55 protein-coding genes (2 of these 55 cut by a window edge) are annotated in these 57,534 nt (G+C 53.4%); 25 read left to right on the plus strand and 30 right to left on the minus strand.

Going from position 1 to position 57,534, the window contains the following annotated elements; translation table 11 throughout:
- From NYE92_RS11860 to NYE92_RS11875, 4 genes are all read right to left on the minus strand, one after another.
- Positions 1-962, minus strand: partial view of a replication endonuclease gene (locus NYE92_RS11860; protein ID WP_029569174.1) — the start only. The gene continues 1,102 nt to the left of window position 1, outside the view; the window shows 962 of its 2,064 coding nt (coding positions 1-962); it begins with the start codon at positions 960-962; the stop codon falls past the left edge of the window.
- The gene (locus NYE92_RS11865) at positions 959-1,186 is read right to left on the minus strand and encodes a TraR/DksA C4-type zinc finger protein (protein ID WP_014594660.1); all 228 of its coding nucleotides are present in this window, start codon (positions 1,184-1,186) and stop codon (positions 959-961) included. The genes NYE92_RS11860 and NYE92_RS11865 overlap by 4 nt, the downstream gene beginning before the upstream one ends.
- Positions 1,186-1,404 (minus strand): DUF2732 family protein, encoded by a 219-nt coding sequence (locus tag NYE92_RS11870; protein WP_014604959.1) that lies wholly within the window; start codon positions 1,402-1,404, stop codon positions 1,186-1,188. Before NYE92_RS11870 ends, NYE92_RS11865 begins: the two co-directional genes overlap by 1 nt.
- A gap of 66 nt (positions 1,405-1,470) precedes the next feature.
- Complete coding sequence (locus NYE92_RS11875) at positions 1,471-1,839, minus strand: hypothetical protein (RefSeq protein WP_014604958.1); 369 nt, start codon at positions 1,837-1,839, stop codon at positions 1,471-1,473.
- Between the two features lie 423 nt (positions 1,840-2,262).
- Between NYE92_RS11875 and NYE92_RS11880 the strand changes: the two genes are divergently transcribed.
- On the plus strand, positions 2,263-2,847 hold the full coding sequence (locus NYE92_RS11880; RefSeq protein ID WP_014594661.1) for a phage repressor protein: 585 nt from the start codon (positions 2,263-2,265) through the stop codon (positions 2,845-2,847).
- A gap of 206 nt (positions 2,848-3,053) precedes the next feature.
- Here the strand turns inward: NYE92_RS11880 and NYE92_RS11885 are convergent, their stop codons facing one another.
- The 7 genes from NYE92_RS11885 to NYE92_RS11915 form a co-directional block, all read right to left on the minus strand.
- The gene (locus tag NYE92_RS11885; protein WP_259019021.1) at positions 3,054-3,911 is read right to left on the minus strand and encodes a ketose-bisphosphate aldolase; all 858 of its coding nucleotides are present in this window, start codon (positions 3,909-3,911) and stop codon (positions 3,054-3,056) included.
- A gap of 3 nt (positions 3,912-3,914) precedes the next feature.
- Complete coding sequence (locus NYE92_RS11890) at positions 3,915-5,324, minus strand: PTS fructose transporter subunit IIC (protein WP_015699473.1); 1,410 nt, start codon at positions 5,322-5,324, stop codon at positions 3,915-3,917.
- Between the two features lie 20 nt (positions 5,325-5,344).
- Positions 5,345-5,818 (minus strand): PTS sugar transporter subunit IIA, encoded by a 474-nt coding sequence (locus NYE92_RS11895; protein WP_013027294.1) that lies wholly within the window; start codon positions 5,816-5,818, stop codon positions 5,345-5,347.
- Complete coding sequence (locus NYE92_RS11900; protein ID WP_230957776.1) at positions 5,811-7,316, minus strand: transcription antiterminator; 1,506 nt, start codon at positions 7,314-7,316, stop codon at positions 5,811-5,813. Before NYE92_RS11900 ends, NYE92_RS11895 begins: the two co-directional genes overlap by 8 nt.
- Before the next feature lie 212 nt (positions 7,317-7,528).
- A complete protein-coding gene (locus tag NYE92_RS11905; RefSeq protein WP_259019024.1) occupies positions 7,529-9,007 on the minus strand; it encodes a SulP family inorganic anion transporter in 1,479 nt (492 codons plus the stop codon).
- 455 nt (positions 9,008-9,462) lie between these two features.
- Entirely contained in the window at positions 9,463-11,007 is a 1,545-nt protein-coding gene (locus NYE92_RS11910; RefSeq protein ID WP_013027297.1) for a methyl-accepting chemotaxis protein, read from the minus strand.
- 198 nt (positions 11,008-11,205) lie between these two features.
- Positions 11,206-11,751, minus strand: coding sequence for a hypothetical protein (locus NYE92_RS11915; RefSeq protein ID WP_259019025.1), 546 nt, complete (start codon positions 11,749-11,751; stop codon positions 11,206-11,208).
- A 500-nt stretch (positions 11,752-12,251) separates the two neighbouring features.
- Here NYE92_RS11915 and NYE92_RS11920 point away from each other — a divergent pair, with 500 nt between their 5' ends.
- From NYE92_RS11920 to NYE92_RS11930, 3 genes are all read left to right on the plus strand, one after another.
- Positions 12,252-14,180, plus strand: a complete 1,929-nt coding sequence (locus NYE92_RS11920; protein WP_110015323.1) for a methyl-accepting chemotaxis protein — start codon at positions 12,252-12,254, stop codon at positions 14,178-14,180.
- 313 nt (positions 14,181-14,493) lie between these two features.
- Positions 14,494-14,751: a hypothetical protein gene (locus tag NYE92_RS11925; protein WP_015699470.1), complete on the plus strand. Its 258-nt coding sequence runs from the start codon at positions 14,494-14,496 to the stop codon at positions 14,749-14,751.
- A 129-nt stretch (positions 14,752-14,880) separates the two neighbouring features.
- On the plus strand, positions 14,881-15,078 hold the full coding sequence (locus tag NYE92_RS11930) for a hypothetical protein (RefSeq protein WP_181135084.1): 198 nt from the start codon (positions 14,881-14,883) through the stop codon (positions 15,076-15,078).
- A gap of 85 nt (positions 15,079-15,163) precedes the next feature.
- Here the strand turns inward: NYE92_RS11930 and NYE92_RS11935 are convergent, their stop codons facing one another.
- The 4 genes from NYE92_RS11935 to NYE92_RS11950 form a co-directional block, all read right to left on the minus strand.
- Positions 15,164-15,439 (minus strand): biofilm development regulator YmgB/AriR family protein, encoded by a 276-nt coding sequence (locus NYE92_RS11935; RefSeq protein ID WP_014604950.1) that lies wholly within the window; start codon positions 15,437-15,439, stop codon positions 15,164-15,166.
- A 143-nt stretch (positions 15,440-15,582) separates the two neighbouring features.
- Positions 15,583-15,852 carry a hypothetical protein gene (locus NYE92_RS11940; RefSeq protein WP_014604949.1) on the minus strand — a complete coding sequence of 90 codons (270 nt, stop codon included), beginning with the start codon at positions 15,850-15,852 and terminating at the stop codon, positions 15,583-15,585.
- 141 nt (positions 15,853-15,993) lie between these two features.
- On the minus strand, positions 15,994-16,233 hold the full coding sequence (gene ycgZ, locus NYE92_RS11945) for a regulatory protein YcgZ (RefSeq protein WP_014604948.1): 240 nt from the start codon (positions 16,231-16,233) through the stop codon (positions 15,994-15,996).
- A 269-nt stretch (positions 16,234-16,502) separates the two neighbouring features.
- Positions 16,503-16,811, minus strand: a complete 309-nt coding sequence (locus NYE92_RS11950) for a hypothetical protein (RefSeq protein ID WP_259019027.1) — start codon at positions 16,809-16,811, stop codon at positions 16,503-16,505.
- A 736-nt stretch (positions 16,812-17,547) separates the two neighbouring features.
- Here NYE92_RS11950 and NYE92_RS11955 point away from each other — a divergent pair.
- The gene (locus tag NYE92_RS11955; RefSeq protein ID WP_013027304.1) at positions 17,548-17,790 is read left to right on the plus strand and encodes a biofilm development regulator YmgB/AriR family protein; all 243 of its coding nucleotides are present in this window, start codon (positions 17,548-17,550) and stop codon (positions 17,788-17,790) included.
- A gap of 617 nt (positions 17,791-18,407) precedes the next feature.
- On the opposite strand, the gene NYE92_RS11960 is transcribed toward NYE92_RS11955, so the two are convergent.
- From NYE92_RS11960 to NYE92_RS11970, 3 genes are all read right to left on the minus strand, one after another.
- A complete protein-coding gene (locus NYE92_RS11960; RefSeq protein ID WP_259019029.1) occupies positions 18,408-20,582 on the minus strand; it encodes an EAL domain-containing protein in 2,175 nt (724 codons plus the stop codon).
- A 245-nt stretch (positions 20,583-20,827) separates the two neighbouring features.
- Complete coding sequence (locus NYE92_RS11965) at positions 20,828-21,067, minus strand: hypothetical protein (RefSeq protein ID WP_014604946.1); 240 nt, start codon at positions 21,065-21,067, stop codon at positions 20,828-20,830.
- A gap of 422 nt (positions 21,068-21,489) precedes the next feature.
- Positions 21,490-22,953, minus strand: a complete 1,464-nt coding sequence (locus NYE92_RS11970) for a methyl-accepting chemotaxis protein (protein ID WP_110015320.1) — start codon at positions 22,951-22,953, stop codon at positions 21,490-21,492.
- A gap of 340 nt (positions 22,954-23,293) precedes the next feature.
- Here NYE92_RS11970 and NYE92_RS11975 point away from each other — a divergent pair, with 340 nt between their 5' ends.
- Positions 23,294-25,075 carry a GGDEF and EAL domain-containing protein gene (locus NYE92_RS11975; RefSeq protein ID WP_014604945.1) on the plus strand — a complete coding sequence of 594 codons (1,782 nt, stop codon included), beginning with the start codon at positions 23,294-23,296 and terminating at the stop codon, positions 25,073-25,075.
- Between the two features lie 16 nt (positions 25,076-25,091).
- On the opposite strand, the gene NYE92_RS11980 is transcribed toward NYE92_RS11975, so the two are convergent.
- Entirely contained in the window at positions 25,092-26,669 is a 1,578-nt protein-coding gene (locus tag NYE92_RS11980) for a diguanylate cyclase (protein WP_014604944.1), read from the minus strand.
- A gap of 364 nt (positions 26,670-27,033) precedes the next feature.
- On the opposite strand from NYE92_RS11980, the gene iraP reads away from it, so the two are divergent.
- Positions 27,034-27,387 (plus strand): anti-adapter protein IraP, encoded by a 354-nt coding sequence (gene iraP, locus NYE92_RS11985; RefSeq protein ID WP_022622436.1) that lies wholly within the window; start codon positions 27,034-27,036, stop codon positions 27,385-27,387.
- 98 nt (positions 27,388-27,485) lie between these two features.
- Positions 27,486-28,583: a D-alanine--D-alanine ligase gene (ddlA, locus tag NYE92_RS11990; protein WP_029569185.1), complete on the plus strand. Its 1,098-nt coding sequence runs from the start codon at positions 27,486-27,488 to the stop codon at positions 28,581-28,583.
- 18 nt (positions 28,584-28,601) lie between these two features.
- Here ddlA and NYE92_RS11995 read toward each other — a convergent pair whose 3' ends face one another.
- The 4 genes from NYE92_RS11995 to NYE92_RS12010 all read right to left on the minus strand — a co-directional run bounded on the left by NYE92_RS11995 (position 28,602) and on the right by NYE92_RS12010 (position 33,774).
- Positions 28,602-30,026, minus strand: coding sequence for a GGDEF domain-containing protein (locus tag NYE92_RS11995; RefSeq protein ID WP_014604943.1), 1,425 nt, complete (start codon positions 30,024-30,026; stop codon positions 28,602-28,604).
- Positions 30,027-30,287: 261 nt separating this feature from the next.
- Complete coding sequence (locus NYE92_RS12000; RefSeq protein WP_029569186.1) at positions 30,288-31,763, minus strand: SulP family inorganic anion transporter; 1,476 nt, start codon at positions 31,761-31,763, stop codon at positions 30,288-30,290.
- Positions 31,760-32,392: a carbonic anhydrase gene (locus NYE92_RS12005; RefSeq protein WP_014594678.1), complete on the minus strand. Its 633-nt coding sequence runs from the start codon at positions 32,390-32,392 to the stop codon at positions 31,760-31,762. Before NYE92_RS12005 ends, NYE92_RS12000 begins: the two co-directional genes overlap by 4 nt.
- 572 nt (positions 32,393-32,964) lie before the next feature.
- Complete coding sequence (locus NYE92_RS12010; RefSeq protein ID WP_013027315.1) at positions 32,965-33,774, minus strand: 5'-nucleotidase, lipoprotein e(P4) family; 810 nt, start codon at positions 33,772-33,774, stop codon at positions 32,965-32,967.
- Between the two features lie 108 nt (positions 33,775-33,882).
- Here NYE92_RS12010 and NYE92_RS12015 point away from each other — a divergent pair, with 108 nt between their 5' ends.
- Together NYE92_RS12015 and NYE92_RS12020 are read left to right on the plus strand one after the other, a co-directional pair.
- The gene (locus tag NYE92_RS12015) at positions 33,883-34,590 is read left to right on the plus strand and encodes a polyphenol oxidase family protein (protein ID WP_015699458.1); all 708 of its coding nucleotides are present in this window, start codon (positions 33,883-33,885) and stop codon (positions 34,588-34,590) included.
- A gap of 162 nt (positions 34,591-34,752) precedes the next feature.
- Positions 34,753-36,774 carry an NADPH-dependent 2,4-dienoyl-CoA reductase gene (locus tag NYE92_RS12020; RefSeq protein WP_015699457.1) on the plus strand — a complete coding sequence of 674 codons (2,022 nt, stop codon included), beginning with the start codon at positions 34,753-34,755 and terminating at the stop codon, positions 36,772-36,774.
- Here NYE92_RS12020 and rlmG read toward each other — a convergent pair whose 3' ends face one another.
- The gene (gene rlmG / locus NYE92_RS12025) at positions 36,775-37,893 is read right to left on the minus strand and encodes a 23S rRNA (guanine(1835)-N(2))-methyltransferase RlmG (RefSeq protein ID WP_014594681.1); all 1,119 of its coding nucleotides are present in this window, start codon (positions 37,891-37,893) and stop codon (positions 36,775-36,777) included. It abuts the gene before it with no gap.
- A gap of 82 nt (positions 37,894-37,975) precedes the next feature.
- On the opposite strand from rlmG, the gene NYE92_RS12030 reads away from it, so the two are divergent.
- Positions 37,976-38,479, plus strand: a complete 504-nt coding sequence (locus tag NYE92_RS12030; RefSeq protein ID WP_014604939.1) for a M48 family metallopeptidase — start codon at positions 37,976-37,978, stop codon at positions 38,477-38,479.
- Here NYE92_RS12030 and NYE92_RS12035 read toward each other — a convergent pair.
- On the minus strand, positions 38,476-40,164 hold the full coding sequence (locus NYE92_RS12035) for a chloride channel protein (protein ID WP_013027320.1): 1,689 nt from the start codon (positions 40,162-40,164) through the stop codon (positions 38,476-38,478). The genes NYE92_RS12030 and NYE92_RS12035 overlap by 4 nt on opposite strands.
- A 135-nt stretch (positions 40,165-40,299) precedes the next feature.
- Between NYE92_RS12035 and NYE92_RS12040 the strand changes: the two genes are divergently transcribed.
- Positions 40,300-41,280 carry a Gfo/Idh/MocA family protein gene (locus NYE92_RS12040; protein ID WP_015699456.1) on the plus strand — a complete coding sequence of 327 codons (981 nt, stop codon included), beginning with the start codon at positions 40,300-40,302 and terminating at the stop codon, positions 41,278-41,280.
- 260 nt (positions 41,281-41,540) lie between these two features.
- On the plus strand, positions 41,541-42,512 hold the full coding sequence (locus NYE92_RS12045; protein ID WP_013027322.1) for a TerC family protein: 972 nt from the start codon (positions 41,541-41,543) through the stop codon (positions 42,510-42,512).
- A gap of 54 nt (positions 42,513-42,566) precedes the next feature.
- On the opposite strand, the gene NYE92_RS12050 is transcribed toward NYE92_RS12045, so the two are convergent.
- The 3 genes from NYE92_RS12050 to uxaC are packed head-to-tail and all read right to left on the minus strand — an operon-like array spanning position 42,567 to position 46,926.
- Positions 42,567-44,057, minus strand: a complete 1,491-nt coding sequence (locus tag NYE92_RS12050) for a UxaA family hydrolase (RefSeq protein WP_259019032.1) — start codon at positions 44,055-44,057, stop codon at positions 42,567-42,569.
- A 2-nt stretch (positions 44,058-44,059) separates the two neighbouring features.
- Positions 44,060-45,508: a tagaturonate reductase gene (locus tag NYE92_RS12055; protein ID WP_015699454.1), complete on the minus strand. Its 1,449-nt coding sequence runs from the start codon at positions 45,506-45,508 to the stop codon at positions 44,060-44,062.
- Between the two features lie 2 nt (positions 45,509-45,510).
- A complete protein-coding gene (gene uxaC, locus NYE92_RS12060) occupies positions 45,511-46,926 on the minus strand; it encodes a glucuronate isomerase (protein ID WP_022622429.1) in 1,416 nt (471 codons plus the stop codon).
- A gap of 399 nt (positions 46,927-47,325) precedes the next feature.
- Between uxaC and NYE92_RS12065 the strand changes: the two genes are divergently transcribed.
- From NYE92_RS12065 to NYE92_RS12115, 11 genes are all read left to right on the plus strand, one after another.
- Positions 47,326-48,630 (plus strand): MFS transporter, encoded by a 1,305-nt coding sequence (locus tag NYE92_RS12065; protein ID WP_013027326.1) that lies wholly within the window; start codon positions 47,326-47,328, stop codon positions 48,628-48,630.
- An 87-nt stretch (positions 48,631-48,717) separates the two neighbouring features.
- Positions 48,718-49,494: a transcriptional regulator ExuR gene (gene exuR / locus NYE92_RS12070; protein ID WP_014594687.1), complete on the plus strand. Its 777-nt coding sequence runs from the start codon at positions 48,718-48,720 to the stop codon at positions 49,492-49,494.
- A 312-nt stretch (positions 49,495-49,806) separates the two neighbouring features.
- Positions 49,807-50,481, plus strand: coding sequence for a DedA family protein (locus tag NYE92_RS12075; protein WP_014594688.1), 675 nt, complete (start codon positions 49,807-49,809; stop codon positions 50,479-50,481).
- Positions 50,478-50,825, plus strand: a complete 348-nt coding sequence (gene mzrA, locus NYE92_RS12080; protein WP_013027329.1) for an EnvZ/OmpR regulon moderator MzrA — start codon at positions 50,478-50,480, stop codon at positions 50,823-50,825. The genes NYE92_RS12075 and mzrA overlap by 4 nt, the downstream gene beginning before the upstream one ends.
- A gap of 187 nt (positions 50,826-51,012) precedes the next feature.
- On the plus strand, positions 51,013-51,387 hold the full coding sequence (locus NYE92_RS12085; RefSeq protein ID WP_013027330.1) for a DUF1090 domain-containing protein: 375 nt from the start codon (positions 51,013-51,015) through the stop codon (positions 51,385-51,387).
- 35 nt (positions 51,388-51,422) lie between these two features.
- Positions 51,423-51,728 (plus strand): YqjD family protein, encoded by a 306-nt coding sequence (locus NYE92_RS12090; RefSeq protein WP_014604934.1) that lies wholly within the window; start codon positions 51,423-51,425, stop codon positions 51,726-51,728.
- Positions 51,729-51,730: 2 nt separating this feature from the next.
- Positions 51,731-52,126 (plus strand): phage holin family protein, encoded by a 396-nt coding sequence (locus NYE92_RS12095; protein WP_013027332.1) that lies wholly within the window; start codon positions 51,731-51,733, stop codon positions 52,124-52,126.
- Positions 52,126-52,410, plus strand: a complete 285-nt coding sequence (locus tag NYE92_RS12100) for a YqjK-like family protein (RefSeq protein WP_014604933.1) — start codon at positions 52,126-52,128, stop codon at positions 52,408-52,410. Before NYE92_RS12095 ends, NYE92_RS12100 begins: the two co-directional genes overlap by 1 nt.
- 202 nt (positions 52,411-52,612) lie before the next feature.
- The gene (locus NYE92_RS12105) at positions 52,613-53,023 is read left to right on the plus strand and encodes a DoxX family protein (RefSeq protein ID WP_024471122.1); all 411 of its coding nucleotides are present in this window, start codon (positions 52,613-52,615) and stop codon (positions 53,021-53,023) included.
- 204 nt (positions 53,024-53,227) lie between these two features.
- Positions 53,228-53,788, plus strand: a complete 561-nt coding sequence (locus NYE92_RS12110; RefSeq protein WP_014604932.1) for a cytochrome b/b6 domain-containing protein — start codon at positions 53,228-53,230, stop codon at positions 53,786-53,788.
- 65 nt (positions 53,789-53,853) lie between these two features.
- A complete protein-coding gene (locus tag NYE92_RS12115) occupies positions 53,854-54,546 on the plus strand; it encodes a VIT family protein (protein WP_013027336.1) in 693 nt (230 codons plus the stop codon).
- Positions 54,547-54,579: 33 nt separating this feature from the next.
- Here NYE92_RS12115 and NYE92_RS12120 read toward each other — a convergent pair whose 3' ends face one another.
- Positions 54,580-55,500 carry a formyltransferase family protein gene (locus NYE92_RS12120; RefSeq protein ID WP_015699449.1) on the minus strand — a complete coding sequence of 307 codons (921 nt, stop codon included), beginning with the start codon at positions 55,498-55,500 and terminating at the stop codon, positions 54,580-54,582.
- A gap of 257 nt (positions 55,501-55,757) precedes the next feature.
- On the opposite strand from NYE92_RS12120, the gene NYE92_RS12125 reads away from it, so the two are divergent.
- Positions 55,758-56,732, plus strand: coding sequence for a glutathione S-transferase family protein (locus tag NYE92_RS12125; RefSeq protein WP_014604930.1), 975 nt, complete (start codon positions 55,758-55,760; stop codon positions 56,730-56,732).
- An 89-nt stretch (positions 56,733-56,821) separates the two neighbouring features.
- On the opposite strand, the gene tdcC is transcribed toward NYE92_RS12125, so the two are convergent.
- Positions 56,822-57,534, minus strand: the 3' portion of a protein-coding gene (gene tdcC, locus NYE92_RS12130) for a threonine/serine transporter TdcC (protein ID WP_013027339.1). 616 nt of this gene lie beyond the right edge of the window; only the last 713 of its 1,329 coding nucleotides appear in the window; the start codon falls outside the window, past its right edge; its stop codon occupies positions 56,822-56,824.

Genomic DNA, 57,534 nt, shown 5'->3' on the forward strand with positions numbered 1-57,534 from the left:
TAGAAGCAGGCCCGAAAGCCCATATCCTGACAGATGGTTTCGAAGCCACGAATACGCGTCATCAGTTCAGCACGGCGAATAGCCGGATTGGCTACGCTGCCGTCGTATTTTTCAATCAGGCTGATGCGGTTGCCCTCTTCATCCTCCAGATCCATTCCCTGGAGGAAATCACGGGTACGGCGGCGTTGCTCACGCCATTCCGCTACGGCCATAAGGCTGGCATAAGGGGAATGCGTTTTATTGACGTTCGCCAGGGCGATATGCAGATGTTCACGCCAGAAGGCACTGATACGACGCAGCTGACCTTTCCACCATTTTTCCGCCTGCATACGCAGAATGGCCGAGGTCACCGCTTCAGGGCAGAATACGCGGGCGCTGACGGTTTCCCATAAAGGCGGCGTCTGACCCAGCTCACGGGTGATCACCGCCGCGGTCATATACAGTCTGTGGGTATAACGGTAGTCCGTATCGGTTTGGGCGTGAGTGTGCAGTTGCACCAGCTCCGCGTGAATGAAATGCGCGATATCCCCTGCCAACACATCAGTGTCGGCACGGGACATATCCGCAAGGCGGTTAAAGCGTTTCATCAGTTCCCACAGCGTGCCGGCGGCTCTGGCTGCGCCCTGCGGGCAGGACATGCTGCGGGTCAGCTGTGCGACAACGCCCGTGCGCATATCATGCAGTTGATAACGTCGGTTAACAGCGTCAACACGTGGCAATGTGCGCTCAACAAAGGTTTTTGCTAAGTAGGCATTGGCCCGGGCTGTTCCCTGCTGCTGCTCCAGACTGGCAAGACGACGTTTCACGTCCATCTGGACAATGCTGGGCTGGGCACGAAGAATTTTCTGTCCGTGCAACCACGCCGCAATCTGTCGATGACGGTGCTGCTGCTGGTCATGGGTCAGATACGGGCTGGCTATCGCCAGCCGCGGGGCATTCCACGGGTAAGCGAACGACATCATCGCGTATTCCCGTAGTGAAGACGTGCTCTCAGCTCGCTCAACTCCTGACAGGAGAGGCAGCGGGTCACGCCCTGCAGCGCACGACGGCGCGCTTCAGGAATCGGTGCGTCGCACTCTTCACAGAGCGAGGCGCCGATCGCCACAGGACGTTGCGTAACCTGCGCGATATTTTGCGCCAGGATTTCCTCGCTGCGCTGCTGCGCAATATCGATTGCATCTGCCATTAGCGCATCTCACCTGATTCGTTTTCATAACGCTCAGCTTCAGATCGCAACAGCTCTGCTGCTTCGATGCCGTTTAGCGTCTGCCGCGTAATGTGCGCTGCCATCGCACTCAGCCGCTTCGCCACGGCCAGCGCACAGGCTTTACGCTCATTATCGAGCAGTTTATTGAGGGTAAAGGCCATGGCGTCGTTCATTGGATGTGTCTCGGTATTCATCATTTCTCTCCAGATTTTGGGCAAAGGCATGCCCGACGGGTTTACGTCATCACTTCAGGGGTGATTTATTTATTCAGGCAGAAAGCAGTCAGCCGTTGAGAACTGACGCGGCAACATGTTTCCCCAGCGGGCCAGCTTATTCATTGCTAAAATGATGTGCTCACGGCGCGCCTGGTCAAAAAACTGGAAAGGCCTGCCAATGTCTTCCAGCCTGAACATGCCCGGGCAGTCGCGGTTAGCCAGGGTTAATACGCAAAATTTAAAGTCATCATTTTGACGATTAAAATAGCGAAGCGATGGGTTTCGGTTGTGATCGCGCAGCAAGCGCCAGTGCTGTCGAAACGCATCAAACGTCATTTTTTCGCTGTGGCAGTCTTGCTCTGCGGTGAAACGTGGCCCGGCAGATGACTGACTGATGACCTGGACAGTGCGGTTCATAGGCTCCTCCGAAAACGTTGCAGCGGGTTTTGACGAATCAATACCCTCATCGTTATTACAGTGACGTTTTACTGGCGGCGGATTCGCGCCTGTCTCATCCATGACGCTCGTTAAGCATTAAGCGAAACGGCAGGTGCGCAGACGGTTCCCCCCCAGATTGCCCCGGACAGGGCGCGTTGCTGCGCCAGCCGCGGCCTGAGAGCGCTTTCGACCCTGAAAGCGCGCTTTTACGCGCCTCTCCACGTGCGCTGACTGCATTAGCCCTGCATCTCATTGCGACAATAAGGTTCTGGCTTGATGATTGTAAAAATGAGCCTCATCAGGCAAAATCCTGAGTTATCAGATAAAGCCGCACCCTGTTGCATCATTCAAAGGCTAACTTAAACTGGAGGATACTTAGACTAAATCTAAGTGTCAATAAAAATGAGCGTTTATACTAATTTCAAATTTCCGAACTCGAGCGCAGAAGCTCTGGATCGCGTTGTCGATGCCTACGGCTTTACCATGAAAATGCAGCTTGCAGATCACCTTGGAATTGCAGCAAGTAGCCTGTCTGCACGCTATAAACGTGATGTTTTTCCTTCAGATATCGTTTTACAGTGCGTGATGGAAACGGGCGCAGACCTGCAATGGTTGATCACAGGCAAAGGCTCAAAATTCTCTGAAAGCAAACCCGACACGCCCACACTGATTAGAAAAAAGCTAATCAGCGGCAAAATCGAGGAAGCGGGTTATGTGATGCTGGATAAAGCGTTATACGCGCCATTGAAACAGGAACCGCGCAGTGCTTTCTTACTGTTGGCGGAAACCACCCAGTACATCATCGATACCGATTTTGAAGATATGCATGACGGCGTCTGGTTGGTCGAAATTGAAGGAACCGCCAGCGTCAGGACACTAACGCGCATTCCGGTCAGGAAGGTGCACGTCAGCGGCATCGGCGTAGCGTTTGATTGTGGGATTGATGATATCAGGCTGATTGGCCGCGTGGTTCTGACAATTCAATAAACCGGCGTCTTGCGCACGGCAACGCCTTATCACGGCCTCAGCGTTACTCACAGAATGCGGTACAACGCGGGCCGCCTGCCTCAGGCCGCCCGCTCCGCTCTTAGCGGCAAGGGGTTCCCACTAAAGCGGCTTGCTGATCGCTGAGGTTGGCTCCCCGGTCGATACAGGTTTAACCGTGGCTCGCCCGTTACCGCCAGCGTTAACGCTTAATACAGTCCGGCCTTCCCCGCTGAAGAGAAAAGCCGCATCTTGTGCTCGACAACGGCTTTCGCCGCCGCCATCGGGCGCACGTAGAGTGCGCTGGGTTCATGTCCGTTTGACTGCAATTCTTCCTGCAGCGCGACATAAAACGCCTTCTTCATATCGCTGGAGATATTGATTTTCCCTACGCCATACTTAATCGACTCCGCGACCTCGCTGTCTTTGTTGCCCGAGCCGCCGTGCAGAACCAGCGGAATTGTCAGCCGCTGTCTGATGGCTTTGAGACGGTAAATATCCAGTACAGGCTGTTTACCCGCAGGATACAAACCATGCGACGTGCCGATGGCCACGGCAAGCGTATCCACTCCGGTTTCTCTGGCAAACCGCTCCGCCTGGTCGGGATCGGTATAGAGAATTTCACTGTGCCCCCCTTCCGCGCTCCCCTCTGCCACGCCAATCGTTCCCAGTTCGGCTTCTACCGAGACGTTAACCTTGTGGGCAATGGCGGTGATTTCACGCGTCAGCGCGATATTCTCTTCAAATGGCAAGCCTGAGGCATCGATCATGACCGAAGTATAGCCGGTGCGGATGGCGGTTAAAATATGCGCCAGCGTCTGGCCGTGATCCTGATGAATCACCACCGGCACGGAAGCGTTAACCGCCAGCTCCCTGAGATAGGCGATGAAACTGTCGCCGACGAAAGCGTGCTCATCGGGATGCACTTCCAGGATGACGGGAGATTGCAGGGATTCCGCCACCTCAATGACCAGCCGGGCAAACTCAGCGGAGGCGATGTTGAAGGCACCGACGCCGAACTGATTCTCCTGCGCCACCTTCAGTAACGCCTTCATATTTATCAACATAATTCACTCCTGCGGTAAATGTTGCGGATGATCTTTTTTAATCACTCTGAGGATCAGTGCGGTAAACAGCGCACCGGCGAGAATGGCAAACAGGTAGGCTGAGACATGGGTAATGACGTTCGGTATGAACATAACGAAGATCCCGCCATGCGGTGCGCGGGAAGCACAGCCGAGCATCATTGACAGTGCGCCAGCCAGCCCCGAGCCCGCCACAATGGCGGGAATGACGCGAAGCGGGTCCGCCACGGCATACGGAATGGCCCCCTCGGTGATAAAAGAGAGGCCGAGCACGTAGGTGACCTTGCCGGTTTCGCGCTCCTGAACGCTGAATTTCTTTTTAAAAAGGGTGGTGGCAAGGGCAATGCCCAAGGGAGGAACCATTCCCGCAGCCATGCATGCTGCGATGGGTTCGTAGATTCCGGTCGACATCAATCCAATCGCGAACATACAGACGGTTTTGTTAAGTGGCCCGCCCATATCGAAAGCCACCATCATTCCGATAAGCAATCCGAAGATAGCAGCGTTGGCATTTCCCATATCCGTCAGGAAGGTAGTCAGGCTCTGTAACAGAAGCTTAATGGGCTGGCCGACGACCAGAATCATCAGCGCACCGGTCAGGAACACGCTTAACAGTGGCACAATCAGAATGGGTTTAAGTCCGGCAATGGCCTTGGGTAAGTTGATGTACTTCACCACGAGCAGCGTGATGTAGCCCGCCATAAAGCCCGCCAGTAAGGCGCCAAGAAAACCCGATCCGGTATGAATGGCTAACATGCCGCCCACCGCGCCCGACACAATCCCCATATTGCCACTAATCGACTTGCTGATGCCCAGTGAAAGAATCGGCAGCATTAACGCAAAAGCGGCACCGCCACCAATATCGGACAGCATCTTTGCAATGGGGTTATAGAGGGGATCGCCTGGCGTGGCGGCAGTGATCCCAAAAGAAAAACTGAGGGCAATTAATATCCCGCCAGCCACGACAAAGGGGATCATCAGGTTGACGCCGGTAATCAGATGCACATAGATGCTCGACAGCGCCGCTTTTTTGTCTTTGTCTCTGCCCTGCAAGGTTACGTCTTCTGATGAGGCGGAACAGATTTCGCCGGTTAAGGCTCCGGATAAAATGTCGTCCAGTAATCCAGCGGCATCTCTCGCGGCTCGGGTAACGGACACGGTAATCATGCTTTTGCCGATAAAGCGGGAGCAATCAATCTTTTTATCCGCGGCAATAAGCACGATATCAGCACGTTTAATATCCTCTTCAGTGAAAATATAGTCACTTTCAACGGCACCCTGTGTTTCAACAAGGATCGTTATGCCTTTTTTCTCTGCGCTCTTTTTTAAATTGGCTTCCGCCAGATAAGTGTGTGCTACGCCTGTGGGACAGGCGGTAATCGCAATAATATTCATTTTTCCTCCCGGTGAAAGGCTTACTCCTGGGTGTTATTAACTAATAAATTAAATAAGGCCTCTTTTGTCTGTGCGTTTAGTAATGCCTCAACGACTTCATCATCGCCAAGGGCAATTGAAATTTTTGCCAGTAGCTTTATATGTCCCGCGCCGCTGTCGGCTTCTTTAACCGCAAACAGAATCACGAGGCTGACCGGCGAATCGTCCATGGTTTCCCATTCCACGGGGGACGCCAGTTTGGCTACCGCGATCCGGGTTTCGTTCACCCACTGCGATTTTCCATGCGGGATCGCTATCTGATTTTCGAAGCCGGTAGAACCTAATGCTTCGCGCAGCATGACGTCATGAATAAAACCTTCTTTGTTGCTGATAATATTTAATTCACACAAGCTTTGCGTTAATTTCTCAATAACCTCATCTTTATTTTTTGCATTTAGATTCATAAAAACACAGGTCTGACTTAACAGATCGGCCACAACAATTTTATTATGCATCCGTTACTCCGTTAGCATTATCTTCTTTATTAAGGCACTCCATCACCCGCAAAACATCTCTGTTTGAAAACAGGGCAGAAACATAGGCCACAGGATGTTCAGTCTCCTCCAGTCTGATCGTGGAGATAATTAAATCGCACCTGACTTTCTTAATGGCTTCGTTCAGGCGGGCACCCGGCACAATATCCACGATCTCCCATTCGGGAAAGGCCCGGCTGATTCGGCTGGAAAGCAGCTGAGATGTACCAATGCCGCTGGAGCACACCAGCATGACGCGTTTAGTTGCATGACACTTTTCTAACGCGTTCTGAATGTAAATAGTCAGATAGGCAATCTCATCATCCGACGCTGTCGGAAGCCCCCACTGCTGATTAAGGTGCAACACGGCCTGTTTGACGACGTTAAATACCGCGGCAAATTCTTTACGTATCTCGTCCAGCAACGGGTTGTGAATAACAATGCGGTAGGCCAGCCGATTAAGCATGGGCTTCACATGTGACACCAACGCGTTAAGCAGCACGCTGTCGCTGCCAATATTCTGTCTTAATAACGAAGAAAGCCGGGTGATTAAGGTCGTGGCGTAGTTCACGGCGTCTTCGTCGTAGTGCGATGGAGAGGGAAAACCGGCGCTAAACGGATGCCGACCCGACGAGATGAGGTATTGATAAATATAATGAACCTCAACGGGCGCGAAGGAGACCGCGTAATTTTCCTCCAGCCATCTGACCGCTTGCCGGGCGACTGACCATTCGTGATTGTTGTAACCTGCCATGTCCGACTCCGCTGGCGCGGGTGGCGTGCCGTTAAGCGCTCTTTTAATCGTCACCAGCAGATGGGAAAACAGGTTGGTATAATAGGGCTCGCTAATGGCGCAGTGCAGCGCCTCTTCAATGTAGGTGATCAGATTAATGCAGCAGGCCACATTGTCGCTGCCAAACTCCGCCACCAGCTGAACGCGCGAAAAACGATCGATGCGGCTGTCGGCGACAGGGTAACCACTCATCACGCTGAAGGTAATAATCTCTTTCAGCGCCAGACGAATATCCCGGTCGCTGCCGGTAATACAGGTTCCGCTATGGCTACGCGCGATGCGCAGTGAAAAAGGCGCTAACCAGACCTCAATTTTTCGTAAATCTGCCACGATGGAAGAGCGGCTGATAAAATATTTTTCCGCCAATGCGCTCAGCGTGAGCGGTGATGGAGAACAGGTAAGCAAGTCTGTTGTGATGGCGACCAGCCTTTTATTTTTCAACAAACCTTTTACCTCTTCCCCATGCAGATCCACGGGTAAGGCGACGCCATTTTCCAGCAACAATCCCAACCCGGGTTTGCTGAGGATTCGGCTCTCCTTGTCGGCGAAATAGTGATTAACGGAATCTACATCGCGGCGCAGCGTACTGGCTGAAACCTTCAGCGTCCGGGCAATATCTGTTGCCGAGCGCCATTCGCCCTGGGAAGCTAAAAGATGAATTAATGCCTTTTGTCTTTGGGTCAGCACGTTGACTCCCGGCTTCGCTAGGTGATCCAGATGCTCGGTCATTACCGTTATATCTGCCTTGTTCCGGTAGAGAAATACCAAACCATGGCGTCGATATGACCATAATAGTGAACAGTGCACCTGCAATGCTGCTAACCCGGTTCCATTCGTGCAAACACCAGTGTGTCGCGGCGTGAAAGCAAGAGCGGGCCTGAACATCAGGCCCGATGCGGTTAATGTCCGCCAAAGACTTTTTCAACTTCTTCGGGTTTGTCATGTACGCCAAAACGATCGACAACGGTTTTTGTCGCCTCGTTCATGCCACGAATCTCGACATCCGTCCCTGTCCGACGGAATTTAACCACCACCCGATCAAGCGCGTTGACAGACGTGATATCCCAGAAATGGGCATGGGTTACGTCAATCACCACCTTTTCCAGATCCTCCTGAACGTCAAAGCTGCGGACAAAGCGATCGGCGGAGGCGAAAAATACCTGCCCGGTAACGGCGTAATGGCGACAATCGCCTGATCGCGTGGAACTGACCGCCATAAAGCGTGCCACTTTGGTGGCAAAATTTAATGCAGCAATCAGCACGCCCACGATGACGCCAAAGGCAAGATTATGGGTAAAAACCACGACCAGGACGGTAGCTATCATGACGACGCTGCTTGAGAGAGGATGGGTGCGTAACGTCGACACCGAACGCCAGGAGAAGGTACCTATCGAAACCATTATCATGACCGCGACCAGTGCCGCCATGGGAATCTGAGATACCCACTGGCGCAGAAACACCACCATCACCAGCAACGTGATACCCGCCGTGAGTGTGGAAAGCCGTCCACGACCGCCTGATTTTACATTGATCACCGACTGACCAATCATCGCGCAGCCTGCCATTCCGCCGATGAAGGAGGTACAGATGTTGGCAATGCCCTGCCCCTTACATTCGCGGTTTTTGTCGCTCGCGGTGTCCGTCATGTCATCAATAATGGTCGCCGTCATCATCGACTCCAGCAAGCCAACCACGGCCAGACCTGCGGAGTAAGGCAAAATGATCAACAAGGTGTCGATGTTCAAAGGCACGTCGGGAAGCAGAAAAATGGGCAGGCTGTCAGGCAGTTTGCCCATATCGCCCACGGTTCGCACATCCAGGTGCAGAAACAATGAAACTGCCGTCAGAATCACAATGCAGATCAGCGGTGACGGCAGTGTTTTGTCGAACAGTGGATAAAGATAAATAATCGCCAGGCCGGCGGCGGTGAGCGCATAAACATGCCAGGTGACATGAGTGAGTTCAGGCAACTGCGCCAGGAAAATCAGAATGGCCAGCGCATTAACGAATCCCGTGACCACCGAACGCGACACATAGCGCATCAGGTTGCCGAGTTTACAGTAACCCGCAATGACCTGAAGTACGCCGGTGAGCAACGATGCGGCAAGCAGATACTGCAGCCCGTGCGTTTTGACCAGCGTCACCATTAGCAACGCCATCGCGCCGGTGGATGAGGAAATCATCGCCGGACGCCCACCAAAAAAAGCCATGACAACCGGAATACAGAAGGCGGAGTAAAGACCCACTTGAGGATCGACACCTGCGATGGCAGAAAAAGCGATCGCTTCAGGAATCAGCGCGAGCGCGACAACAATACCAGCCAGCACGTCACCACGGACGTTACCCAGCCAGTCCTTACTCGTCGAGGACAGCAACATAGTATTTTCTCAAATTTTGAATGCAGTTCGCCCAAAAGGGCAGATTTCAGACAGAAAGCGTCACATCCACAGACGGGATGTCAATGAAGTGCGTCCGAATAGGATCGGGACGACAGGGAAGGGATAAAACTCAGGGTGGCGTGATACGCATGACGGTTAAAAACTCCTTATCAGCATGGGCTGGCTGCAGCAAGGCACTGCAGTAACATTGCCGGGTCATCTCAGGCAACGCCCTGTTCAGCTAACTACTTTACACAAAAAATCACCCGCACTGGAAGCCTGAATTTGCCTTACAGCCCAGGCACTCCCGGCCAGCGGCGGGAGAAATCCTCAATAAGCGCTTGTAAAACTGCTGTTTATTGATTTTATAACATTGCGTGCCGCAGGCGCATATAGCCTGACTGACCGCATAAATGAACGGTCAGCCAGGCGTGACGCATCGCTTCGGCGCGTCGTTACACTCTGAATGCCTCAACCATACCGCGTAATGAATGTGCCTGTTCAGACAGGGACTGCGAAGCAGACGAAGACTCTTCGACGAGTGCCGCGTTATTCTGGGTGACCCCGTCCATCTGGCTGACCGCAATGCTGACCTGAGAAATGCCCTGCATCTGCTCCGAGGACGCCATCGAAATCTCATCCATTGCGCCCGCCAGTTCGTTCACCATGCCCACGACTTTTAAGATGCTTTCACCCGTACCGGCCGCGACGTGCACGCCGCTGTCCACCTGCTCTACGGCACGTTCGATAAGTTCTTTAATCTCTTTAGCTGCGGTGGCGCTTCGCTGCGCCAGCGTTCTGACCTCGCCGGCAACAACGGCAAATCCGCGTCCGTCTTCACCCGCCCGCGCCGCTTCGACAGCGGCGTTCAACGCCAGGATGTTTGTCTGGAACGCGATACTTTCAATCACGCCGGTGATGTCACGAACCTTGGTAGCACTGGATGCGATTTCATTCATGGTGTGAGACATCAACTGCACCTCTGACTCACCAGTGCGTGCCAGGGTTGCAGCCTCTCTGGCAACGGTGGCGGTATGCTGAGCACTGGCAGTATTACTTTTCACCGTCGCGGTCAACTGTTCCATACTGGCCGCCGTTTCCTGCAGGGCTGCGGCCTGCTGTTCAGTGCGTGATGACAGCTCAGTATTGCCCTGGGCGATCTCGTCCGAGGCGGAGGCGACCGAACCTGCCGATTCTTTGATTTGCGTAACCAGACTTCGCAGGCTGGACTGCATGTTAGCCAGCGAGGCAAGCAGGCTGCTGGAATCGTTGTGGCGGAGTATGACTGGCGCTGTGAGGTCGCCGCTGGCGATGGCCGCAGACAGTGCCTGGGCCTGGGCCGGTTCCCCGCCCAGTTGGCGCATCAATACTCGGGTAATGATGAAGCCCGCCGCAATTGAAATCGCCACGGAAAGCGAGGCCAGAATCATTAAGATTGTGGTTGCTCTGTGAACGTTTTGACTGGTGTTTTCAACCGACCGCTCACTGTCTTCCATTTGAATGTTCGTCATTTCCTTGAGGGCCTCCAGCAACTGGCCCTGCAGCGGCCTGACCGTTTTTATCAGGTAGCTTATCGCTTCTTGCTGTTTATTTTGCAGGCCTAACTGCCCTGCGTGATCCAGCACGGCCAGAACGGGGCCTTCGCTGCTGACGATCTTGTCGAAGGCTTCCCGGGCCTGCGGGGTTGAATCTTCGGCGACCATGGCAGCAAGCCGTTCGCGGTTTTCAATATAACGGGCTTTTTGCGTGACAATACGCTGCCATTCCTTCTGCATCTGGTCGGCTTCGGTCAGCAGGGCAAGGTTACGAACGATGACGGCCATATCACGTAACCCGCCGTACATTTCCATCCCCAGACGGTATTTCTTCATTTTGACATTGACGGCGTTGTCCATGCCATTACGGGCATTATTCAGGCCGTTATAGGCCACCGAGGTGCAGATAATGAATAACGTAATCAACAGGCCAAAGCTGATAGTGAGACGCGTAGAGATTTTCATGGGGACTCCTGTTTATGTTAGGAAACAGGTATCGGTTGAAATAATAAAAACCACAGTAAAAAAATCATAAATAATAGTTATAATAATATAAGACATTGATAATTATGTTATTATAATAATTTCCTTTAATAATTTGACGAATGCGACTTTATATTCTATAGCGCCATGAAAAAATAAATATCACCAACCAACCCTTTATTAAAAAATATTCCATGCTTCCTTTTCGATTAAGAAAAATAATATAAAACGTCGTTGCTGCGGCATACTCTGCTGATTGATGGGCTTAACGCTATGGATTTTTGCTGTCAGCCGCGATTGTCCGGTCAGGAAGACCCGCAGACTGTCCAGGGAGTGGGTTTGTGCAACGGACAGGATAACGAAAGGATAAGTCACTGGCTGTGCCTGACGATCACCGCTGCTATCATGGCAACGAAACCGGTAGCGATGACGGTTTGGGTTTGGATTTGGGTTTGGGTTTGGGTTTGGGTTTGGATTGAGGTTTGGATTCGGATTGAGGTTTGGATTCGGATCGAGGTTTGGATTCGGATTGAGGTTTGGATTCGGATTGAGGTTTGGATTCGGATCGAGGTTTGGATTCGGATTGAGGTTTGGATTCGGATTGAGGTTTGGATTCGGATCGAGGTTTGGATTCGGATTGAGGTTTGGATTCGGATTGAGGTTTGGGTTTGGATTGAGGTTTGGGTTTGCGGGTGAGATAACAGGAGCCAGACTGCCGCCATTCATAATTAGCGCTGCGCGAGAGAAACTGAGTCGCGTTAAGCGTTATCACTTTAATTTTTATGCATGCGCATGCCAGCATCCCGACAAGGGCGCTTTTTTAAAACACACAGAATAATTAAACGGGGATATTATCGGCACATTTTTTAAAAACTTTACTGTTTTTATATTTTTTAACAAATGAAAAGGTTTTCATTTATCACAACCCCGGACATACCTATTTATGATTAGCCTGAGGTTATCGAAAAAATATTAATTTGGCTTAACCGGATCCAAAAGAAAATATTGTGCATTTCTAACGTGGAAAATAACACACCACATTCTATAATCTCCTCTACTATGGAAAGTAGAATTTCCCCTGCGCATTTCAACAGACACATAGTGACCTAGAGTCACGCGCAAGGCCTTGATAAATAGAAATTTAACAAAGATTATTATAAATAAATTACACAAATAATATTTGATGGCATTCATCAAAAAACACCATTTCACCTGGAATTCAATAAATGAAAAACATTCTCAATAACATTAGTCTGCCGACTAAATTCCTGATCCTGGGGATTTTCGCGTTGGTATTATTTGTCTTTCCCACCTATTTATTTATCCAGACGGGTAATCAGGCTATTGATGCGAAGAAACAAGAGCTGCAGGGCGTACCGGTCGAAAAAGATATCCTGACGTTGCTTAACCTGATTCAGCGTCACCGGGCTGAAAGTGCAATCGCCATTTCATTGAATAAACCTGATAATGCGCCGCGCCTGGCACTTGCCTCTCAGATAGATACCCTGACAGATACTATTGCCGCAGAATTACGCCAGTATGATGCCAGTGCGCAGCCGACCCAGCGCTTCAACGGCGTCAAAGCCGCCTGGTCTCAGCTTCAGCAAGATGTTGCATCGGGTAAATTGACGCTGGCTACCAGCCTTTCGCATCACGCGCTGCTGATTCAGAACTTACTGGACACCAACCAGGACATTCTTGATTTATATGGTCTTTCTTTGGACGCGGACCTCAATACGTATCAACTTATCATGAGTATCTATGGTCGGTTACCTGAACTGACCGAGACGCTTGGACGCATCAGAGCCAGCGGTACCTCTGTGATTGCCGCGGGTGACAACGCATCCGATTCTTCACGCGGCACGATGGAGTACCAGATTGAAGGGGGTAATGCGGCGCTGGAAAAATTCAGTAATGTGTTAAATAAAGCGTTTGCCGTAGAGCCGGATCTCAAATCTGAATTTACCGCGCTGGCGAATGATGCCTTCCAACGTTCCGCCAGCGTCCTTAAACTGGCTGAAGATGTCTTTATTACAAAACGTGTTCAAATTACCCCTGTTGAATATGTCAAAGACTTCACCCAGGCTATTAACACTTATAACGATCTTGGTATGAAACTCAGCCAGCAGCTGGGAAAAACACTGAACGACCAAATCGACCAACGTCGTCGTTCACAATATATATTGCTGGCTTCACTGATCGCCGTGGCCTTGCTGGCCGTATGTGTGGCGGTGATGATCAGCCGGTCCGTTACCCGTCCGGTAAAAGAAGCGGTTTTACTTGCCAGTAAAGTGGCCGCCGGTGATTTAACGACGACGATTACCGTGTCAGGTAAAAATGAAATTGCTGAGTTGCTCAATGCGCTCTCGCAAATGCAGCAACGTCTTGCGCTTCTGGTATCGAATATTAAAAACAATGCGTCAACCATCGCAAACTCCTCTGAAGAAATTGCGATGGGGAATAACGACCTCTCTTCCCGAACTGAAGAACAAGCGGCCTCACTGGCGGAAACCGCGGCAAGCATGGAGCAGCTCTCTTCAATCATCAAGCAGAATGCTGACAACACGCGCTACGCATCAGATATGGCGGTTTCAGCCACTAACGCAGCGCTGAAGAGCGGCGAAGCGATGACTTCTGTAATGACTACTATGCAAAAAATTCGCAGCAGTTCGGGGCAAATCGAAGAAATCACCTCCGTTATTGACAGCATCGCCTTCCAGACGAATATTCTGGCGCTGAATGCGGCCGTGGAAGCAGCGCGTGCGGGCGAGACGGGCAAAGGTTTTGCCGTGGTTGCCGCTGAAGTCCGGGCGCTGGCCCAGCGTTCGGCCAGCGCAGCGAAAGAAATTAAGGGCCTGATTGAGCAGTCTGTTGGGCATTCGAATGAGGGCTTAATGCTGGCGCAGGATGCCGGCAGCAAAGTAAAACAGAGCGTCGAAGCAATTGAACAGACATCTCAGTTGATTCGCGATATCTCCTCATCCTCTGAAGAGCAAAGCAGCGGCGTAAGCCAGATAAATATTGCGGTTAATCAGATGGACCAGGTCACGCAGCAAAACGCCGTGCTGGTTGAACAGTCGGCGTCTTCTGCTGACGAGCTGGCAAAACGTGCGAGCGATCTGCGCGACATGGTCTCTGTGTTCCGGACCGCTTAATTTCTCCTTTTGCCACTGCCGTCAGCCTTTGGCTGGCGCAGTGGCCGTTATAATCCCTCATGCCCGGCGTTAGCCAGGCAACTTTCGACCAGAAAAACAGCGAAATCACACGGATGATTAATTGAATGATTACCGAAAGAAACTTATTCTGTTCGCCGTAAAAAAACAGTAAGCGGTCAACGGCACTCTGCTAATGTCCGAAGGCTGAGGTTGTTGCGGTCCATCGGTGCATTCTCATTTTGATATAGAGCACCTACCCGTTGGGCTAAGCTGTGCTAACCTTCCGGTCTCAGAATCGCCATTCGGGGAGAATATGAACAACGTTTTTGACGAAAAAATGACGGACATCATCATCGGTGAGATGGTGACGCAGCTACTGAATGAGGATGCGGCTATCTCGTGGAGCATTCTCCTTGAGAGGCTGCAACAGTTTCTGGACATCGAGCGGGATGAAACCCGGCTCAGAGCGGCTTTGCGGGCGATGGATGAGATACGCGCCGAAATGCTGTTACATCCGGCCGAGAACAACGGGGTTGAACCTCATCCGGCAAATCTTCATCAGCTTCACTAAGTATTGAGCAACACGGCTGGACATTCCGTTTACACGTTGTGAATGGTCTACCGCCTGAACGACAATTTATAATATCGAAACAATGACAGTAATAATCCAGAAGCCACTGCTCTGGCGGATAACCGCCCCATGAGCGACGAGACCGCCACTGAAGATATCTATACCCTGATTGGCAGGATAGTTGCCCACCTGCTCAGGCCGGATGGGGAAATACACCTGCAGGACATACTCAGTTCATTGCACCACTGCAGCCAGCAAAGTACCGATAAAGGTGAAAAGCGAGCCTGCGAGGAAGCCATCCGTTTGCTCTCCAGACAGCTCCACTGAGAGACAGTCACTCAGCTCGCTGCCGGATGTTACCTTAAATCGCCAGGCCTGCTAACGCCTCAGAACAGAACCCGGTTTTTTGCCCTTATGCCTGTTCTTCCTGAGAGCACGTGCGGCCGACCACAATCTCAAGGCAACTCCGCAATACATCCAGCTGTACAACATCTTCTGTACTCTCCAGCTCGGCAATCAGATTGATAATAATGGCCTTGCTGGTCACTTTTTGTCCCTGAATGACAATATTACGGATCACTGCATCCAGCACTGCACTTTCAGCCTCAAGTTTATCGCCCGCACCGCGAAAGAGGCGCATAATTTCCGCTTCGGTCGTGCTTTGCTGAGTGTCGATGGTGTTCTGCATGATGCTCTTCTTAATCAATGTCAATTTAGTGGACACGTGGTAATGCCGCGAAGCGCGGCAGAAATACAGACGTGCCTGTCCTGAGTAGTGATGATTACACTACGCACAGTAAAAAAGTATTTTGAAAAGGCGTGAGACGAGCCTTAATGCTTGCGACTGTTGTCCGGGACGCTTTGACCGAATGCTAGCGCCGCAGAATCAACGGGATCACGCGCGGAGGCAAACTCGCTCTGCACTTCAGCAAGCACCTTTTCAATGGCCTCTTGCCGCCCGGCATCCGTTTCATCTCTGAGCATAGACTTTAGCCTGTTAGCCAGAGTTGCACCGCTGATTCTGTCATTGCTGTCCAGTAGCGCAATCACCGCCTCGCCCATAATGTGCTCTGTCAGTTTCTCAAGTTTGTCTTTCAGCATACCCGCACCTCTGATGACATTGTGCCCATACAACCGGGCAAACCAGCCTCAAACGCTCAGGCTTCTAATGACCTGCTAATTTGGCCGATCAGATTGATGCTGCGAGACGTTATTACCCTTTAACGCAACGCGGCACGAATCTCAGCGGTCAAAAAGCATGCCGATAAGTTTCTGGTAATGCTGCTCTTCTTGAGGCCCGGTCGACTGGCTAAGGCGACGGATCAGCGCGCTGCAAATGGCCTTACGGTTAAGGCTTTTACCTGCATGCAGGATCTCAAGAATGACCTGACCCAGCGTCTCTTTCTCAGAAGGCTGCGTGTCATTGCCGAAGTAGCGCGCAATATCACGGACGGTGTTTGTAGTGGTTTCGTTCTGATGCATGCTAAACCCCCAGATGTGAAATTGAGTGAACTATAACCAAGCCTTGCCCACTAAACTTATACAACATCTGGAAAATTGTACAGGAATTCCGTTTATTCCCTGCGCTGGGAATTGTGCATAAAGTGCTATGCCCTGTATAACAATTACTTGCGTGAGTATCAGATTCTTAACCTTTAGAACGTTACCCACTCTTTAACAGGCAAAAACTGTCTTAGACATTCCTGTTTCGTGTCGCAAGGTGAACCTTGTACAAGTCTCTGGCAGCGTAGCTATCTGTCATTGTCCTCATCCGAACGGAATCGGATGACATCATCATTGCGCTTCGCGTTTTCATCCTGGTTCGCCGACATAAGCCACCTCAGACTCGCATTGGGGCGAGCATGCGACTGCCTGAACTGTTTCAGCCAGCTACGGGCAGCAAAAATCTCTGCCAGTCTGTTGTCACAGGTTTCCTCTTCGGCCATCTGGTTGAGCTCTGTGATGAGCGTATCAAAACTTATTTCTTTCTCACCGAGAGCCAGGCTGACCACGGCTTCACCAAGAATGACGTGCTCTTTCTCATCGTCATGAAATAACACTGTATCCTCCTGCTTTATAAATTACATCGTTACTACATAAGCTATTTTAGTGACCCGAGGCCAGATGACAAAAATATTTCCTGGCCATCAGAACAATATTTTACAGGTGCGAATATCTTATATTTTAAATGCTTTTTTTAACCTGATGAAAAACAATCATTTTGTGGGTTAATTTACTTACTAAAATCCTGTAAAAGACTATTCTTAAAGCGCAGCCTGGCTGAAAATGGTCGAACCAGGCCTGACGCTGCAAGGCTTGCGGGTCGGTGGTCATTAACGTCTCGACATCTTTAAAGAGGCAATCTGCGCAGCATTTAACCCTATAACCTGCCTTATTTTATGATTTTCATCTGATAATTTCACTTGTCACTTTTTAAGCGCCCGCTTATCACAGCCTATAAAACCACACTCAATGCAGTGTTGTTTTTTTACTGATGCAGAAGACAGGATTTATTGCGGATAACATTTCCCGACGAGGTGACCAGCCCAATTTCCCCCTCCTGCAACGTTCAAAAAATCAGGCAGGTTTCGCGGTGAATTTGAAAAACAAATATGCGCGGGTATGCCGGTATTCGTGTTTCTCAGCGGCGTGCAGGCATTGTCACACCGGGCCCAGAAAAAGTAAGCCAAACGGCACAGATTTTTGTTAGGGCACGATCGGTAATACTGCTGTACAGCAGCCCCCAGGATCGGTTAACTTGCGCACAACTCTTCCTACTTCGCTCAAGGGAACACTATGCGCCAGAACGGTTTACCACCTTCGGGGAAAACCAGCAGTCTGGCCCACTATTTCAGCCAGATTGATCATCCCCACCAGCTCGAAACGCTGGGCAGGATAGCGGTTGAAATACTTCACGAGAATAAGCCCGTCAGTCGACGGATCATCTGTCTTAAGCTCATCGGCTGTCTTGAAAAAGCCACCCGTGAGGAAGACGCTTTGCATTATCGTGAACTACTGGCCATGCTATTCAGTCAATAACACCTGCTAAACCGTGCTTCCATCAATGAGCAGGTCAAACCCAACACCGCCCTCTACGTAACATCACGTCGGAATCCGTCTCTCCCTCGCTGCGCTCTGCTGTATAGCACAGTGCGAGTAGCGGTTTTCAGATGCGCTACGGAGGGCGAGCTCCCCCCTTACGCTTTACGACAACATGCAAACCCCCTGACGCCGACAAAAAAAATGCCCGCACCTCGTTAAAGGGTCGGGCCGGAGTTCTCAGGGAAATCCTAAATGACTTCCAAACAGCGTTTTTAAATTAGTTCACCATCTGAATTGTCGCCAGTCGAAATCGGACAAATTTTTTCTGTACCTGAAATACGTCTCTAATTTTTTGCTGATAAGTGCCGTCTGACAGTAAGAATCAAGCTTCATATCACATTTTTGCAAAGTCTTATCGGGCCGGTTCCATGTTCTGCCTGGCAAGCCGATAAGGGTAATGTGAGTTGATTATCACAATGATTGTCCTGACCACATGTTGCTTACTTCGGCACCCTTGCGGTGCCGTTTTTTTGTCATGCGTGGGGTCAATACGTGCCTGGCGGAGTTTGCCAGGCACAGTGAAACGCTATCCCTGGCGGGAACACGGCGAAGGCTTAATTCAACGGGGTGAGATAGAGTTGTTCAAACCGGGGTGCGCTGACCGGAGAGCCCGTCTGGTTCCCCTGCAAAACGTCGCATTCAGCCGCGCAAATCAACGCGTGCTGTGCGTCGTTCTCAATGCCCTCGGCGGCCACCGTAATCCCCATATTTTTAGCCAGTGACGCGATAGCGTTGATTAACAGCCGGGTTTTGTTGCTCTTCTCCAGTTGCAGAGTCAGTGATTTATCAATCTTAAGCCCCGCGACGCAGCGATGTTGTAACAGGCTCATTGAGGCAAGGCTTCGGCCAAAGTGATCAACGATCAATAATGCTCCCGTCGCCTGAATGGCTTCTAAAACCTGCGATTTGATGTCCACAGTATTGGTCAGCAAGGGTTCGTCCACTTCCAGGTCGATAAAACCTGCGTCATCGCCGGCACACTGACGGATCACCTCTTCAAGGCCAGCCTCCATTAGCTGGCGCGGAAACAGGTTAATACTGACTCGCAGGGACAGATTTTGCGCACGCCACTGCTTAACCTGACTGACGGCAGACTGAACAATCCACGTCCCCAGAGTAATGGACAAAGGGCTTTTAATCAGCATATCGATGAAATCAGCGGGAAACAGCAGGCCCCGCGCCGGATGCATCCAGCGTACCAGGGCTTCACAGCCGATTAACTCGCCATTCTGGGCATCAAACCGCGGTTGATAATGCAGAACAAACTGCTGCTGGCGAACGGCGGCTTCCAGCTCACGTTCAAACCGACGCCGCCCCAGTTCCGCCTCACGAAACTCAGACTTAAACAGCACTGACTGGCCTTTGCCGCTTGCCTTAGCCCGGTACAACGCCAGATCGGCTGCTGACATCACCGATGAGGTATCCGCCGCGTGATGGGGAAAACTGGCCACCCCGGTACTGGCACCGACCGCTATAGTCGAATCCATGTAATGAAAAGGCGTCTGAATCGCGGCGGTGAGTTGCTGGGCAATCTTCATCGCCTCATCGCTACCGCAGGGCAGTAAAACGATAAACTCATCGCCCCCCAGGCGAGCGGCGGCGATAGCCTGAGTGCAGACAGCGCGGATTTGCTCAGCCACATGGCAAAGCAATGCATCACCAGCCGCATGACCGCGGGTATCGTTAACGTCTTTGAAACTGTCTAAATCTGTCATCAGCAGCGTATAAGGTACGCCTGATTCAGTTAGCTTGCTGAGCTGCGTCATGAAGGCGCTTCGGCTGGCAAGCCGTGTCAGCATGTCCAGTGAGGCCAACTCGCACAGACGGGCTTCGCTCTCGTAACGAAGCGTCACATCCCGAATGATCATACCGATGTAACGCTCAATGCCCTCCCGCCAGCCGGAAAAAGAGACTTCCGCCGGAAACTCTTCCCCATTGCACCGCTTGCCCCAGATCTGCAAGGTACGCGGCGCTGAGATAGCCGCCTCTTCATGTTCAAGGCGCTCAAGCTCATTGCGGTAATCCGTCTGGCAGCGCTCCGGAATGAGTCCGGCAACGTATTTACCCGCCATCTCTTCAGCATCATAGCCAAACATGTTGGTCGCTGCAGGGTTCCAGAAGGTAATCCCCCGGTTCAAATCCGTACAGATAATGGCATCGGGCGAGGTTATCGAGATGGCTTCGAGGCGCTGCTGACTGGCATGACGCAGCACCTCGATACGATGAACTTCCATGCGATCCATGACCAGTGCGGCAAGATCGGTCAGATTCTGACGGTCGGTCGTACTCATCGCGGGGCGTGGATGATTATCGGTCAGACAGAGCGTACCAATGCGATGCCCGTCCGGCGTAATCAGCGGCACACCCGCATAGAACCGGATAAAAGGATAACCCTGCACCAGCGGGCTGTTTGCGAAACGGGGATCGTCGAGCGCATTGGGAACGCAAAGGATATCGTCACTTTCAAGCGTGTGGTGGCAGAACGCGACGCTTCGCGAGGTTTCTGTGATTTGCAAACCATAACGCGACTTAAAAAACTGTCGTTTTTCATCAATCAGCGACACAAATGCGACCGGCACGCTGAACAGTCTGGCCGCCAGGATAGTCAGTCGATCAAAGGCTTCATTGGGCGGCGTATCCATCAGATGGTACTGGGCCAGCGCACGCAAGCGTGCGACTTCACAGCCGCTTTCAGTTGAGTGCTTCAGAGTTTGTCCTCCTGAGGTCATATACTGTGGCCGGGCATCTCACAGTAAAAAGAGGACGCCTGCAATCAGACAGAACCAGGTAACGCACTACACATCAACCTGAAGCCGCAACATAGGTCCGCCTGTACAGCATAATGTCTGAGATCAGAAACCTGTACTGATAACGACATCTACTCTTACATAGTGCCCGATGTTGCAATTATCGTCCGTTCAGGAGCGAACTTCATAGCTAAAACCGTGTTTACGCTTTCAAAGGGTAAAAATCGTCATTTTTTCTGTTGCGGCACCAGTTCGTAATGGGGATGGCGCCCTGCAAGCAGCAGCAGAAGCTCATACTCCCCCTGACTCAGCAGGGCGACCTTGGCGGTGGCCTCTTTGGTTTGCCATGCCCGCAAACTCAGGTCGAAGCGTTCGGCAGCCCCTTCCTGCGACAGGCCAGCGGCAATCCGCAGTTCACGCACGTTATTCTGGACGGTAACGGGCCGTCGGACGATTGAATTTCCCAAACCAGGCTCCCTGTGGATAAAGTAGGGTAACAGGTCGTCAGCCGATCCCTTCGGTGTCCGCTGACACATCTGTCTGCAACCGTTGCAGCACACATTTCATAAGGATTTTTAATCTTATCTGTTGAAATGTCAAACAGGGGGCAGCTCGTCTGTAGGGATTATTTATCTCTAAAAGGAGGGTCAGTTCAGCCCGGCTTATTTTGATTAAGCGAAACGCCTTTATATTTAACTGGCTCAAAATTTTGGTTTTTATTCTGTGTTGTTATTATGTAAGTAAATATTTATCACGGAATGCTCTATTTAATGCAAACAAAAAACCCCGCATCCAATACGGGGTTTTAAAAGGCATCGCGGCAGGTTAGCGCGTTTATAAGGTATCAGGTTGTTCCCAGTCCCTTAATATCTTATGAGACAGGCACGAATTAACGGCCAAACGCGACCCACGCATCATCATCTTTGGTCGGTGCAGAGACGATGTGACGCTTCGCCGGTGCTGGCGTGACTGGGGAAAACTGAGCTGGGGACGTCGCGGGTAGCGTAAACCGCGTGATCACGCTGGTCAGCGTTTCCGTCTGATTATTCATGCTCTCTGCTGAAGCCGATATCTTATGAACCAGCGTGCTGTTTTGCTGCGTCACACGGTCAATCTCGGCAACGGCGATCGTCACCTGAGAAAGGCCCTTGCTTTGCTCTTCGGATGCCAGCGCTATCTGGCTAATCAGCTCGTTAACGCTGCTCACGCTCTGCAGGACCTCTTCCATCGTGCTGCCGGCGCTGTCGGCTGCTCCGCGCCCTTCACCAATGCGCGCGACCGTGTCCGCAATCAGCCCTTCTATCTCTTTCGCCGCTTCGGCACTGCGCTGGGCCAGCGACCGAACTTCGCTGGCAACAACCGCAAAGCCACGCCCCTGTTCCCCGGCACGTGCGGCCTCAACCGCGGCGTTGAGGGCCAAAATGTTGGTCTGGAACGCGATGCCATTAATAGTGGCAGTAAACTGGCGGATTTTTTCAGCCCCCACGGCAAGTCCCGTCATCGCGGTCACTACCGTTTTAACCAGCTGCTCGCCTTTCTGCGTTGTCTGGGCTGTTATACCTGCCAGCTCACGCGCTTCACGACTGTTTTCAGCATTGTGCCGAACGGTGGCCGTCAGTTGCTCCATGCTGGCAGCCGTCTCCTCCAGCGCCGCTGCCTGGGTGGCCGTTCGGTTCGACAGGTCAGCATTCCCTTTCGCAATATCTCCCGCTTCAAAGTTCAAAACAGAGGCGTTATCGCGAATAGCCAGAACGGTATTTAACAAACTTTGTTGCATTTCTTTTAATAAAGGAACCATTTGCCCGACACAATTCCTGCCAAGATCTTCGGGTTCACGGGTCAGATCACCTTCGGCAATCACGCGGAAGTGAGCGCGCAGTTTCGCGACCGGTCGCACCAGGTGCACCACCAGATAACGGTCGCAAAAGAGCAGCAGCGCGGTGACGGCGGCCAGCGTCACCAGAAAGAGATCGACCAGCTTCTGATGCTCATTGCGCAGCGGTGCCTGATCAGCGGAAAGCTGCTGTTCAAGTGCCGTAAGCCGTTCCTGAGCCGCTGCGGGATAATCCTGAGGCGCGCTGGTGAGTGCGGTACGATACCGCTGCCAGTCAGCCTCTGCCGGTGCCTGGGCGGCGATGTCTGCATGCGTAGCCGTTGCGTTAGCCTGCACCTGCAAGCTGGCGCGATTAAGAAAAACCAGCTGCTGAGTCAGGCTGTTACTGCGGCTGGCCTGATGGTCGATTTCATTGATGATGAACGATCCATATGCGCCGGCTAACGCGATAATCATGACAGCAGCGATAAGGATCCAGAGGACAACGCGTCTGATTGTAAAATTTTTTAGAATATTCATGGTATTTCCCCGGTGTGGCGACGTAAAAAAAGCTAAAATAAAATATTCACGGCTAATAGTTGCGAGCAAAACAATAGCGCGCTACTCTTATCTGAGTATTGTGGCAGCGTTATTGAAAAAATAAAAATCAAAAATTGATTAAATGTATGCATCGTCGATAACTAATAAATTCATTAAAGAAAATAAAAAGAGACATAAAACCAGAACGCGCCTATTATTTACCGAGAAAAAAACTATTTTTTATTTTCCTTTCGCCGAGTCCGGCCTCATTCCGGTGTTTTTATTCGACATTTTTTCTTTTTAATTTCGCGCCGTGAGCAATCCGGAGCGGAGGACACACATGCTTATGAATCTCGACGGCGATCATGAACGCCGCACGCGTGCCCTTGAGGCCCTTCGCTACCCCGATGAAAGTCGGGATGATGTGCTGAGAAAATTCGTCAGGCTTGCCAGTCAGGCGCTGAATATTCCCGGAAGCTTTATTTCGGTCATTGATGACGAATTCCAGTACATTCGTGCCTCACACAACTTCAAGCTGGAGCGCTCCTCCCGCGAGGACTCCCTTTGCCGCTACGCGGTAGACAGCGATGCTGCGGTGGTGGTGCCAGACACGTTTCTGGACAACCGGTTCGCGGCACATCCGCTGATCATTGGAGCCCCCTTTATTCGTTTTTATGCGGGCGTACCGCTTAAAAACCGCGATGGCATTAATCTGGGCACGCTGTGTGTGACCGATATTCAGCCGCATCCTTTCACCCCGGCACAAATCACGACGCTGACACTGCTGTCATCACTGGTGATGTCATTTCTGGAAGCGTGGCATTCTGCAGGATTTATCGATCCGGTGACGAATCTGCCAAATCGTCAGCGCCTGATCCGCGACATGCATTATCTGGCTGCTGCCGGTGACACCACGCTGCGTCGCCTGGTCCTGATTGACTGTATAGATATGCCCCGTGCCTATGAACTGGCCCGTTCAATGGGCATGGCCCCGGTCGAAAGCCTGCTTAAAGATGTTGCGACACTGCTGCCTTTACGCCTGCGTCCTGCACCCAGCGATATTCTTTACACCGTGGCAACTGGACGTTTTGCCGTGCTGACCCGGGCGGACAGCCGCATCAGTGCTAACTGGGTGGCCTGCCAGATGGCGGGCATCAGTGCGGACCTGGGTGAAGGCCTCTCGGTGGGGCTGAGTACGCACACCGGTGAAGTCGATTTTGTCTCCGGCATTTTCCCCCCTCACGAAACGCTGCGTCAGGCAGTCAGTGCCTTGCATGAAGCCATCGATCGAGGATTGCCCTCTTTACGCTTTAGCGAGGCCACCGACAACAAACGTACCCAGGACTTCACCCTGGTAAACGATCTGGCGAGGGCGTTGCGGGAAAATAGCGGCCTGTATTTGGTTTACCAACCCAAAATTTGCTTACAAAGCGGCAAGCCTATTGGGCTGGAGGCGCTGATTCGCTGGCGCCATCCCGTGCACGGTGAACTCTCCCCTGCCTCATTTATTCCGCTGGCCGAGCAGACAGAGATACTCACGAGCCTGACCACCTGGGTCATAGACAACGTGATTACACGCCTGAAACGTCTGCGCAATAGCTGTATCCAGTTGCCGATCACGATTAACGTTAGTGAGCGTGATTTCTCGATTGATGGCTTTGCGGACGTGCTGGAAGAGAGAATGTTAAAGGCGAAACTTCCCACGTCGCTGCTGGGAATTGAGTGCCTGGAAACAGAGCGCATTGTGGAAAGCCCTTCCGCCATGCGCGGACTTGAAATGCTTAAGCTGCGCGGCTTCGGTATTTCTCTTGATGATTTTGGCACCGGCTACAGCAATATCAGCTATCTTCGCCGTATGCCGCTGGACGTGATTAAACTGGACAGGTCGTTGATCAGTGAGCTGTCGTCAGATACGGCGTCACGCATCATCGCCCGCAACATCATCGCCATGCTGAAAGAGCTGGATTATGTCGTGCTGGCTGAAGGCGTAGAATGCGTCGATACCGTCGAGGCATTAACTGAATATGGTTGTGACCAGGCGCAGGGCTTTTTCTACTCCCGGCCGCTGGCAGACAGTGAACTGGATCACTGGCTGCACTGGAAACTGCGTGAGATGTGCTGATACACGGCGCGCAGGCTTATCCGGCAGGATAGCGAGAGATCGCGCCTTCGTGGCTTATCATCACCCGGTTACGGCCATCCCCTTTGGCCGCATACAACGCTTCGTCAGCCCGTCTTAACAGGGCGTCTTTGTCCTCCGTTTCACTTAGCGTCGCGACGCCGAGAGAGACAGTCATCGCACTGATAAACGGAAATGACGTTTTGCTGACGGCTTCACGGATGCGTTCCGCCATCGCGGCCGCGTCGTTCAGTGCCGTACCGGGAAGCAGCAAAATAAACTCCTCCCCCCCAAAACGGCTTATCACATCCAGCGTGCGGCATCGCTTACGCAACAACCCTGCCAGGCTCACCAGAACCTCGTCTCCCGCATCATGCCCGTAGCGATCGTTGATCTTTTTGAAGTGATCGATATCAATAGCGATGGCGCTTTGCACAGGCTCTTCGCTGTGCTGCGCCGCCTGAATATAAAAGCCGCGCCGGTTATTCAGTCCGGTCAGCGGATCGGTCATGGCTTTATCATTCAGGTCGGCAACGTGCCCGGCGACCGCCCGACGATGCTGCTGAACCGCCTCTCTCAACCTGTCCGCTTCGTTATACCAGGTGTTAACCGATGAGAGCAGCTCCGGGCTGGCATCGCTACCACCATCGCGCACCATTCCGGCCAGTTTTTCCAGCGGATAAGAGATGCGCGTCGCCAGAAAGGCCATACAGGTTGCGGTGAGCACGATAACACCGAGGATAAACCAGAACGCGCTCCTGGCCGTGTGCGCCATCAGGCTACCCACGGTTTCTGAGGTGCCTGACATAAAAATATTCCAGTCGGTTTTTTGCAGGCTGGCATAGCCGATGAGGTATTTTTTGCCCTCCTCCTGAATCATTAACTGACCACTCGTGGTTGAGGCCAGCCGCTTTTGCAACTGTGGGCTTAGCGCCATGCGTTTGCCAACCTGGGCTGGATCGTGACTGAAAATAACGGAGCCGTCATCACTGACAATACTCACCGAGGTGCCATCCCCGTAATAATGCTGGCTCAGCACATCACTCAACATGCTCTGTTTCTTCAGGTAGATGGTTCCACAGATAAAACCAAGATAACGACCATCCGCTGCAAACAGGGGCTGTGACAGCAGCACGACGTAATTGCCTGAAGGGGAGTTGAAAGGCGAGGAAATAAAGGGCTTACGGAACGTAATAGCCTGCTCTGTCTGCGGAGTGTCTACTTTCACGCCCACGAGGCTGAGGCTTTCAGGCGAAACGGAAGCGATAACGGCATGACGGTCAACAACAGCGACCGAATTAAAAAAGCCGGACTGCTGCAGTAAACGCGTGGTTTCGCGATGCAGCCTGTTCAGATCGTTGAGATCGGTGATCTGATTAGCACTCCAGGCCAGTTCGCGCTGAGCAATGGTCAGGTAATGATCGGTCGTATCCGCCAGCTTGCGCGCGTAGGCGATGTTACTGTCTAACAGCGACTCTTCAATATTGCTCTTTTGAAAAATAAACAGCGCGCCCAACAGCAGACCTGAAGTCAGTATGACGCTTCCAATGGATAACGCGGTAAGGAGCGTTCGTAGATGTATTTTTCTGCGATACATATTGGGTTGCGCTGAGGATGAGTTAGTCAAATTTTAACCGCCGCAGCGCCAGACAAACGCGAGAATAAACGCCTGTTTACTTGTCTTTCATACTGAATGACGTTACGCATTGCTGTAAAAGCAGCCTGATACTCTTTTTTTTACGTTGTGCAGCATTTAGGCGCCGTGAAGGTGTAATCTGGGCCAGCGGTTACCCGGGCGTTTTTGGGTTTACCCTTGCCAGGCATTCCTGCCGGATAACGCCTCTGGCGGCGGCGCAAAGCCTTTCGTGATAAGCGGAATCATCCGATCACGGCACGGTTGCCTGTGCTTTTCTCCGCGCTAATAATGTTCAACACCTACACAGACTTTGAGGAAGACCATGATGAAAAGCGCTGTTCTTAGCATGCTGGCCAAAATTTCAAAAATGGATGCTGAAACGAAAGAACTGGTTGCTCAGACAGAAGCGCAGTCGCTGTTGCTCAGCGCGTTGACGCTGACCGTGGGCAAAAGCGGCGGTGTCGAAGAGCTGATTTCAGCGATCAGTCAGGCCATCAATACGGTTCTGGAGTCCTCTGACGGCCTGATTAAATCCGATGCGGAGCTTCTGCTGACCAAATTTCAGGAGCAGTTAACGCTGACCCGGCTGGTGGATGAGGAGTCAAAAGAGTTTCTGAAAAGCGTTCCTCAAAAATCGCTTCCCTCCGTCTCCGGTAATGAAAAAATTACCGACTGCTAGCCACCGCCTCTGAGGGCGATGCGTTAAGCGCGTCTGTCTGTCTTTTATCGTCACGCCTGTGGTAGGGTATTTATTTGCCTGTACGTGGATAAGGTTCGATGAAAAAACAGCGAGTTGGCATCGTGTTCGGTGGCAAATCTTCTGAGCATGAAGTGTCATTGCAGTCGGCTAAGAATATTGTTGATGCGATTGATAAAACCCGGTTTGAGGTTGTGCTGCTGGGGATTGATAAGCAAGGCCAGTGGCATCTTAATGATGCCTCAAACTTTCTGCTGAATGCGGAAAATCCGTCGCTGATTGCCTTGAACCGCACGGCAAAACAGGTCGCACTCATCCCCGGCGAACCCCAAAACCAGATCATTGACCGAATGGACGCCCATCCGCTGTCGCAGCTCGACGTGATTTTTCCCGTGGTTCACGGCACGCAAGGCGAAGACGGTTCCCTGCAGGGTTTGCTGCGTATGGCTTCGCTCCCCTTCGTTGGCTCGGACGTGCTGGGCTCTGCCGTCAGCATGGATAAAGACGTCACAAAACGCCTGCTGCGGGATGCCGGTTTAAAGGTTGCCCCCTGGCTGAGCGTGACGCAGGCGCAGATGAACAAACTGGACATCGAAGCCGTTATCGCACGCTTTGGACTCCCGCTTTTTATCAAGCCAGCGAATCAGGGATCGTCCGTTGGCGTCAGTAAGGTCACCACCGCTGCAGCGTTTCGTGCGGCGCTGGAGCTGGCGTTTAGGTTTGACAATAAGGTTCTGATTGAAAAAGGGATTAAAGGTCGCGAGATCGAGTGCGCCGTGCTGGGCAACGATTACCCAGAGGCCAGCCCCTGCGGCGAAGTCGTGGTGAGCGATGCCTTTTATTCCTATGACACCAAGTACATTAGCGAAACCGGCGCACACACGGTGATTCCGGCGGACATTCCTGCGGCTGTCGATGAGGCGATTCGTGAGGTGGCGCTCACCGCCTTCACCGCGCTGTCCTGTTTTGGTCTGGCCCGTGTTGACGTGTTCCATACCGAAGACGGTGAGATTATCGTGAATGAGGTGAATACCTTACCCGGCTTCACCAACATCAGCATGTATCCTAAGCTTTGGCAGGCGGCAGGTCTGAGCTATCAGGATCTGATTACCCGCCTGATTGAGCTGGCACTGGAACGTCATCAACAGAACGCGTCGCTCAAAACCAGCGTTAATTAATCGCCGCCAGCGGCCTGCTCAGGCAACGTCGCTGGTCATCTCACTGCGCGCATTGCCGGGTGAGGTCTGATTACGGCCGTTTCGCTTAGAGATATAAAGGTTTTTATCCGCGGCAGAGATCAAACGATTAACCGTTTCGGCCCACTCCACACCGGGTTGCGCCTGGCCGTATGCCAGCCCCAGGCTGACGGTGACGGTGACCGCGTTGCCATGCAGTAAGAATTTCTCTTTAACGATGCTCTGACGAATGCCTTCAGCCAGTGAATAAATCATTTCCGGCGAGAGGTCGAACTGCACAATCACAAACTCCTCTCCGCCAAACCGGCAGATATGACCGTGGTTGCCCACCAGCGGCGAAATGCGCCGCGCGATCTCTTCCAGTACCCTGTCGCCCGCATCATGGCCAAAATTGTCATTGACCGATTTAAAGTAGTCCACATCCAGCAGGATCACCCCAACCTGGCGTTGCTCAGAACAGGCTTCATTGCGGAGATGTTCATACAGCCCCGAACGCGACAGGAGCTGGGTCAGAAAATCGTAGTCCGCACGTAGCGCCAGACGTTCATTGAGCTGGCGAATCGCATCCATGCTTACTGCCACAATTAACGGACTCAGGGCAATCGTGGCTACGCCGAGGCGCGCTGAGGTCAGATGGCTGATGGGCAGCAGACTGTTATCGCCCTGAATATTCATCACACCGTGAGAAACCAAAATAATTTGGCTAATCCCGGTTATCAGGGTGATCAGGCTGGTCAGCGGCACAGGCAACACGATGGCACACCAGATTAGGGCTGGCACCGGTAAGGTAAGGCTGCCTGCCCCGCCCATTAACGCCCCGGCGACCAGTGACAGCACGACGGCAATTAACGGGACAATTTTGCCCATCTGCAGCCGCCGGGCTGAAATCCTCACGCGCCAGCTTGAGGTTAACAGAAACGGCAGCAGCATGAGTCCGGTCGAAAACTGCTCGCTGAACCAGTTCATCCACGCATCGGCAAATTCGGCATTTATGCTGCCGACCTGCGCCAGGCCGCCCCAGGTGGCGCAACCGAACGCCGCCAGCAGGCAAGCCGGAAAAATGCGCATGGCGTTAGCGATACGCTCGCTGCTGGAGTCGTGCTGATACTGCCGCCCCATCACCACGACGCAAATCAGGATAAACAGAATATTGGCAACGTTCAGTGTGAACGCCGGTAAGGTCCAGCCTGAAAACACCGCGTCGTTAAATACCATGGCGCTGAAACAAACAAGATAAAAACGGGTGCGATGAAGAAAGGGATAGCGCAGCATCATACCGGCAATAAAGGCGTTAACCGGCCAGAACAGGGATAAGTCATGGGGAATACGCAGATGTCCGCCGACAAAACAGAACATCAGAGTAATCATAAACAGCCAGAGGGCACTTTTTTTAGCATTGTGCTCTTCAAACAGCTTAACGCGCATACGTCTGGACCTTGTCACAAAGAGGCTTACCATCACGCCGCTTACGGGGTATATGGCGTTATGATTATTTAACCCTGAATCTTGTCTGCGCCATTCAAAGAAAAGCACCCTTAAATGAACGAACGTTAGCGATTTGAAGCCCGTTACTGGGTATAAGCATGCACGCAGAGATCCCCATTCATTATGTCTTACAAATAAAAAAATCGGATATCCGAGATATCCGATTTTTCACGTTTTGTCTGACTGTTTTGGTCTGAACGGTTATTTCACCGCCACCGGCCATTGACTCAGACGGATTCCCCGCTTATCCGCATTCTCACCAAAATCCTTCAGGACGGCTTTAACGTCCGGATCGATGTATTCTGCATTATCGTTATCGACGATTACCACGCTATTTTCGGGTATTTTATCAAGCAGCCCCTGCAGTTTAGGATTGTGCATAAACGTCAGATTTTGCTGGAAACGTAAAACGTAGTGGTCGTCATAACGTGTAAGCTGCAATGCGTTACGGTGGCTCTTGTAGATGCTGTAAAGGATCTGGGTGGCAATACCGATACCGATACCGACCAGCATCCCCAGCGTAATAATCCCGATAATCGTGGCCAGGAACGGTACGTACTGTTGCGCGCCCATGCGGAACTGCTCAATAAACAGACGGGGTGCGGCCAGCTTGTAGCCGGTGTACAGCAGCACCGCCGCGAGGCTGGCGAGCGGGATAGCATTCAGCATTTCACTGAACCACATTCCGCAAATCAGCAGCATGACGCCATGCAGCAAAATGGACAGTTTAGTTTGTGCGCCAGCGTTGACGTTAGCCGAACTCCGGACGATCACCGCCGTAATGGGCATGGCACCAAGGAAGCCGGCCGTCAGGTTACCTATGCCCTGGGCAAACATTTCTCTGTTGGGTGACGGCGCTGGGGTTTGCGGCCGCAGCTTTTTCAGGGCTTCCTGGCTTAACAACGTTTCCAGACTCGCCACCAGCGCCAGGGTCAGGGCCACGACCCAGACCTGTGGTTTTTTCCATGCCATCCAGTCCGGGGTTTCCAGCTCCGCCATCATCGCGGAAACGCTGTCAAAAGCGGGCAGTGAAATGCGCGGTAGGGCACCGGTGAGTTCAGGGAACAGTCGCGCGCCTGCAACGGTCACCACACAGCCAAACAGCACGGCGAACAAGGGGCCAGGTATCCATGCCAGTGCCTTGATTCGTTTAATGGGTCCGGTTGTCCATACAAACAGAATGAACAAGCCCACTAAAGAAACCAGCAGCGCGGACAGCGAGAATGTCATTTCCCCGTTGACCAGCGACACTAACTTCACGCTGCCGCCCGCGCCCAGCGCGACCGGTATCTGCTGCATAATCAGCAGCAACCCAATCGCCGCCAGCATGCCCTTGATGACGCTGCCGGGCACCAGGGCGATGAAACGCCCGGCGCGTAACAGGCCAAACAGACATTGCAGCACCCCGGCGATAATCAGGGCGGTCAGAAACGCGGAGAAGCTGCCCAGCGTCGCCATAGAGGCCACGACGATGGTCACCAGGCCCGCGGCCGGTCCGCTGACCGCAAAACGTGAAGGGCTCAGGGAGGTCACGAGTATCCCGCCAATCACCCCCGTCAATAAACCGGCAAACGGCGGCAGTCCGCTGGCCTGTGCGATGCCCAGGCAGAGCGGCAGTGCGACCAGAAACACAACCAGCCCTGCCGGCACATCGCGGCGTAATGTATCCAGATTCATGGTGAAGACTCCTCTGCAGATTGCTGAATCAACTCTTTAAGATGACCCGATTGCAGGTCGTAAACACAGCCAAACACGTCCAGTTCCTGACCAGACTGCCAGGCCTGCCGTACCGGTTCGGCCGCCACCAGATTGGCAAACTGCACCAAAACATTGGCCTCAACCAGACGATTCAGTTTCTCGCTTTCCGTCTCCTGCGTGGCTTCGCTGTGAAGATGACTCGCTAACCCACGCCGCAGAAAAGTAATACGCCGTGCCAGTGCCGAATCCTCAGTGGCCAGCGGGCTGTCGGGCAGCGATAAGGCCGCCTGAACGCCTCCGCAGCCGTAGTGACCGCTCAGCACGATTCGCTTTACCCCAAGGTAAAAAACGGCATATTGCAGCACGCTTAGCAGGTTATCGTCCTCTGCCACGACCATATTGGCGATATTACGGTGAACAAACAGTTCACCAGGATGCGACCCCGTTAATACCTCCGCCGGTACCCGACTGTCTGAACAGCCTATCCATAATGAATGCGGTTTTTGCTGATATAAGGATTTTTCAAAATAGGCGGGGTTACGCTGGCGGCGCTGAAGTGCCCAACTGCGATTTTTCGCTAATAAGGGTTTAAGTGTCGTCACAATCATCTTCTCTCTACGACCGGGAACAGGACGTTCTGGCTGACCACGGAGTGGACCCGCTCACTTAATATCTGCGAATGGGTTACGAAACCTGAAGCTCATCACATTAAAAGGTTATAGCTGCTTATCATTATCAATGCACACGGAATATTTCAGCCCAGAAAAACAGGGCGTTTTATGTAAGCACTTATTCAACAAACGTCATGGTTACGTAAATAAAATTAAGAGGTCATACCACTGAGGTATCTGGTTACTTTAATTATTTATCATTAAAATCATTTAGTTAAATATTTACCAGGAAAAGCAAAACTGACAAATAAATACAAAACGCTTTCCGGGCGAGAATGAAAAAAAACAGAGGTCGCGCATCAGACCAGGATTACTCTTAAATGCAGAATTTATGAATAGCACAATCCACCGCCTTTATTCGAATTAGGCAGTTAAATGAACTTTGTTAAAGGGAATATTAAAGCAAGAGATGGTTAATTTAATTTGCATGAGAATAGTGACGACAGTAAGTAAATGCCCACAGCGATGTAAAAAGAGCCTACTCATTGCAGGCTCTCTGTATTGACACATTATTTACCGTTCCAGGCCCTCAGGCGCGCTTCACGGACGGAGAGCTGCTGTTCAGGCGTCAGTTTATTGTAATTCTCGGCCATCCCGCTCTCCCAGTCGCCGTAGAGCGGGTTAGGCAACACAATGAACTGTGTACCAAACTGTGCATGGTTACGCTCAACAAACGCCTGGCGCTGTGCATTCCCCTGATGCCAGGTTGCCCCACCAAAATCGTTCAGGTTGTCACCGATATACAACACCACGTTGTAGCCCGCATTTTTGATTGCATCGAAACGTGCCTGTTTGTTTGATGAGTCCGTTTTCAGGCTCACCGTTTTTTCGCTCACGCCGCTAAAACCAAGCTGTTCAAGGTTAGCCACCGTCGCAGCGTAATCTTTCTGATCGCGGTTGGAGACATAGAATACGGTGCCGCCATGGCTGTTGACATAACGGGCAAACTCCACCGCGCCGGGAACGGCTCTGGCCTGACGCGCCTGGGTCCAGGCTGACCAGGTTTTATCGCTGAAAGGCTGTCCATTTTTTGCCTGCCAGGCACTGTAGGCGCTGTTATCGAGCATGGTTTCATCTAAATCGACGATGACCGCCTTAGGCTTGCCGGTCAGCGAAGCCGATTGATCAAAGGCCAGACGGGCGCTGTTAAATGCCTGCCAGCTGAGCGCCTGATATTCGCCGGACTGCTGGAACCAGTCTAACGCCAGCACCGATTGCTGCCCCAGTTGCTGCTGTGCCTGCTGCCGGGCAGGTTGCGCACAGCCCGCCAGCGCCAGCACAACCATGGCTGACAGCGCGACATTCACTGAATTTTTCATCGTTTCATCCTAAGGTGTGAAAGATTTGAGTGGGTAACGCTTCAAAAATGTAGCAGTTAACGTAAGCTGAGGGCAGCAGATTGCACGCTGACCTGACAGGAGAAGAGGATGTCCGCCATGCCGCGTTCGCCATTACTTGATGCACTCGACTGGGTCGATTACGCTTTTCAGCCCGCAGGTGAACCGCCGCCCGAGGATGCGGCCTATGGTCATCAGCGCCACAGCGCCGTGGTCGTCACCGATATCCATAATTTCCCCCCTAAAAGCTGTGATGCAGATGGCGTGATTGCCACCGGACACCGACCCGTCGCCGTGTACACGGCCGACTGTTTACCCGTATTGTTTGCCGACCGGCAAGAGAGACAGGTGGCCGCCGTGCATGCCGGCCTGCAGGGCACGCTGGCCGGGGTGCTGTACCGCGCCGTGGAGCAACTCTGTGAACGCGGCGCAACGCCCCAGAGCCTGACCGTGGCGATTGGCCCGGCGCTGGCGCCCTGTTGTTTTGAGCTGGATCGGCAACGCCTGGCAGATATTGAGCGGTTGCCAGGTATCCCCCTGCCGCTGCGCTATCACGAGCAGCAGCCTCGTAATCCGTTCGCACTGCGCCCCCAGGCCGTTGCCACCCAGGCAGGCATCTGGTTCGATTTACCGCAGCTGGCTAAGCAGATGCTGGTCAATACAGGCATACCGGCAGCACAAATCGACCTGATTCCTCTGTGTACTTACTGCGCCACCGAATCTGGCTCCAGCTACCGTTTCAATACCCATCACGGCAGCGGCTATCGTTCGCGCTATTCCTGGATTCGCCGCCGCTGAATTCCACTGAGTCTGCTCTTCTGCGGCGTGTTTAAGGGGCGGACTGCCGCGCCGGGTAGTGACGCTTTTATGATGTTTCTCACACCCTGATGCCATTTCACTTTTTTTTAACATAGAAATGGTTGAAGCTAACTCATCCGACCACTTTATCTGTGAGTGATTATGACAGCGCTGCCCTCCCACTATCCTGCTTTATTCACCCCGCTCGATCTGGGCTTTACTCAGCTCAGAAACCGTTTTCTGATGGGGTCAATGCATACCGGCCTTGAAGAGCGTGAAGAGGGCGCGGCCAGGCTGGCGGCATTCTATGGCGAGCGGGCACGGGAAGGCGTGGCGCTGATCGTCACAGGCGGTGTGTCACCGAATCCCCAGGGCGTGACCGCCGAACACGGCGCGGTGCTGAACGAGGAATCACAGTGCGACTGGCACCGACAAATTACCGCCGCGGTGCATCAGCATGAGGGGAAAATCGCCCTGCAGATATTGCACACCGGTCGCTACAGCTTTCAGCGCGATCTGGTTGCCCCCTCTGCGATACAGGCCCCCATCAATCGCTTTACTCCGCGTGAACTGAGCGATGCCGAGATTGAACAGACCATTGCCGATTTCGCCCACTGTGCCCGGCTCGCCCAGAAGGCGGGCTACGATGGTGTGGAAATCATGGGTTCCGAAGGTTATCTGATTAACCAGTTTCTGGTGCAGCATACCAACCAGCGCCAGGATCGTTGGGGCGGTGATTTTACCGGGCGCATGCAATTTGCCCTGGCAATTACTCGTGCGGTACGCGCGGCCACTGGCGAGCGCTTTATTATTATCTTCCGGCTGTCGATGCTGGATTTAATTCACCACGGCAGCACGTTAGAAGAGACGCTGCAGCTGGCCAGCGAGCTGGAACGCTGTGGTGTGACGCTGTTTAATACCGGCATCGGCTGGCATGAGGCGCGAATTCCAACCATTGCCACCTGCGTACCCCGCGCCGCCTTTGCCTGGGTCACGCGCCGTTTGCGTCAGCACGTCGCGGTGCCGGTGGTGGCGACTAACCGAATCAACCACCCGCAGGTGGCCGAACAGCTATTACAGGATGGCTGTGCAGACATGGTGTCGATGGCGCGACCTTTTCTGGCCGATGCTGCCTTTGTCAGCAAGGCGCAGCGGGGGGATGACAACAGCATCAACACCTGTATCGCCTGTAATCAGGCCTGTCTGGACCAGATTTTTGCCGGTCATGTGACCTCCTGCCTGGTTAACCCCCGCGCCTGCCATGAATCCCTGATGCCCGTTACGCCGACGCGCGCAGCTAAACGGCTGGCCGTGGTCGGTGCCGGACCGGCGGGCATGGCGTTTGCGTTGCAGGCGGCAGAACGGGGGCATCAGGTAACACTTTATGATGCCGCGCCAGACATCGGCGGGCAGTTCAATATCGCCCGTCAGATCCCTGGCAAAGAAGAGTTCAGCGAAACCCTGCGCTATTTTCGTCATCGTTTACCTGCGGCAGGTGTGGTCATTAAAACAGGTTGCCGGGTCAGCGCCGCTATGCTGGCTGACGTCGATGAGGTTATCCTGGCAACCGGCATTAAACCCCGCACGCCAGAGATTCCCGGTATCGATCATCCCAGCGTGCTGAGCTATCTGGATGTGCTGGCGGATAAACGTCCGGTTGGGCCGCGCGTGGCGATCATTGGCGCAGGCGGGATCGGGTTTGATACGGCAGAATACCTTTCTCAACCGCATCAGACCGAAACGGTGGACGACTTTTATCGTGAATGGGGCATCGATCACAGCCTGACGCAGCGCGGAGGTCTGATCGCCCCCGCGCCGCTGCGATCCCCTCGCCAAATCTGGCTGCTTCAGCGTAAGGCGGGCAAGCCCGGCGCAACGCTGGCGAAAACCACCGGCTGGATCCACCGCAGCAGCCTGCAGTCACGCGGCGTTGAAATGTGGGGCGGGATTACGTATCTGGCGATTGATGATGAAGGACTACATATCAAACGCGACGGCGAACCGCTTGTCCTGCCGGTTGATAATGTGATTATCTGCGCCGGTCAGGAGCCGCAACGCGAACTGGAAGCGGCATTGCGGGCAAACGGCAAACCGGTGCAGGTAATTGGCGGGGCCGATGTGGCGCAAGAGCTGGATGCCCGTCGGGCAATCGCCCAGGCCACCGCACTGGCGTTAACGCTTTAGTTAACGCATTTTTACGGCGCGCAGCACCACAAATTTTTTGTTGGAGGCCACCAGCGTACAGTTACCGAACAGCTTTTTCAGCTTGTGGTGATAATCAAGGTGGCGGTTGCCAACGATGCGCAGTTCTCCACCATATTGCAGGCAGCGTTTCGCATCGCGGAACATCTGCCAGGCCAGGTGGTCGGTGACCGCGTGCTGCTGGTGGAAGGGTGGATTACAGAGCACAGCATGCAAGGTATCGGATGGATAGCCACTAAGCACGTTGTTGACCCGGAACTGGCAGCGCGACAGATCGTCTGGGCGGTTGACCTCAACGTTTAACCGGCTGGAGGCCACTGCCATATAAGACTCATCAAGGAAATGCACCTCTGCCTCAGGATTCTGCGCCAGCGCCATCAGCCCGATAACGCCATTGCCACAGCCCAGATCGACGATTTCGCCCTCAATATTTTCCGGCAGATGCTGCATGAACAAGCGCGCACCGATATCCAGAGAAGATCGGGAAAACACGTTGGCATGGTTGTGAATCTGGTAAGGCGTTCCGTCCAGCGGCCAGACCTGCGTTGGCGCTTTTTCACGCAGCGCGGGTTGGGTGAACTGACTGTATATCACCCGCGCTTTTTTTACGGCCAGCGAGGTTTTGGTTTCACCAATGATCTGTTCAAACAGTTGCAGCGTGGAGGTATGAATCTCTTTCGCACGCCCCGCCGCCAGCACTACGGTTTCCGGGGTAATCACCTGACGCACCGCACGCAGTTGCTGCTCCAGCAGGGCCAGCGTTTTAGGAACTTTAATCAACACCAGTGCGGGCGCCGCCGGTAAGTCAGAGAGGCTGTCGAGGAAATGGACGTCGCTGTCATCCAGCGCATTCAGGCGCAGGTTCTGGCGCGTTGCCTGCTGGCTCAGCCAGGAATCACTAATATGCCACACCGGACGCGAATGCAGCGCGCAGGTTAACGCCCCGAAACTGTCGTTAAAAATCAACGCCGGACCCGATGGCAGGCTTTGCTGCAACAGATATTCATCAGCGGCATCCCAGGCTTGTAACGGACTCTCGTCACGCATCTGCGGGAAACGATGCAGGGTTAGTGCGCGATCGTTCAGTTCAAGTTGGCTCATGAATTCTCCGGCGTGGTACACTTTGGTTGATTTTCGCCCCAAAAAGGGGGCGCAGTATACTGTCTTTCGCCGGGAATCTCTAATGTCCTCACTTATCTATCTTCAGGGTTATCCTGAGTCCATCCTTGAGCAGGTGCAGACCCTTATCGATCGCCAGCGTTTAGGCCCGGTGCTGCAACAGCGCTATCCTGATATGCATGACAGAGTGAGTGATAAGGCGCTGTACGACTTCACACTGGCGCTGAAAAACCGCTACATGCGAAATGCTCCGCCGATCAATAAGGTGGTATGGGACAACAAGATTAAGGTGATGAAGCATGCGCTGGGTTTGCACACCGCCATCTCCCGCGTGCAGGGCGGCAACCTGAAGGCCAAAGCCGAGATCCGTATTTCGACGTTTTTCCGCCAGGCGCCCGAACCCTTTTTACGCATGATCGTGGTGCATGAGCTGGCACACCTGAAAGAGAAAAACCACGACAAGGCGTTCTATCAGCTGTGCTGCCATATGGAGCCGGACTACCACCAGCTCGAATTCGATGCGCGCCTGTGGATGACGGAACAGGCGATGCGGGGCAACGCAGCTTAGAGAAACTGCTGCGCTTGCTGAATCAGGCTGGTTTTGGTGAGCGCCCCCAGGAAACGGCGCTCCTGCGGGTTATTCAGCACCGGCAGGCGCTCCAGCGTCACGGCCGCAAAGGCTTCCCACCCTTCCCGTAGGCTTTGATTCTGATAGGCGACCGGGAAATCCTGATCCATCACGCACTGCACCGGCGAGTCCAGATTAATCTCCTGTGCCAGCACCCTGCGCGATATCTCATGAATCGAGACCACGCCCAGGAATGCACCTTCCGCGTTGATCACATAAACATAGCGTTCGCGCTTAAGCGAACTCACCGCCAGCGCTTCGCCCACCGACGCTTCAGGCTGGAGCGCCGCGCCCGGAATAATCAGCTCGCTGATGCGCATATTATCGAAGTCATATTTGGCTTCAGAGCGGTTGAAGTGGTGAGTCACGACCGGATAGGTACTTGCCATTTGCAGGCGATAAACCACCATTGTCGCCAGCACGGAAGCGATCATGACCGGGAACAGCAAGCTACTGTTGAGCGTCATTTCCAGCACCATCAGCATCGCCATCAGGGGAGCCTGACTCACGGCAGCCAGCACCGCCGCCATGCCTACGGCGGCGAACAGCAAAACGTTATCTAGCGGAAGATGCAGCGCCACCCCGCCGAGTGCAATGACCATGCCCAGCAGCGCGCCAATGAGCAGGGACGGCGTAAACAGCCCGCCCACCGCATTGGATCCCACGGAAAGAGTAGTCGCCAGGGTTTTTAACACCAGTAGCAGCAGTAACCCGGACAGAAGATAATGACCCGCCATCACCTTCACAATCACCTCGTAGCCATTCCCGAGGATATCGGTTGAGATCAGCGCCAGCAGGCCCACGGCAAATCCCCCTGCCCCAAGGCGCAACGGCAAGGACTTGACCCGACTGAACAGCGTTTTAGCGCGCGCAATCAGCCGAATAAGGAGTAAGCCGGCCAGACCAGACAGTAAACCGATCAGGATGGTAATCAGCAGGCTGTAACTATCCATCGTGAAGCTGACATCGGCCAGCGGATACAGCGCATTACGAAAGCCTAACGTCCACATGGTCATAACCGCCACAGCGGACGACACCACCAGCGGAATCAGCCGTTGTAAAGCCGACATGCCAAAAGCAATTTCCGCCACGAAGATAGCCGACGCCAGCGGCGCATGATAAACCGACGAAAGACCGGCGGCGGCGGCCATGGCGACGACGTCACTGTTTTTTAACTGCAACGCGCCGGGCAACACGCGCCCAATGATGCTGCCGCACAGGGCGGCAAGCTGAACCATTGGGCCTTCTTTACCGATTGACGCGCCGCTGCCAATACTGGCTATCGACGACAGTGCCCGGAAGAGCGAGGTTTTGGTGGGCACGACATCAAGGCGCGCGTTGATGACTTCCAGATAATCTGTTTTTACGGTTTGCTGCTGCTCGATTGCCACCGCATAGCGCAGGAAGAATCCCGCCAGCAGTCCGCCGACACCGACCAGAACCGGCCAGAATATCCAGGGCCAGAGATGCAGAGATTCGGTAATGTCGTTGCTGCGGCCAAACAGCAACTGATTGATAAACTCGATCGTTTCACGAAATAACAAGGTAACTAACGACGCCGCACAGCCAACCGGGATGGCGATAAGCAATGTGGTCCAGTTTAGTGCATGTTTACTTCCTTTCACCTGCGCTCCCCGTCTTGTGCTTAACGTGCGTTATCGAGACATATTATTGGAATGGAGATCTCAGGATCAACGTCTGGCGTTGCCTGCCCGGTTTCAGATGCTACTCTGCGTTTTTATCTGTGCAGGAGGCTAACTGTGATTCGCTTTGCCATTGTGGGAACCAACTGGATTACGCGTCAGTTTATTGAAGCGGCACATGAAACCGGCAAGATGACGCTCTGTGCCGTCTATTCGCGCACTCTGCAGCAGGCAGAGGCATTCCGTCATGATTATCCCTGCGACCAGCTTTTTACGTCGCTGGAGGCCATGGCCGCCCATCCTGAAATCGATGCCGTGTATATCGCCAGCCCCAACGCCCTGCACTGTCAGCAGGCCATGCTGTTTATGTCGCAGGGTAAACACGTGATTTGCGAAAAGCCGCTGGCCTCGAATCTGCAGGAAGCTGAGGCGATGATCGCCTGCGCCTTCCGGCATCAGGTCGTGCTGTTTGAAGCCTTTAAAACCGCCAGCTTACCGAACTTTATTCAACTGCAACAGGGGCTGGCAAAGACTGGCACACTGCGCAAGGCGCTGCTGAACTATTGCCAGTATTCCTCTCGTTATCCGCGTTACCTGAATGGCGAGCGGCCTAATACTTTCGATCCCCGCTGGTCCAACGGCTCCATCATGGATATCGGTTACTATTGCCTGGCGCTGGCCGTCACGCTATGGGGCGAGCCGCAGCAGGTTAACGCCTCCGCCACCCTGCTGGAAAGCGGCGTCGATGCGCACGGCACGGTGATCCTCAATTATGGTGAGTTTGATGTCACGATTGTGCACTCCAAGGTCAGTGACTCCGTGCTGGCCAGTGAAATTCAGGGTGAGGCGGGATCGCTGGTGATAAACCGCATCGCTGAGTGCCAGTCAGTGACCTTTATCCCGCGTGAAGGGGATAAACAGGCGTTAACCCAGCCGCAGCATATCAACAGCATGTTGTATGAAGCAGAGACCTTTGTGCGGCTGGTTGAACAGCGCCATGTCAGCCATCCGGCGCTGGCGGTTTCTCGTTGCGTGGCCGGATTACTCACCGAGATCCGACGTCAGACGGGCGTCGTTTTTCCGGCCGATGCATCCTGAATGTAAATATTTCAAAATATGACTGGCAATGATTGATTCCTGAGCGCCAGCCACGTAACTTACCCGCTTGCAAAGGGGAGTAACTTGTAAGCTGATTGATCGTCACTACGTTGCGCACGCATCCGGTCATCAGGCAACCCAGAATCAATTCCTGAGTTGTAAGTGAGACCTTGCCGGAAGGCGAGGTTTGCTTACACTGAATAAGCGGCTGACGTCTTCTGACTTCAGCCGTTTTTTTATTTTTCAGACAGGATACGATTATGCAAACTGTAGGTACGCCACTCCTCTGGGGCAGTTTTGCGGTTGTAGTAGTTATCATGCTGGCGATTGACCTGTTCTTACAGGGTCGTCGCGGTTCGCAAACCATGTCCTTTAAACAGGCTGCGGTCTGGTCGCTGATTTGGGTTTCCGTCTCGCTCCTGTTCAGTGCTGCATTTTGGTGGTATCTGGACGGCACCGCCGGACGCGAAGTCGCCACCAGTCAGACGCTGGCTTTCCTGACCGGCTACGTGCTGGAAAAATCCCTCGCGGTCGATAACGTTTTCGTCTGGCTGATGCTGTTCAGCTACTTCTCTGTTCCTGCCAACCTGCAACGTCGTGTGCTGATCTACGGTGTACTGGGCGCTATCGTGCTGCGTACCATCATGATCTTCGCGGGTAGCTGGCTGGTCACGCAGTTTAGCTGGATCCTGTATATCTTCGGTGCCTTCCTGCTGTTTACCGGTATCAAAATGGCGATGGCGAAAGAGGATGATGCGGCGGTGGGCGACAAACCGGTGGTGCGCTGGTTGCGTAAACACCTGCGCATGACCGACACGCTGGAAGGGGAGAAATTCTTTACCCGCAAGAACGGCGTACTGTTTGCGACACCGCTGCTGCTGGTACTGATCATGGTCGAATTAAGTGATGTGATCTTTGCCGTCGACAGTATCCCGGCCATCTTTGCCGTCACCACCGATCCCTTTATCGTTCTGACCTCAAACCTGTTTGCGATTCTGGGCCTGCGCGCCATGTACTTCCTGCTGTCTAACGTCGCGGAACGCTTCTCAATGCTGAAATACGGCCTGGCTGTCGTGTTGGTGTTTATCGGTATCAAGATGCTGATTGTCGATATTTACCATATCCCGGTGGCGATATCGCTGGGCGTCGTGGGCGCGATTCTTGCCTCAACCCTGATGATCAACGCCTGGGTGAATCACAAGAACGACAAGAAGAAGCTGACTAAGCCTTAACGACAGGGTAAGGAAACACAGTGAAAAAGGGCGGCAGACATGCCGCCCTTGCGTTTACAGCGTCACGCCGCTTTTAAAAATAGCCAGCTCACGGAAATCATTCTTTTCATTGTTGGTTAATTGCCCGTTGGCAATCGCCACGATGGTGTCAACAAAGTCGGCTAACAGCGCGTCCATGCTCATGCCTTCGACCAGCCTTCCGGCGTTGAAATCAATCCAGTGCGGTTTCTTTTCGGCCAGCGGCGTGTTGGTGGCCAGCTTGACCGTAGGGACAAATCCGCCGTACGGCGTGCCGCGCCCGGTGCTGAACAGCACCATATGGCAGCCCGCACCGGCCAGCGCACTGGTCGCCACCGCATCGTTCCCCGGCGCGCTGAGCAAGTTAAGGCCCGGCGTTGTCAGACGTTCACCATACTTGAGCACGTCCACCACCTGACTTTGCCCCGCCTTTTGTGTACAGCCGAGTGACTTCTCTTCCAGCGTGGTAATACCGCCTGCTTTATTACCCGGTGACGGGTTTTCATAGATGGGCTGATGATGATCGATAAAGTACTGTTTGAAGTCGTTAATCATCGACACGGTTTTGTCGAAGGTAGCCCGATCCCGGCAACGGCCCATCAGAAGCCGTTCGGCCCCAAACATCTCCGGCACTTCCGTCAGCACCGTGGTACCGCCGTTGGCGATCATCTGATCGGAGAAGCGCCCCAGCAGCGGATTCGCCGTAATGCCTGAGAAGCCATCGGAACCGCCACATTCCAGACCGAACTTGAGCTCGCTGAGTGTGCCGGGCGAGCGGCGATCGTGACGCATTTTTTCATAGAGTGCGTGCAGCCGTTCCAGTCCGGCTTCCACTTCATCGTCGTGCTGCTGGCACACCATAAACTCAACGCGATCGCTTTCAAACGCGCCCAGGGTTTCACGAAACACATCCACCTGGTTATTCTCGCAGCCCAGGCCGATGACCAACACCGCGCCGGCATTGGGATGGCGCACCATGTTTTGTAGCATGGTGCGGGTGTTGTCGTGATCCTGGCCCAGCTGCGAACAGCCAAAGGTGTGACTAAACAGAAAAGCGCCGTCTGTACCGGCGGCCTCCTGCGTCTCCTTCAGAAAGCGCTGTAAAATCTGTCGCGCAATGCCATTTACGCAGCCGACGGTCGGTAAGATCCACAGCTCGTTCCGAATACCGACATCGCCATTGGCGCGACGGTAAAGTTGTACCTCACGGTCGCCTGGCTTGGTGGCTGACGCAATCTGGTCGGGCTGATATTCATAGTGATCCAGGTCGCTAAGATTGGTGCGCGCATTGTGGGAATGAATCAGCTCCCCTGCCCCAACGGCCTGAGTCGCATGCGCAATCGGCAAACCATATTTTATGATCAACTCGTCCTTGCCGATGGCGCGCAAGGCAAACTTGTGCCCCCGTCCCACGTCCTGAAGCAGCGTGACGGGCTGGGCGGCGAGTTCAATCGTGGTGTCGGCTTCCATATCATGCAACGCCACGGCAACATTGTCCTGCGGATGAATTTTTATGGCGTCTTGCATGGTTATCTCCGTTGGCTCAGCGCGTCACGTATACCGTGCGCGAGGATGCGTTGCAGGTGCTGGCTGACCGTTTCGGCCAGGCCGGGTTGCTGTGTTAAATCTTGTCCCCAGTGCTCGGCATCACTTAATACGCGACTGACCAACGCTAAAGGAGAGATCTGCTCTGCTGCCACGGCGGCCCAGCCCTCTGAGTAGCGTTCCAGCCAGTGCGGCTCATCCTGCAGAGGCCAGCTTTTATCCGCCGATTCCCCGCGATAAAACGCAATCAGGGCTGCCAGCGCAAACGTCAGGTGCTGTGGCCACTGCCCTGTTTTCGCATGCGACATCAGCAAAGGTTGTAGCAAGCGCGTACGGAACTTGGTCATGCCGTTCAGGGCGATGGAAAGCAGTGCATGGCGAATAAACGGATTGCGGAAGCGACGCAGTACCGCATCGGCAAAAGCGTTAAGCTCATCAGCGGGCAAATCCAGCGTGGGGATAATCTCTTTGCGCAGCAGCGCATCCACGTACGCCGAGATTTGCTCATCGTCCATCGCCTCTCCTACGCTCTCCAGCCCCGCCAGATACGCAACCGGCACCATGGCCGTGTGAGCGCCGTTCAGAATCGCGACTTTTTGCGCTTTGTACGGGGCAATATCGTCAACGTGACGGACATGCGGCGCCAGTGCGGCCAGCTTCAGTTCGTCAAACAGCGCAGCTGGCCCCTGAAGAACAAATTGATAATAAACTTCACCGGCCACCAGAAAACGGTCCTGATAGCCCAGTTGGGTTTCAAGCGTGGCGCTCTCGGACGGGAAGCCGGTTACAATGCGATCCACCAGCGTGTTATAGAATGCGCAGCGCGTATCAACCCAGCGTTGAAATTCCCTGGGCAGTTGCCAGAGATCGGCATAGCGCAGCACATGTTCACGCAGCATATCGCCATTGTGATCGACCAGCTCACAGGGCACGATGAGCCAGCCTTTCTCTTTATCACCGTCGAAATGCTGGTAACGCGCCCACAGCAGTTGCGTCAGCTTGCCCGGAAAGCTGGATGCAGGCCGATCGTCCAAGCGATCCGTTTCGGTAAACGCGATGCCGGCTTCGGTGGTATTGGAGAAAACGAACCGCATAGCAGGCTGACGTGCCAGCGCCATAAAATCGTCAAACTGCTGGTAAGGCTGAATCTCACGGTTAAGGCTGCGGATCAGGCGGCTTTCGCTCACCTGTTCGCCTTGCGCGTTCAGCCCGCGGATCAGCGTGGTATACAGACCGTCCTGCTGATTCAGATTGTCGCTGACGTCGCGATTACGCGGCCTGACCACCACCACACCGGCGTCTGTGCCCTGATCTTCATTGAGCCAGTCAAGCTGCCAGTCGATAAAGGCACGCAGAAAGTTACCTTCACCGAACTGAATCACGCGATCGTGGTAGACCGCGCCGGGAAAGTCGTGGCGGTTTAGCCGCTTCATGGTCAGGCTCCCAGCTCAATGCCAAAATAGTCACGGGCATTGTTGAAGCAAATGTTTTGTACCATCTGGCCCAACAGCGCTTCGTCTGCGGGTGCTTCGCCCTGTTCGACCCAGCGGCCAATCATCTGGCACAGCAGCCGACGGAAATATTCATGACGGGTATAAGAAAGGAAGCTGCGGCTGTCGGTTAACATCCCGACGAAGCGGCTCAGCAGGCCAATTTGCGCCAGCTGCGTCATCTGGCGCTGCATGCCGTCCAGCTGATCGTTAAACCACCAGGCGGAACCAAACTGCATTTTCCCGGCCTGGCCTTCGCCCTGGAAATTTCCGGCCATGGTCGCCAGCACTTCATTATCCCGCGGATTCAGACAATAGAGGACGGTTTTAGGCAAGGCGTTATTGAGGTTTTGCGCACCGAGTAAGCGGGCCAGCGGCTCGGCGACGGGCTGATCGTTGATGGAGTCAAAGCCTACATCTGCGCCCAGAAGTTGGAACTGGCGTTGGTTAGTATTGCGCAGCGCGCCGATATGGTACTGCTGCACCCATCCGCGACGAGCATATTCCCCCCCGAGCCATACCAGCACTGCGGTTTTAAACTGGGCGATAGCCTGGGCATCCGGCTTTGCGCCTCCGCGACGATGCGCCAGAATGCTGTCCAGCGTGGTTTCATCGGCATCGGCATAACATACGACGTCCAGCGCATGGTCGGAAATCTTGCAGCCGTGTGCCGCAAAGTGATCCAGACGTTTGCTCAGCGCCTGACGTAAATCATCAAAGCGCTGCACGCTGATATCGGTCAGGCTTTCCAGTTTTTCAATCCACGGCAGGAAGGTGTCGGCTTCGATATTAAAGGCTTTATCCGGACGCCAGCTTGGCAACACCTTCACCTTGAAGCTGTTGTCTTCAGCCAGTACGCGGTGATGCGTCAGATCGTCCAGCGGATCGTCGGTGGTCCCGACCATCTTAACGTTCATCTGCTGCATGATGCCGCGCGCGGTGAAATCGTCCTGCGCCAGTAAATCATTGCAACGCTGCCAGATCTCATCAGCCGTTTTTTCGGACAGCAGCACGCCGGTAATGCCGAAGGGACGGCGCAGCTCCAGATGCGTCCAGTGGTAAAGCGGATTGCCAATGGTTTGCGGCACGGTGCGCGCCCAGGCATTGAATTTATCCCGATCGCTGGCGTCGCCGGTGCACAGCGCCTCTGCCACACCGTTAGCCCGCATCGCCCGCCACTTATAGTGATCGCCTTTCAGCCAGATATCGTAAAGGTTGGCAAAACGATAGTTTTCAGCAATCTGCTGCGGCGGTAAATGGCAGTGATAATCGTAGACAGGCTGGTCTTTGGCGTAGTCGTGATAGAGACGACGGGCGAACTCAGTGTCCAGCAAAAAATCCTCGGTCATGAAACGCGACATAAAAAGCTTCCTTATGGGATGACCCCTGAATGGCTCAAAGTTATCATACCAATTTTGGCTGACTGCAGGTTTTTTTACGACTCAGGTCACATTTAAGCAAGATGATCACATCCCATATGGACCTTATTGTCGCCCGCAGCGCGCTAACTGGCTGTGTTCTCGTCTGTTTGCAGTATCCCACAAGCTATTGCGGGTTTTTGTGATGGCTTTCAACTTTTAAAGTTGTATAACAAGTTAGGCTCTCGCTTTACCGCAAGGTAACAACTTTCTTACACAAGGCAAGGCAGATAACGGTCGCTGGTGCAGGGCCGGCGGGCGTGAGCAGAGCTGTATCACGAGATGTCCCGCTCCAGATAACAACAGCGGTAAGACCGCGCAAACAACTGGAAGAGGTACAGAATGCGTAAGATCAAAGGATTACGCTGGTATATGATTGGCCTGGTTACCCTGGGTACGGTACTCGGCTATCTGACGCGTAACACGATTGCCGTGGCAGCCCCGACGCTACAAACCGAACTGCATATCACCACCCAGCAATACTCCTATATTGTGGCGGCATACTCTGCCTGCTACACCGTCATGCAGCCTGTCGCAGGTTACGTTCTTGACTTACTGGGCACCAAAGTGGGCTACGCGGTGTTTGCTGTGCTGTGGGCGATCTTTTGCGCCGCGACGGCGCTGGCGGGAAGCTGGGGCGGTCTGGCCCTGGCGCGCGGCGCAGTGGGTGCCGCAGAAGCCGCGATGATCCCTGCCGGGCTAAAAGCCAGTAGCGAATGGTTTCCGGCGAAAGAACGCTCGGTAGCGGTGGGCTATTTTAACGTCGGCTCCTCCATCGGCGCGATGCTGGCACCTCCCCTGGTGGTCTGGGCGATTGTTGCGCACAGCTGGCAGATGGCCTTTATTATCGCGGGCGTACTGAGCATGATTTGGGCGCTATGCTGGCTGGTGTTTTATAAGCATCCCAAGCAGCAGAAAAAGCTGAGTGACGAAGAGCGCCACTACATTATTTCGGGTCAGGAGCTGCAGCATCAAACCGGCAACACCACCAAAATGTCGGCCCTGCAGATCCTGCGCAATCGCCAGTTCTGGGGCATCGCCCTGCCACGCTTTCTGGCTGAACCGGCATGGGGAACGTTCAACGCCTGGATTCCGCTGTTTATGTTTAAAGTTTACGGCTTTAACCTGAAAGAGATCGCGCTGTTCGCCTGGATGCCCATGCTGTTTGCCGACTTTGGTTGTATCCTGGGCGGTTACTTGCCCCCGCTGTTTCAGCGCTGGTTTGGGGTCAACCTGATTGTGTCACGTAAGATGGTGGTCACCATGGGCGCGATCTTAATGATCGGCCCGGGCACCATTGGTTTATTTACCAGCCCTTATATTGCTATCGCGCTGCTGTGCGTAGGCGGCTTTGCCCACCAGGCGCTGTCTGGTGCGTTGATTACCCTGTCTTCCGATGTGTTTGGTCGTAACGAAGTTGCCACGGCGAACGGACTGACCGGGATGGCGGCCTGGACAGCCAGCACCCTGTTTGCGCTGGTCGTCGGTGCGTTGGCCGATACATTAGGCTTTAGCCCACTGTTTGCCGCCCTGGCCGTGTTCGACTTGCTCGGTGCCGTGGTGATCTGGACAGTGTTAAAAAACAAACCCATTTCTGAACTGCAGACCGCCCCTTCCCCTTCTCAGGCTGCGCCGATACGTAGCTGATCCTGAGGGCTGGCCCGTGCCAGCCCTTTTCTTCTCTTGCCGCAAAGTGGTATAACAACTTATCTGCTCGTTACTTTGGATTGCCTCATGGACCTCACTGAATCTCGTCGACTTTATCAACAGCTGGCCAGCGAGTTAAAACGCCGCATTGAAAACGGGGTTTACCAGGTGGGAGAGAAACTGCCCGCAGAGCGCCTGATCGCTGAAGAAATGGAAGTCAGCCGCACGGTGGTGCGCGAAGCCATCATCATGCTGGAGGTTGAAGGCTACGTTGAGGTGCGCAAAGGCTCGGGCATTCACGTGATTTCCAGCCAGCAGCAAAACCGGGTCACCGAAAGCAGCAGCCAGCTAGAGTTTGCCGCCTTTGGCCCGTTTGAACTGTTGCAGGCGCGCCAGCTTATTGAAAGTAACGTTGCCGAGTTCGCGGCAACCCAGGTGACACGCCAGGATATTGTCGATTTAATGGCGATTCAGGAGAAAGCGCGACAGGAGGACCATTTCAGGGACTCTGAATGGGATATGAGGTTTCACGTTCGTATTGCTCAGTCGACGCAAAACAGCGCCCTGGCCGCGATTGTCGAGAAGATGTGGCTGCACCGTTTACACAACCCTTACTGGCTTAAGCTGCATGAGCATATCGATCAGCGCAGTATCGTAAGCTGGTGCGACGATCACGATCAGATTCTTAAAGCATTAATCCGCAAAGATCCCGCCGCCAGTAAGCTGGCAATGTGGCAACATCTCGAAAATACTAAGCAGATGTTATTTAACGCCACCGCCGACGATTTTGAGTTCAATGTTGACCGCTACATGTTCAGTGAAAATCCGGTTGTCCTTCCGGATGCAGATACGATTCAGCGTTAATTTGACCGAAAAACAGTCAGTTAATCTGCAATAGTGTCAGGACATGTAAAACTCCTTTTTACATCGAGATACAGAGGGTAAAACTCCTGTTCGTTTAGGAGTAGTTCTGTCTCCGAAGCTTGATTTTTGTTACAGTTATCATCCTTTTCTTACCTTTTGCGATAAGGGCTTATCAAATCGCTGATTTAACAATCAGTTCTGGAAGGATCCAGAAACGCTTGCTCAGACTACGCTCTCAGAATCGATAAAAAATGTCAGTCTGCGCTGAGGTCCCTGTGGGACATGTTCAACGATGATGTTCGGGAATGATTGATGGAAATTTTGCAAGCGCTGCTGCATGCCTTGTGGCAACAGGATTATGAAACGCTTTCCGATCCAACACTGGTGTGGGCAATTTACGGCGTCTTATTTATGATCCTTTTTCTGGAAAACGGCTTATTGCCTGCCGCTTTCCTGCCCGGTGACAGCCTGCTGATTCTGGTGGGCGTGCTGATTGCCAAAGGAACCATGAGTTTTCCGCTGACCATTCTGGTCCTCACCACCGGCGCCAGCCTGGGTTGCTGGGTGAGCTATATTCAGGGCCGCTGGCTGGGGAACACGCCGACGGTGCAAAACTGGCTATCACACCTTCCTGCCCGCTATCATCAGCGTGCACATAATCTGTTTCACCGTCACGGCTTATCGGCACTGCTCATTGGCCGCTTCATTGCTTTCGTGCGTACGCTGCTGCCCACAATTGCGGGCCTTTCCGGTTTAAGCAACGCCCGTTTCCAGTTTTTTAACTGGATGAGTGGCTTTCTGTGGGTCGTCATTCTCACGGTTCTGGGCTTTGCCTTAGGCAAAACGCCGATCTTCCGCCGCTACGAAGATGAACTGATGTTTTTCCTGATGATGCTGCCGCTGGTGTTGCTGGTGATTGGGCTGGTGGGCTCGCTGATTGTGCTGTGGCGTAAACGCCGCGCAAACCAGCGTGGTGAGGGCTCATGAAACCTTTACACGCTTTTCCTAAACGCTGGCTTCCCTGGTTAATTGGCGGGGCATTTGCGCTGGTAGCGGTCAGCATGATGCCCAGCCTGATGCGCCATGAAAACGTGGTACAGATTCGCGTTTCGCACGCGGGTGCCCCGATGCCCGATGGCTTCTATCTCTATCAGCAGCTGAGCGCCCAGGGTATTCGAATCAAAAGCATCACGCCCTCAGGGGATGCGTTGATTATTCATTTTGACAACGAAGAGCAAAGCCTCGCCGCGCAGAAAGTTCTGCGTCGATTGCTGCCGGACGGGTTTATCGTCGCGCAACACGACCAGGCGGCTCACCTTTCACTTGCTTAATTCGTCGCCCTTCTTAAACGCTTAGCGCACTTTCAGGCTGTGCTAAGCGTTTCTCTGTATATCGGTGATCTTTGGACTTTTTCCACCTGATGTCTATGCTTAAACTAAGGCGCGTTATCAGCGCACTGCGGAGGGTTCTTGCAGTGCGCTGAATTAAGTCAGGCAACAATGGAAGGTACAAAGCCGAATGAAACATACGTTACTACTGGGAATCACGCTGTTTTCTCTTTCAGGCTCCCTGATGGCGGCACAGTCGCTGTGTCAGCAAAAAGAGCAGGACATTCAGCGTGAAATCGAGATGGCTCAGAAGCACAACAATCAGCGCCGTGTGAACGGTCTGGAGCGCGCCCTTACCGAGGTGCGCGCGGGATGTACTGATAAAAAGCTTAAAGCCTCGCATCTGGAAAAAATCAACGCTCAGAAAGAGAAAGTGGCTGAGCGTGAGCGCGAACTCAAGGAAGAGCGCGACGAAGGTCATGACAAGGACAAGATTGCAAAACGCGAACGCAAGCTGGAAGAAGCACGCCAGGAGCTTAAGAAGTTACAGGCGGAGCCCTATTAATCGGATTCAATCTACTGATGTTAAAGGAGTATTTTATGTCTAAAGACACATCATCGGAATATTTGCGTGCTGAATTGAAAAACCTGGCGGATACGCTGGAAGAAGTCCTGAGCAGCGGGACTGAAAAGTCCAAAGGTGAACTGGATAAGCTCCGTCACAAAGCGCGCGTTGCGCTGGACAGCTCTCGTGAGCGTTTAGGTGAATCGGGTGAGCGCCTGGCGGCGACCACGCGCGAAGCGGCGCAGAAAGCAGATGGTTATGTGCGTGATAATCCATGGCATGGCGTGGGTATCGGTGCCGCCATCGGCGTTGCCATCGGTATGCTGATCTCGCGTCGTTAATCATGACGGATTCACAGCAGAACCACGGACCGGCCAAAGGGGTCATCAATATTGGTCAGCGTATCGTCACCACGCTGGTTGGTATGGTCGAAACACGCGTTCGTCTTGCAGTGGTAGAGCTGGAAGAAGAGAAGGCCAATATCATCCAGATGCTGTTGATGCTTGGCCTGACCATGCTCTTCACGGCTTTTGGCCTGATGAGCCTGATGGTGCTGATTATCTGGGCAGTTGATGCTCAGTATCGTTTAATGGCTATTGCCATCACCACTGGCGTGCTGTTCTTGCTGGCGTTGATCTTTGGGCTATGGACACTGCGTAAATCACGTCAGTCAACCCTGCTGCGCCACACGCGCAAGGAACTGGCGAACGATCGTGATCTGCTTGAGGATAACCGGTAATGAGCCGCCGCGAGCGTGAAGCGCGTATCGATGAACTGCTGAAACAGGTTCAGCAGCAGCGTCTGGACATGAGTGCCGCGCGGCGTAGCTGGCTGGAGATCACCGCGCCCTACGATCGTGGCTGGTTTACGTTTTTGAGTCTGAAACGCTATCTGGCCATTGGCAGTAGTGCATTAGCTATCTATTCCATTCGCAGTCCTAATCGCCTGCTACGTTGGGCGAAACGGGGCTTTGGCCTGTGGAGTACCTGGCGCATGGTTAAATCAGCCCTTCCCCCGCGTTGAATCCCCAAAGCCAGTCCAGTGCGACTGGCTTTTTCTTTTTTCAGTTTTACTGAATAACATCGACAGTTTATATCGCTTACAACTGTCACTTCTCGCGACTATCATCTCCAGCTATCAGCCCGGCCAATTGCAACCATGCAGTTAACGGGAATATTCACCGCGGGCATCGCTGCCTTGCAAACTTTTAGCGTTGGAGTAGATGATGAAAAAATTCGAAGACAGTGGTTTGTTAGCCGCCCGTATCCTGATGACTATCCTGTTTATTACTGCAGGCTGGGGCAAAATCACCGGCTACGCCGGCACTCAGCACTATATGGAAGCCATGGGCGTGCCCGGCTTCATGCTGCCGCTGGTTATTCTGCTGGAGTTTGGCGGCGGCCTGGCCATCATGTTTGGCTTCCTGACCCGTTTTACCGCGCTGTTTACCGCTGGCTTTACGATTCTGACCGCGTTTCTGTTTCACAGTAACTTCGCCGAGGGCGTGAACCAGCTGATGTTCATGAAGAACCTGTCTATCGCTGGCGGTTTCCTGGTGTTAGGTCTGGTAGGTCCGGGTGCGTACAGTATCGATCGCCTGATCAGCAAAAAACCTCAGGGTGCTCTGGCGCGCTAACTGACGCCTGACTACACCGCTTTTCTGACGCACCGGTTGCTTTCTCCCGGTGCGTTTTGCTTTTATGATCAAAATCCTTTGCCGGGCGGTTTGAAGCGATCATGCCCTCCCATCCCGCAGAGTCCCGGCCCACCCGGTGCTTAAGGTAAGCCTAATCTAGTCATGGAAATATAGCGTTCCGTCCCTCTTCTTTTTGGCAACGCTATGAAAGTATCTTATGGTCAGTGGCTTCCCCATCACGATGCACCCTTTTTTCGACGGCTTCATCTTTTGGTCGCCGTGCTGATCCTTTCGCAGATCATCAATTCCAATTTCACCGCACGTGAAGCGCTCGGCGAGCACAGCCTGGAGACGCTGATAACCTGGCTACATATTCTCTCAGGACTGTTGCTGATCGCTGCGGGCGTTATCATGCTCATCTGGATGCTGGTTCAGCGAGGTTTTCGCTGGTACTTCGCCTGGCTCACGCTGGATTTTCGGGGTATTCGAAACGATGTCGTACAGCTGACCGGCCTGAAACTCCCACAGGCACATGGCGGTGGCATAGCCGCGACGGTGCAGGGCCTGGGGGTTATCGCGTTGATCGCCGTCGCCTGTTCTGGTGGGCTATGGTTTTTATTTAACAGTACGTCGCTCGCCACGCCTGATTTGACGCGTAGGGTATTGCACTGGCATAAATTCCTGACCACCTTTGTAGAGATTTATTTTTACAGCCATGGCGCGATGGGCGTGCTTCATATCCTGCTATCCCGCTATGAAAAATAGCACAGGGCACGCATGCAGGCTGTCGCCCTCCTGATTAAACGAATCGCTTATCACTGGAAGACCCGATGCTACATAGTGAATCGCATAAAATTGAACACGCCGGATGGCTACGGGCTGCCGTATTGGGCGCGAATGATGGCATCGTTTCGACCGCCAGCCTGCTGGCCGGCGTCGTTTCTGCCAGCAGCAGTCATCACAATGTTTTGCTCGCCGGGCTGGCAGGTATTGTTGGAGGCGCAATGTCGATGGCGACGGGAGAATACGTCTCGGTGTCCTCGCAGTCAGATACTGAAAAAGCTTCTCTGCGGCAGGAGAAAGCCGAACTCGAGGCCGATTTTGCGGCTGAAACGGTGGAGCTGTCAGCCATATACAGGGCGCGTGGCCTGTCGCCCGAGCTGGCTCGTCAGGTCGCAGAACAGTTGATGGCCCATGATGCCTTAGCCGCTCATGCCAGAGATGAGCTGGGCATCACCGATTTCAGCAGTGCCAAACCCCTTCAGGCCGCTCTGTTTTCTGCGGTCAGTTTTGCCTCAGGCAGTATTTTACCCTTCGCCGTTGCCATGCTGATCACCGGCCCCTTCGCCTTGCCCGCCATTGCGGTCTCGGCGCTCCTGGCATTGACGCTTCTGGGCGCGACGGCGGCCAAAGCCGGTGATGCGCCGGTCAGGAAAAGCGTCACGCGCATTTGCTTCTGGAGCCTGCTGGCGATGACGCTGTCTGCATCAGTCGGCTATCTTTCAGGTATGGCGCTTGGCTGACGCACTTACTGGGTAAGGATGCATCTGCCGCCCTCAGCGCGCCAGATGCTGCCCGACAATCAGCCCGAGCTGGCCTGCCAGCGTCGTGCCCGTGACAGATTCGCCGCCCGCAGACTGCCCCTGCAGAATTTCAAGTTGTCCCTGCCCACAGCCAATAACCAGCGGTGTAACTGAAACAACTTCACCCGGCTGGCTGGCTTTACGCGCATCAATAACGCGGGTTTGCCAGACGGTGAATCGCTGTGAGTCTGCCAATGTAAAAGCGCCGGGCCAGGGAAACGCCAGCGCCCGGACAAGGTTATGGATATCGCGGGCGGGCGCCTGCCAGTGAATTTGGCCATCTTCCGGCTTACGGCTGCCAAAACAGCTTGCTGCACGCTCGTCCTGAGGGGTTTCGGTAAGCTCGCCCGCCACCAGCGCATCAAGCCAGGTCGGTAGCATTTGCGCCGTGGTCGCAACCAGTCGGGTATGCAGTGCCAGGGCATTGTCCTGTGGATGAATTTCAACGGCCTTCTGCGCCAGAATCGGGCCGGCATCAGGACGTTTAATCATGCGGTGCAGGGTCACACCGGTTTGCGTCTCGCCTTTAATAATTACCCAATTGAGATGGGCACGGCCCCGATAAGCCGGCAGCAAGGCGGCATGCACGTTATAGGCCCCTTTTTTAACAGAGGACAGGATGGCTTCGCTGAGAACCTGACGGTAAGAGAAGCAGAACAGATAATCTGCCTCAAGGCTGGCTATGCGGGCTTGCCATTCGGCGGTATTGACATCCTCGGTGATAAAAACCGGGATGTTGTGGCGCTCAGCCAGGCGGGCGACGGAGCCGTAAAACTGCGCGCCGGACGCGGGATCTGCATGGGTAAACAGGGCACTAACCGTGAATCCGGCATCCATTAACGCCTTCAGGCCGGTACAGGCCATTTCGTGATAACCAAAGAGTACCGCTTTCATTCCGCTTTCCTTCATCTTTTTTTCGCCTGATCCTGCGGGACGGGCGTGATGGACGGCTTGTCCGTTACAGGCCGTAGACAGCCCCATGATAAGGCATTCTTAGCCCGATTACGCCTCTGGCCCGTTCGCCGTATAGCGCGCATTTATGCGGGTAGGCAAAATGTTTGGCAACGCACGTGGTGCGCTGTCGAAGTTATCCATAACCGCCTATGGTTAAAGTCGGAAATATTCTTTTTATCGTTTGTACGGGAGACAAGATGGGTCAGCTAATTGATGGTGTCTGGCATGACACATGGTATGACACGAAATCAACCGGTGGGCGCTTTAAGCGCTCGGAATCCGCATGGCGTAACTGGGTTACGCCCGACGGCAGCGCAGGACTGAGCGGCAAAGCCGGATTTACGGCGGAACGCGATCGCTATCACCTCTACGTGTCGCTTGCCTGCCCGTGGGCGCACCGCACCCTGCTGATGCGTCAGCTTAAAGGTCTGGACAGCATGATTGATGTCTCGGTGGTGCATCCGCTGATGCTGGAAAACGGCTGGACGTTTGATGACAGTTTTCCGGATGCAACTGGCGATAAACTGCACCAAAATGAATTTCTTTATCAGCTCTATCTCCATGCGGATGCCGACTACAGCGGGCGTGTCACCGTGCCCGTGTTATGGGACAAACAGCAGAACACCATCGTTAGCAATGAGTCTGCCGATATTATTCGCATGTTTAACAGCGCGTTCGATGCAGTCGGGGCGCGGGCGGGGGATTACTATCCGGCTGACCTGCGAGAGAAGATTGATGCGCTCAATGGCTGGATTTACGACACCATTAACAACGGCGTGTACAAAGCCGGTTTTGCCACCTCTCAGTCCGCTTACGATGAAGCCGTAACCGCCCTGTTCCACTCACTGTCGCGGGTAGAGCAGATCTTGGGTCAGCATCGCTATCTGGCTGGCGACAGGTTAACCGAGGCCGATTTACGCTTATGGACCACGCTGGTGCGCTTTGATCCGGTTTACGTCACCCATTTTAAATGCGATCGCCACCGTATCAGCGACTATCTGAACCTGAGCGGTTTCCTGCGCGACATTTACCAGATGCCGGGTATCGCCGACACAGTAAACCTGCCTCACATTCGTCACCACTACTACTGCAGTCATAAAACCATCAACCCGCACGGGGTGATCTCTGTCGGCCCGGCCTTTGACTGGGATGCGCCGCACGGTCGCGGTTAACAACAGAACACCGCGTTGAATTGGATGTGAAAAGACCTGACGTGCGCTGACTAACAGCACATGTCAGGTCAAACAGGGCTGAATGACGGTCAGAAAAACTTATAAGCGATATTTAAAATGGTGAGTAAGCCAATCGCGCTGACAAAAACGTTGTCAGCCCGGCCTTTGTATTTTGCCAGTGCAGGGACTTTGCTGATGGCATACATGGGTAACAGGCAGAGCAGCGAGGCGATAATCGGCGCGCCCATCGCCTCAATCAGGTCGAGAATATTGGGGTTAAGGTAAGCTACCAGCCAGGTCGAGCCCATAATAAAGACCATGCTCAGCGTATTCAGCTTACGGCTGGACACAGCGTCTTTATCGCCCTTATAGCGAAATTTGATAATCAATCCGTTTAACCCTTCCAGCGTGCCCAGATAGTGCCCAAAGAAGGATTTGAAAATAGCGACCAGAGCAATCACCGAGGCGCTGTATTCCAGTACCGTAGAGAAGGTGGACTTCTCACCCGACAGGGCGGAAAAGTGATTCGCCAGGTAGGAGAGCACAGGGATATTTTGAGCCTTCGCGTCCGCCATATCCTGCGGGGATAAGGTAAACAGACAGCTAAAGGCAAAGAACATCACTACCGCCACCATCAGTATGCTGGCGCGGGAGATGATCTGGCTGCACTTGTTTTCGGTATAGGTCCGGCCCATTTCCGGCTCGTATTCTTCCCGCTTTGACACCACAAAAGAAGAAACAATCGGCGAAAAATTGAACGAGAACACCATAATAGAAATGCCTAACCACACGGTAACCAGAA

It is taken from the genome of Pantoea sp. B566 (assembly GCF_024793925.1).
Lineage (GTDB): Bacteria > Pseudomonadota > Gammaproteobacteria > Enterobacterales > Enterobacteriaceae > Pantoea > Pantoea ananatis.

Excerpts from the sequence above, each read along its gene's own strand:
- NYE92_RS11915 (WP_259019025.1), bottom strand. The coding sequence starts at position 11,751 with ATGAATGGCGGCAGTCTGGCTCCTGTTATCTCACCCGCAAACCCAAAC.
- NYE92_RS12055 (WP_015699454.1), bottom strand. The coding sequence starts at position 45,508 with ATGAAGCGGCTAAACCGCCACGACTTTCCCGGCGCGGTCTACCACGAT.
- NYE92_RS12010 (WP_013027315.1), bottom strand. The coding sequence starts at position 33,774 with ATGAAAAATTCAGTGAATGTCGCGCTGTCAGCCATGGTTGTGCTGGCG.
- NYE92_RS12095 (WP_013027332.1), top strand. The coding sequence starts at position 51,731 with ATGACGGATTCACAGCAGAACCACGGACCGGCCAAAGGGGTCATCAAT.
- NYE92_RS11885 (WP_259019021.1), bottom strand. The coding sequence starts at position 3,911 with ATGTTGATAAATATGAAGGCGTTACTGAAGGTGGCGCAGGAGAATCAG.
- NYE92_RS11895 (WP_013027294.1), bottom strand. The coding sequence starts at position 5,818 with ATGCATAATAAAATTGTTGTGGCCGATCTGTTAAGTCAGACCTGTGTT.
- NYE92_RS12100 (WP_014604933.1), top strand. The coding sequence starts at position 52,126 with ATGAGCCGCCGCGAGCGTGAAGCGCGTATCGATGAACTGCTGAAACAG.
- NYE92_RS11905 (WP_259019024.1), bottom strand. The coding sequence starts at position 9,007 with ATGTTGCTGTCCTCGACGAGTAAGGACTGGCTGGGTAACGTCCGTGGT.
- NYE92_RS12050 (WP_259019032.1), bottom strand. The coding sequence starts at position 44,057 with ATGCAAGACGCCATAAAAATTCATCCGCAGGACAATGTTGCCGTGGCG.
- NYE92_RS12090 (WP_014604934.1), top strand. The coding sequence starts at position 51,423 with ATGTCTAAAGACACATCATCGGAATATTTGCGTGCTGAATTGAAAAAC.
- NYE92_RS12120 (WP_015699449.1), bottom strand. The coding sequence starts at position 55,500 with ATGAAAGCGGTACTCTTTGGTTATCACGAAATGGCCTGTACCGGCCTG.
- iraP (WP_022622436.1), top strand. The coding sequence starts at position 27,034 with ATGAAAAGCGCTGTTCTTAGCATGCTGGCCAAAATTTCAAAAATGGAT.
- NYE92_RS11955 (WP_013027304.1), top strand. The coding sequence starts at position 17,548 with ATGCGCCAGAACGGTTTACCACCTTCGGGGAAAACCAGCAGTCTGGCC.
- NYE92_RS12005 (WP_014594678.1), bottom strand. The coding sequence starts at position 32,392 with ATGATTGTGACGACACTTAAACCCTTATTAGCGAAAAATCGCAGTTGG.
- NYE92_RS11865 (WP_014594660.1), bottom strand. The coding sequence starts at position 1,186 with ATGGCAGATGCAATCGATATTGCGCAGCAGCGCAGCGAGGAAATCCTG.
- NYE92_RS11970 (WP_110015320.1), bottom strand. The coding sequence starts at position 22,953 with ATGAATATTCTAAAAAATTTTACAATCAGACGCGTTGTCCTCTGGATC.
- NYE92_RS12065 (WP_013027326.1), top strand. The coding sequence starts at position 47,326 with ATGCGTAAGATCAAAGGATTACGCTGGTATATGATTGGCCTGGTTACC.
- NYE92_RS11960 (WP_259019029.1), bottom strand. The coding sequence starts at position 20,582 with ATGACCTCAGGAGGACAAACTCTGAAGCACTCAACTGAAAGCGGCTGT.
- NYE92_RS12110 (WP_014604932.1), top strand. The coding sequence starts at position 53,228 with ATGAAAGTATCTTATGGTCAGTGGCTTCCCCATCACGATGCACCCTTT.
- exuR (WP_014594687.1), top strand. The coding sequence starts at position 48,718 with ATGGACCTCACTGAATCTCGTCGACTTTATCAACAGCTGGCCAGCGAG.
- NYE92_RS12015 (WP_015699458.1), top strand. The coding sequence starts at position 33,883 with ATGTCCGCCATGCCGCGTTCGCCATTACTTGATGCACTCGACTGGGTC.
- NYE92_RS12125 (WP_014604930.1), top strand. The coding sequence starts at position 55,758 with ATGGGTCAGCTAATTGATGGTGTCTGGCATGACACATGGTATGACACG.
- NYE92_RS12075 (WP_014594688.1), top strand. The coding sequence starts at position 49,807 with ATGGAAATTTTGCAAGCGCTGCTGCATGCCTTGTGGCAACAGGATTAT.
- NYE92_RS12115 (WP_013027336.1), top strand. The coding sequence starts at position 53,854 with ATGCTACATAGTGAATCGCATAAAATTGAACACGCCGGATGGCTACGG.
- NYE92_RS12030 (WP_014604939.1), top strand. The coding sequence starts at position 37,976 with ATGTCCTCACTTATCTATCTTCAGGGTTATCCTGAGTCCATCCTTGAG.
- NYE92_RS12000 (WP_029569186.1), bottom strand. The coding sequence starts at position 31,763 with ATGAATCTGGATACATTACGCCGCGATGTGCCGGCAGGGCTGGTTGTG.
- NYE92_RS12020 (WP_015699457.1), top strand. The coding sequence starts at position 34,753 with ATGACAGCGCTGCCCTCCCACTATCCTGCTTTATTCACCCCGCTCGAT.
- NYE92_RS11935 (WP_014604950.1), bottom strand. The coding sequence starts at position 15,439 with ATGCAGAACACCATCGACACTCAGCAAAGCACGACCGAAGCGGAAATT.
- NYE92_RS11880 (WP_014594661.1), top strand. The coding sequence starts at position 2,263 with ATGAGCGTTTATACTAATTTCAAATTTCCGAACTCGAGCGCAGAAGCT.
- ycgZ (WP_014604948.1), bottom strand. The coding sequence starts at position 16,233 with ATGCATCAGAACGAAACCACTACAAACACCGTCCGTGATATTGCGCGC.
- NYE92_RS11920 (WP_110015323.1), top strand. The coding sequence starts at position 12,252 with ATGAAAAACATTCTCAATAACATTAGTCTGCCGACTAAATTCCTGATC.
- NYE92_RS11875 (WP_014604958.1), bottom strand. The coding sequence starts at position 1,839 with ATGAACCGCACTGTCCAGGTCATCAGTCAGTCATCTGCCGGGCCACGT.
- uxaC (WP_022622429.1), bottom strand. The coding sequence starts at position 46,926 with ATGTCGCGTTTCATGACCGAGGATTTTTTGCTGGACACTGAGTTCGCC.
- NYE92_RS12105 (WP_024471122.1), top strand. The coding sequence starts at position 52,613 with ATGAAAAAATTCGAAGACAGTGGTTTGTTAGCCGCCCGTATCCTGATG.
- mzrA (WP_013027329.1), top strand. The coding sequence starts at position 50,478 with ATGAAACCTTTACACGCTTTTCCTAAACGCTGGCTTCCCTGGTTAATT.
- NYE92_RS12045 (WP_013027322.1), top strand. The coding sequence starts at position 41,541 with ATGCAAACTGTAGGTACGCCACTCCTCTGGGGCAGTTTTGCGGTTGTA.
- NYE92_RS11925 (WP_015699470.1), top strand. The coding sequence starts at position 14,494 with ATGAACAACGTTTTTGACGAAAAAATGACGGACATCATCATCGGTGAG.
- NYE92_RS11940 (WP_014604949.1), bottom strand. The coding sequence starts at position 15,852 with ATGCTGAAAGACAAACTTGAGAAACTGACAGAGCACATTATGGGCGAG.
- NYE92_RS11975 (WP_014604945.1), top strand. The coding sequence starts at position 23,294 with ATGCTTATGAATCTCGACGGCGATCATGAACGCCGCACGCGTGCCCTT.
- NYE92_RS11980 (WP_014604944.1), bottom strand. The coding sequence starts at position 26,669 with ATGTATCGCAGAAAAATACATCTACGAACGCTCCTTACCGCGTTATCC.
- rlmG (WP_014594681.1), bottom strand. The coding sequence starts at position 37,893 with ATGAGCCAACTTGAACTGAACGATCGCGCACTAACCCTGCATCGTTTC.
- ddlA (WP_029569185.1), top strand. The coding sequence starts at position 27,486 with ATGAAAAAACAGCGAGTTGGCATCGTGTTCGGTGGCAAATCTTCTGAG.
- NYE92_RS11930 (WP_181135084.1), top strand. The coding sequence starts at position 14,881 with ATGAGCGACGAGACCGCCACTGAAGATATCTATACCCTGATTGGCAGG.
- NYE92_RS11910 (WP_013027297.1), bottom strand. The coding sequence starts at position 11,007 with ATGAAAATCTCTACGCGTCTCACTATCAGCTTTGGCCTGTTGATTACG.
- NYE92_RS12085 (WP_013027330.1), top strand. The coding sequence starts at position 51,013 with ATGAAACATACGTTACTACTGGGAATCACGCTGTTTTCTCTTTCAGGC.
- NYE92_RS11995 (WP_014604943.1), bottom strand. The coding sequence starts at position 30,026 with ATGCGCGTTAAGCTGTTTGAAGAGCACAATGCTAAAAAAAGTGCCCTC.
- NYE92_RS11890 (WP_015699473.1), bottom strand. The coding sequence starts at position 5,324 with ATGAATATTATTGCGATTACCGCCTGTCCCACAGGCGTAGCACACACT.
- NYE92_RS11870 (WP_014604959.1), bottom strand. The coding sequence starts at position 1,404 with ATGATGAATACCGAGACACATCCAATGAACGACGCCATGGCCTTTACC.